The organism is Acinetobacter sp. V89_4 (assembly GCF_029967875.1).
In the GTDB taxonomy this organism is placed as follows: Bacteria; Pseudomonadota; Gammaproteobacteria; order Pseudomonadales; family Moraxellaceae; genus Acinetobacter; species Acinetobacter oleivorans.
Genome location: NZ_JASCAI010000027.1, coordinates 1 through 48,807 on the forward strand (window position 1 = coordinate 1; position 48,807 = coordinate 48,807).

Annotated in this window: 44 protein-coding genes and 1 pseudogene; 26 read left to right on the forward strand and 19 right to left on the reverse strand. The window is 38.4% G+C overall.

Annotated features, from left to right (window positions below):
• Positions 1 to 300: 300 nt before the first annotated feature.
• Complete coding sequence (locus tag QLG01_RS11425; protein WP_282496471.1) at positions 301 to 852, reverse strand: peptidylprolyl isomerase; 552 nt, start codon at positions 850 to 852, stop codon at positions 301 to 303.
• A 149-nt stretch (positions 853 to 1,001) separates the two neighbouring features.
• Positions 1,002 to 2,072, reverse strand: coding sequence for an alpha/beta hydrolase (locus QLG01_RS11430; protein ID WP_282496472.1), 1,071 nt, complete (start codon positions 2,070 to 2,072; stop codon positions 1,002 to 1,004).
• 211 nt (positions 2,073 to 2,283) lie between these two features.
• On the opposite strand from QLG01_RS11430, the gene QLG01_RS11435 reads away from it, so the two are divergent.
• On the forward strand, positions 2,284 to 2,652 hold the full coding sequence (locus tag QLG01_RS11435; RefSeq protein ID WP_192455856.1) for a hypothetical protein: 369 nt from the start codon (positions 2,284 to 2,286) through the stop codon (positions 2,650 to 2,652).
• A gap of 166 nt (positions 2,653 to 2,818) precedes the next feature.
• Here the strand turns inward: QLG01_RS11435 and QLG01_RS11440 are convergent, their stop codons facing one another.
• Positions 2,819 to 3,049: a hypothetical protein gene (locus QLG01_RS11440; protein ID WP_000733015.1), complete on the reverse strand. Its 231-nt coding sequence runs from the start codon at positions 3,047 to 3,049 to the stop codon at positions 2,819 to 2,821.
• Between the two features lie 392 nt (positions 3,050 to 3,441).
• Positions 3,442 to 4,308 carry an MBL fold metallo-hydrolase gene (locus tag QLG01_RS11445; RefSeq protein WP_282496473.1) on the reverse strand — a complete coding sequence of 289 codons (867 nt, stop codon included), beginning with the start codon at positions 4,306 to 4,308 and terminating at the stop codon, positions 3,442 to 3,444.
• 107 nt (positions 4,309 to 4,415) lie between these two features.
• Between QLG01_RS11445 and QLG01_RS11450 the strand changes: the two genes are divergently transcribed.
• The 6 genes and pseudogenes from QLG01_RS11450 (at position 4,416) to QLG01_RS11475 (ending at position 10,900) form a co-directional block, all read left to right on the forward strand.
• Positions 4,416 to 5,309: a LysR family transcriptional regulator gene (locus QLG01_RS11450; RefSeq protein WP_282496474.1), complete on the forward strand. Its 894-nt coding sequence runs from the start codon at positions 4,416 to 4,418 to the stop codon at positions 5,307 to 5,309.
• Between the two features lie 162 nt (positions 5,310 to 5,471).
• Positions 5,472 to 6,026 carry a nucleotide exchange factor GrpE gene (gene grpE / locus QLG01_RS11455; RefSeq protein ID WP_004795539.1) on the forward strand — a complete coding sequence of 185 codons (555 nt, stop codon included), beginning with the start codon at positions 5,472 to 5,474 and terminating at the stop codon, positions 6,024 to 6,026.
• A gap of 118 nt (positions 6,027 to 6,144) precedes the next feature.
• On the forward strand, positions 6,145 to 8,085 hold the full coding sequence (gene dnaK, locus QLG01_RS11460; protein ID WP_004795542.1) for a molecular chaperone DnaK: 1,941 nt from the start codon (positions 6,145 to 6,147) through the stop codon (positions 8,083 to 8,085).
• A gap of 329 nt (positions 8,086 to 8,414) precedes the next feature.
• Positions 8,415 to 9,332, forward strand: coding sequence for a matrixin family metalloprotease (locus QLG01_RS11465; RefSeq protein WP_192455859.1), 918 nt, complete (start codon positions 8,415 to 8,417; stop codon positions 9,330 to 9,332).
• Between the two features lie 111 nt (positions 9,333 to 9,443).
• Positions 9,444 to 10,424, forward strand: a pseudogene (locus QLG01_RS11470) (M57 family metalloprotease).
• 101 nt (positions 10,425 to 10,525) lie between these two features.
• Positions 10,526 to 10,900 carry a hypothetical protein gene (locus QLG01_RS11475; protein ID WP_003656007.1) on the forward strand — a complete coding sequence of 125 codons (375 nt, stop codon included), beginning with the start codon at positions 10,526 to 10,528 and terminating at the stop codon, positions 10,898 to 10,900.
• Between the two features lie 62 nt (positions 10,901 to 10,962).
• Here QLG01_RS11475 and QLG01_RS11480 read toward each other — a convergent pair whose 3' ends face one another.
• From QLG01_RS11480 to QLG01_RS11495, 4 genes are all read right to left on the reverse strand, one after another.
• Complete coding sequence (locus QLG01_RS11480) at positions 10,963 to 12,255, reverse strand: lytic murein transglycosylase (RefSeq protein ID WP_215898390.1); 1,293 nt, start codon at positions 12,253 to 12,255, stop codon at positions 10,963 to 10,965.
• Between the two features lie 702 nt (positions 12,256 to 12,957).
• A complete protein-coding gene (locus QLG01_RS11485) occupies positions 12,958 to 14,079 on the reverse strand; it encodes a 5-(carboxyamino)imidazole ribonucleotide synthase (RefSeq protein ID WP_004795549.1) in 1,122 nt (373 codons plus the stop codon).
• Positions 14,080 to 14,088: 9 nt separating this feature from the next.
• The gene (gene purE, locus QLG01_RS11490; RefSeq protein ID WP_002115451.1) at positions 14,089 to 14,604 is read right to left on the reverse strand and encodes a 5-(carboxyamino)imidazole ribonucleotide mutase; all 516 of its coding nucleotides are present in this window, start codon (positions 14,602 to 14,604) and stop codon (positions 14,089 to 14,091) included.
• A gap of 286 nt (positions 14,605 to 14,890) precedes the next feature.
• Positions 14,891 to 15,253 (reverse strand): DMT family protein, encoded by a 363-nt coding sequence (locus QLG01_RS11495; RefSeq protein ID WP_014207671.1) that lies wholly within the window; start codon positions 15,251 to 15,253, stop codon positions 14,891 to 14,893.
• A 240-nt stretch (positions 15,254 to 15,493) separates the two neighbouring features.
• Between QLG01_RS11495 and mpl the strand changes: the two genes are divergently transcribed.
• A complete protein-coding gene (mpl, locus tag QLG01_RS11500) occupies positions 15,494 to 16,867 on the forward strand; it encodes a UDP-N-acetylmuramate:L-alanyl-gamma-D-glutamyl-meso-diaminopimelate ligase (protein WP_282496475.1) in 1,374 nt (457 codons plus the stop codon).
• A 70-nt stretch (positions 16,868 to 16,937) separates the two neighbouring features.
• On the opposite strand, the gene QLG01_RS11505 is transcribed toward mpl, so the two are convergent.
• On the reverse strand, positions 16,938 to 18,188 hold the full coding sequence (locus QLG01_RS11505) for a low temperature requirement protein A (RefSeq protein ID WP_282496476.1): 1,251 nt from the start codon (positions 18,186 to 18,188) through the stop codon (positions 16,938 to 16,940).
• 135 nt (positions 18,189 to 18,323) lie between these two features.
• Here QLG01_RS11505 and QLG01_RS11510 point away from each other — a divergent pair, with 135 nt between their 5' ends.
• From QLG01_RS11510 to QLG01_RS11535, 6 genes are all read left to right on the forward strand, one after another.
• Positions 18,324 to 18,920 (forward strand): phosphatase PAP2 family protein, encoded by a 597-nt coding sequence (locus tag QLG01_RS11510; protein WP_005308403.1) that lies wholly within the window; start codon positions 18,324 to 18,326, stop codon positions 18,918 to 18,920.
• 320 nt (positions 18,921 to 19,240) lie between these two features.
• A complete protein-coding gene (locus QLG01_RS11515) occupies positions 19,241 to 20,197 on the forward strand; it encodes a TerC family protein (RefSeq protein ID WP_013199302.1) in 957 nt (318 codons plus the stop codon).
• Positions 20,198 to 20,494: 297 nt separating this feature from the next.
• Positions 20,495 to 21,550, forward strand: a complete 1,056-nt coding sequence (locus QLG01_RS11520) for an aromatic ring-hydroxylating dioxygenase subunit alpha (protein ID WP_282496477.1) — start codon at positions 20,495 to 20,497, stop codon at positions 21,548 to 21,550.
• A gap of 56 nt (positions 21,551 to 21,606) precedes the next feature.
• Entirely contained in the window at positions 21,607 to 22,929 is a 1,323-nt protein-coding gene (gene guaD, locus QLG01_RS11525; RefSeq protein WP_282496478.1) for a guanine deaminase, read from the forward strand.
• A gap of 217 nt (positions 22,930 to 23,146) precedes the next feature.
• Entirely contained in the window at positions 23,147 to 23,674 is a 528-nt protein-coding gene (gene hpt / locus QLG01_RS11530; RefSeq protein ID WP_004795560.1) for a hypoxanthine phosphoribosyltransferase, read from the forward strand.
• Positions 23,675 to 23,847: 173 nt separating this feature from the next.
• A complete protein-coding gene (locus QLG01_RS11535; protein WP_000269732.1) occupies positions 23,848 to 24,099 on the forward strand; it encodes a GlsB/YeaQ/YmgE family stress response membrane protein in 252 nt (83 codons plus the stop codon).
• 49 nt (positions 24,100 to 24,148) lie between these two features.
• Here QLG01_RS11535 and QLG01_RS11540 read toward each other — a convergent pair whose 3' ends face one another.
• Both QLG01_RS11540 and dmeF read right to left on the reverse strand, forming a co-directional pair.
• Positions 24,149 to 24,847 carry a DsbC family protein gene (locus QLG01_RS11540; protein WP_282496479.1) on the reverse strand — a complete coding sequence of 233 codons (699 nt, stop codon included), beginning with the start codon at positions 24,845 to 24,847 and terminating at the stop codon, positions 24,149 to 24,151.
• Positions 24,848 to 24,942: 95 nt separating this feature from the next.
• Positions 24,943 to 25,878 (reverse strand): CDF family Co(II)/Ni(II) efflux transporter DmeF, encoded by a 936-nt coding sequence (gene dmeF, locus QLG01_RS11545; RefSeq protein ID WP_282496480.1) that lies wholly within the window; start codon positions 25,876 to 25,878, stop codon positions 24,943 to 24,945.
• A 57-nt stretch (positions 25,879 to 25,935) separates the two neighbouring features.
• Here dmeF and QLG01_RS11550 point away from each other — a divergent pair, with 57 nt between their 5' ends.
• Positions 25,936 to 26,199, forward strand: a complete 264-nt coding sequence (locus tag QLG01_RS11550; RefSeq protein ID WP_013199307.1) for a metal/formaldehyde-sensitive transcriptional repressor — start codon at positions 25,936 to 25,938, stop codon at positions 26,197 to 26,199.
• A gap of 48 nt (positions 26,200 to 26,247) precedes the next feature.
• Here the strand turns inward: QLG01_RS11550 and mnmE are convergent, their stop codons facing one another.
• The 5 genes from mnmE to rpmH all read right to left on the reverse strand — a co-directional run bounded on the left by mnmE (position 26,248) and on the right by rpmH (position 30,347).
• Positions 26,248 to 27,603: a tRNA uridine-5-carboxymethylaminomethyl(34) synthesis GTPase MnmE gene (mnmE, locus tag QLG01_RS11555; RefSeq protein WP_282496481.1), complete on the reverse strand. Its 1,356-nt coding sequence runs from the start codon at positions 27,601 to 27,603 to the stop codon at positions 26,248 to 26,250.
• A 90-nt stretch (positions 27,604 to 27,693) separates the two neighbouring features.
• A complete protein-coding gene (gene yidC, locus QLG01_RS11560; RefSeq protein WP_004795565.1) occupies positions 27,694 to 29,454 on the reverse strand; it encodes a membrane protein insertase YidC in 1,761 nt (586 codons plus the stop codon).
• A 5-nt stretch (positions 29,455 to 29,459) separates the two neighbouring features.
• Complete coding sequence (yidD, locus tag QLG01_RS11565) at positions 29,460 to 29,780, reverse strand: membrane protein insertion efficiency factor YidD (RefSeq protein WP_003656027.1); 321 nt, start codon at positions 29,778 to 29,780, stop codon at positions 29,460 to 29,462.
• A 10-nt stretch (positions 29,781 to 29,790) separates the two neighbouring features.
• Positions 29,791 to 30,183, reverse strand: coding sequence for a ribonuclease P protein component (rnpA, locus tag QLG01_RS11570; protein WP_004795567.1), 393 nt, complete (start codon positions 30,181 to 30,183; stop codon positions 29,791 to 29,793).
• A gap of 29 nt (positions 30,184 to 30,212) precedes the next feature.
• Positions 30,213 to 30,347: a 50S ribosomal protein L34 gene (gene rpmH, locus QLG01_RS11575; RefSeq protein WP_000831329.1), complete on the reverse strand. Its 135-nt coding sequence runs from the start codon at positions 30,345 to 30,347 to the stop codon at positions 30,213 to 30,215.
• A gap of 681 nt (positions 30,348 to 31,028) precedes the next feature.
• Between rpmH and dnaA the strand changes: the two genes are divergently transcribed.
• The 6 genes from dnaA (at position 31,029) to QLG01_RS11605 (ending at position 38,791) form a co-directional block, all read left to right on the forward strand.
• Positions 31,029 to 32,435 (forward strand): chromosomal replication initiator protein DnaA, encoded by a 1,407-nt coding sequence (dnaA, locus tag QLG01_RS11580; protein ID WP_005308372.1) that lies wholly within the window; start codon positions 31,029 to 31,031, stop codon positions 32,433 to 32,435.
• A 97-nt stretch (positions 32,436 to 32,532) separates the two neighbouring features.
• A complete protein-coding gene (gene dnaN, locus QLG01_RS11585) occupies positions 32,533 to 33,681 on the forward strand; it encodes a DNA polymerase III subunit beta (RefSeq protein WP_005308370.1) in 1,149 nt (382 codons plus the stop codon).
• Positions 33,682 to 33,695: 14 nt separating this feature from the next.
• Positions 33,696 to 34,778, forward strand: coding sequence for a DNA replication/repair protein RecF (recF, locus tag QLG01_RS11590; RefSeq protein ID WP_250374974.1), 1,083 nt, complete (start codon positions 33,696 to 33,698; stop codon positions 34,776 to 34,778).
• A gap of 52 nt (positions 34,779 to 34,830) precedes the next feature.
• Complete coding sequence (gene gyrB, locus QLG01_RS11595) at positions 34,831 to 37,299, forward strand: DNA topoisomerase (ATP-hydrolyzing) subunit B (protein WP_004795574.1); 2,469 nt, start codon at positions 34,831 to 34,833, stop codon at positions 37,297 to 37,299.
• 37 nt (positions 37,300 to 37,336) lie between these two features.
• A complete protein-coding gene (cybC, locus tag QLG01_RS11600) occupies positions 37,337 to 37,729 on the forward strand; it encodes a cytochrome b562 (RefSeq protein ID WP_005308364.1) in 393 nt (130 codons plus the stop codon).
• 135 nt (positions 37,730 to 37,864) lie between these two features.
• Positions 37,865 to 38,791: a hypothetical protein gene (locus tag QLG01_RS11605; RefSeq protein WP_282496483.1), complete on the forward strand. Its 927-nt coding sequence runs from the start codon at positions 37,865 to 37,867 to the stop codon at positions 38,789 to 38,791.
• 50 nt (positions 38,792 to 38,841) lie between these two features.
• Here the strand turns inward: QLG01_RS11605 and QLG01_RS11610 are convergent, their stop codons facing one another.
• Entirely contained in the window at positions 38,842 to 40,773 is a 1,932-nt protein-coding gene (locus QLG01_RS11610) for an ATP-binding cassette domain-containing protein (protein ID WP_282496484.1), read from the reverse strand.
• A 253-nt stretch (positions 40,774 to 41,026) separates the two neighbouring features.
• Here QLG01_RS11610 and QLG01_RS11615 point away from each other — a divergent pair, with 253 nt between their 5' ends.
• The 4 genes from QLG01_RS11615 to erpA all read left to right on the forward strand — a co-directional run bounded on the left by QLG01_RS11615 (position 41,027) and on the right by erpA (position 45,111).
• A complete protein-coding gene (locus QLG01_RS11615) occupies positions 41,027 to 42,031 on the forward strand; it encodes a putative solute-binding protein (protein ID WP_282496485.1) in 1,005 nt (334 codons plus the stop codon).
• A 255-nt stretch (positions 42,032 to 42,286) separates the two neighbouring features.
• Entirely contained in the window at positions 42,287 to 43,294 is a 1,008-nt protein-coding gene (locus QLG01_RS11620) for a putative solute-binding protein (protein ID WP_003656045.1), read from the forward strand.
• A 352-nt stretch (positions 43,295 to 43,646) separates the two neighbouring features.
• Entirely contained in the window at positions 43,647 to 44,651 is a 1,005-nt protein-coding gene (locus tag QLG01_RS11625) for a putative solute-binding protein (RefSeq protein WP_151826741.1), read from the forward strand.
• A 124-nt stretch (positions 44,652 to 44,775) separates the two neighbouring features.
• Positions 44,776 to 45,111, forward strand: coding sequence for an iron-sulfur cluster insertion protein ErpA (gene erpA, locus QLG01_RS11630; protein WP_003656048.1), 336 nt, complete (start codon positions 44,776 to 44,778; stop codon positions 45,109 to 45,111).
• Positions 45,112 to 45,172: 61 nt separating this feature from the next.
• Here erpA and QLG01_RS11635 read toward each other — a convergent pair whose 3' ends face one another.
• A complete protein-coding gene (locus QLG01_RS11635) occupies positions 45,173 to 46,015 on the reverse strand; it encodes an alpha/beta hydrolase (RefSeq protein WP_282496486.1) in 843 nt (280 codons plus the stop codon).
• A gap of 128 nt (positions 46,016 to 46,143) precedes the next feature.
• On the reverse strand, positions 46,144 to 47,271 hold the full coding sequence (locus QLG01_RS11640; RefSeq protein ID WP_004795587.1) for an anhydro-N-acetylmuramic acid kinase: 1,128 nt from the start codon (positions 47,269 to 47,271) through the stop codon (positions 46,144 to 46,146).
• 61 nt (positions 47,272 to 47,332) lie between these two features.
• Here QLG01_RS11640 and tyrS point away from each other — a divergent pair, with 61 nt between their 5' ends.
• Positions 47,333 to 48,565: a tyrosine--tRNA ligase gene (gene tyrS / locus QLG01_RS11645; protein WP_191901091.1), complete on the forward strand. Its 1,233-nt coding sequence runs from the start codon at positions 47,333 to 47,335 to the stop codon at positions 48,563 to 48,565.
• Positions 48,566 to 48,807 lie beyond the last annotated feature (242 nt).

Genomic DNA, 48,807 nt, shown 5'->3' on the forward strand with positions numbered 1-48,807 from the left:
CGATCAATCAATCAGTAAAAATCCACACAAGTTGTTCTTCAATTCTCTTAATGATTTTTCTGCTCTTCGTCAGAGACAGAATTCAACGCAATACTAAGCTTTCATCTTAACCCTGTAAGCTAAGATATTCTCGTGTATCGCGTCGGGATGAGTGCATTATAGGGAAAAAAAACTGGTACGCAAGCACTTTTCTAAATATATGTGTTTGACCGACTCTTTTTTACCCAACCAAAAATCAAAAAAGCCAAAATAATTAATTAAGCTACTGATTTAAAATAATAAATTTTAAATCATTTATTTTCATTCTTTTTTGATTTTCACTTCTATTATCTTAATAGGTTGTTTAGGAACGTTCTGATGCATGCCATCATTGGTTGTAGGTACCTTTACAATACGGTCAACCACATCCATTCCTTTAGTTACTTTTCCGAAAACTGCATAACCTGGGTTACCAGCCGAACGATTTAGAAAATTGTTATCTGCGACATTAATAAAGAATTGACTAGTAGCAGAGTCAGGATTTGCAGTACGAGCCATTGCTAAAGTTCCGCGGGTGTTAGCAATTCCATTTCCGGCTTCGTTTTTGATTGGTGCTCGGGTTGTCTTTTCCTGCATATTTGCAGTAAGTCCACCGCCCTGCACCATGAAACCAGGAATTACGCGATGGAAGATCGTATCTTTATAAAAGTTCGACTTTATATAGGTTTTAAAATTCTTTACGCTGATTGGGGCTTTCTCGTCATAAAGTTGTATTTCTATGTTGCCTAAATTTGTTTGCATTTCAACTAAAGTGTCAGCCCAAACTGAATGACTGCTTAGACCTAAGCAACATAGCATTAATAATTTTTTCATATCTTCCTACAGTAAAATGCAAAACTTAATAGAGGTTAAATTTAATCGTCTATATAAAAGAATTCTAGTGAGTATTTATTAACTTTTATTTAAGGCCTAATATTTTGGATGTGCCCATGTTCCACGTGAAACATGGACCAAACTTTTATTTAGCTATTTTTATCCCAAAATTTTCTAAAGTTTTTACTGAACTCAATGGTGTACCGTTTGGCTTTTTTGGAAATAGGCGTCAAATTTATAAAACCATGAGTTTGATCTGAATATTCTTCATAATACATTTTGACACCATTTTGGCGTAGCTTATAGCTATAGATTTTTCCTTCATCATGTAATACATCATGCCCAGCAGTAATCACAAAAGCCGGAGGATTCTTCTTCAAGTTGCCGTAGGTTGGAGAAATAATTGGATCATCTAGTTCTACGTTATGCTGGGTTGCATAATATTGAGTGACATTATTGATATCGTTATCCGTCAAAACTAATCCTTCGTTATATGCATAGAAGGAAGGATGTCGACTCTTGAAATCGACGGCAGGATAAATAAGAAGTTGGGCCTGAGGAGCATAAGGTTTATTTACTGATCTTTGAGCCACGACTGTACTAATGTTTCCACCAGCACTATCCCCGGCTACCGCAATTCGACCTTTTAATATTTTTAACTGTCTACGATTTTGATATACCCAAGCTAAAGCATCTTCACAAGATTGGATTAAATGCTGAGGAGAAACCTCAGGTGCTAGGGGGTAATCAATACTGAGTACTTGTACTTTTGCATATTTTGCCAATATACGACAAACCTCATCATGAGTATCTAAACCACCAACAACAAATCCTCCTCCATGATAGAAAACAATAAGAGGTAGTTTTTTATTCGGTGCTGGATGATAGTGTCTCGCAAAAACGGTTCCACTTTGGAGAGGTAAACGGATATCTTCTACTAAATCGATCTCTGTTGACTTGTGGCGTATAGCCAGCATTTGCGTATCGAACTGCCTTCTAGATTCAATTGGGTCTGAACCAATGAAACCGATATGACCCTGTTTAATTTGTACAGCCATCATACATTTAGTAAATGAGTCGAGATCGGGATATTGGTAAGAATATCCAAGAATTTTAGCAAGTGATTCTTGGGCTAATCGAGGTAACTTATCAAGAGCTCGAGCAGCAGGCCCTTGGCCCTTTTCTAGCAATGTTTGAATTTTTTGATTAAATGCTGTCATGCCTATCTCCATGAATTCCTCTTATCCTTCATATTTTCTACAGAATTCTGTTGTTATTTGACTATATTCGCATACAACTCATGTAATCAAGATACAAAGGTAAAACCCAAATTACGCTAATCTGATTTCAAGCAAATGTCATTAACAAATCTGTCACTTAAAACAGGACTTTTTTGCCAATTATTGTTAACAGACAAAAAGAGGTACGATTATGTCAACAAAACTAGTTGTTACTTTATTAGCAACCAGTCTTTTAACTGTAGGCTGTGTGGCTTATACGGACGACCCTTCTTATCGTGGTGGTTATGGTTACCATGATCATGATAGTAATCGCTATGATCGCAATGATGGACGTCGATATAACGATTGGGAACGAAGACGCTGGGAAGAACGTCAAAGAATATATGAACAACAACGAAGAGTTGCTCGCGAACAGGATCGAAATCGTCATGAATGGGATAAAAGACGCCATGACGAGGATAAGAAACGCCGGGATGACGATAAAAGACGCCACGAGTGGGATAAAAAACGGGTAGAAGATCGTGATCATAATCGTCGAGATTCTCGTCATGATGACTAAATTCATTACTATATAAAAAGCCCCAATAAGCTACGTCTTTTGGGGCTTTTTTGAGAATTCTAAACTCTCTTAATTATAGAGTAATGAGTAGCAGCTCACTTCATACATAAATCGGCATCTTAAATATATGACTCTATAATCTTTTAACTATTCTTATCACTAAGAATTACTGAGCTGTTGCAGAACCTGAAACAGAACCAGAAGCACCAGCATCAACTTGACCTGGTTGTGCTTGGCCAGAAACGCCCGCATCAACACCTACACCAGCTTGTACGCCAGATGGGCTAGCACTTGTTTGAGCAGAACCTGATGCGTTTAAACCAGCTTCAGATGCACAACCAACAGCTGTAAAAGCAACACCAGCAAGTACTACAGAGATAAGACCTAATTTTTTCATAATCGCTTTCCTTTCATTACGACAAACACTTAAATGCAAAGATCATCTTCGCGCTGCCTATAATTCACAATTTTTTTTTCTGGCGTGCGTATCATTGGTTGTCTTTTGTAGTAACAGAAGTACAAATTGTGCAATTTTTTATTAAATTCGCTTCCTTACTCTTAGCTCTATCTTTTATATAAAACTAGCAACTTAAGCTTTTGTTTAATTTTATCAATTTTTAATTTTTATCTGAGCCTTTTGCTCTACTCAAAAAAATTCTCTTTATAGAAACGCTATATAAGGTGCGTAGAATGTTACAGAGGTTTTTTGCTTAAAAATTCCTCTTCCCATTAAAAAAAGCCGGGTTTAAACCACGGCTTCTCTAAAAATTTACGATATTTCGATTTAAATTACGGCCACTGCATCTCGCCTTTTACAACTTTTGCACCCAGCTCTAGGCTATCCACACTTTTTAATGTTGGATATTGTTTTTGCATGAGCTGACTTAGCTCACTCGCATTTTTACTTACTTTAACGGCTTTATCATAGCTCTTGAGATAGTCAATCGAAAAGTTAACCGCATCCAAACCTTGTGGAGCTCCCTCAACCATATGGGCAGGAACAACTGTCTGAGGTTGAAGTGCTTTAATGTTTTCTAGCGTTTGAATTACTTCATTACGGTCTTTAACTTTTGGTGTATCTGCCATCCATAAATGAATACCTGAAGATACAGGAATACCACCTACTACTGCCTTAGAAGAAGGAATCCATAAATAAGTGAGTTCTTTCTTACCTTTAATCTCGATTGACTCATTCTCTAGCTTTAAAGTTTTAGCAGTATAAGCTTGAGGCACAATAATTTGGCTAGGCGCATTTGCACCCATTTGTGGACCCCAATACTTCACTTTGAGCGCTTGAGTATCTTGAATATGTTTAACAGTTTCCGGTGTTGCGATGATTTGTACATTTGGGAAGTATTGTTTAAATACGTCTAAGCCAAAGTAATAATCTGGATCGCCATAGCTTACGAAAATTGTTTTTAGCGTTTTACCGCTATCGATAATGTCGGCAGCAATACGTAATGCTTCAGATTTTGAGAATTGCGCATTGACCAATAGAACTTCTTTATCGCCTTCAATTAAAGTAGACGTCACGCCAAAATGTTCGGGTTTAGCTAGAAAACTTTGGATTTTTAGATCTTGTGCAAAAGCGGAAGAAGCCATTGTCAAAGCTGTGGCAGTTGCTAGAGCTGAAGCAGTTAATTTAAAAAATTTCATTATGTATTCTCCAATTTCATGAGAAATACTTTAAATTGCAATTCCTGTAAGATAAATGCACTAAATTAAGATAAACTGTTGCATATATTGTAACAATGATAATACATATGGACACATTAAAAGCCATACAAGTCTTTGTTTCTATTGCTCAGCATGGCAATTTAACCAAAGCCGCAGAACACCTGAATTATTCCCGTGCGATGGTTTCTCGTTATCTTGAGCATCTTGAACACACATTCTCAACTCGACTATTTCAAAGAAATACACGAAAAATATCACTCACACCAGCAGGTGAAAAAGCCCTCCTCTACTGCGAAAATATTTTACAACAACAGCAACTTCTACAAGAGCTGGCAGCACCCGAGCAACATAACGGTACGATTCGCTTTACCTGCGGTTTGTTTTTATTTCAATTAGGGGTTGGAGAATGTATTCGCCAATTTAAACAGCAACATCCACATATTCAATTTGATGTATATCTGACTGAAAATACGATGGACTTAATTGATGCTCAGGTCGATTTAGCTTTACGTATAACGCAAAAAGTTGCAGATGGATTAATTGCACGACCTGTTTGTCAAATCGAGTCCGTTTTCTGTGCTCATCCTGATTATTTAAAGCACCACAGCTCCCTCTCCCATCCAAGGCAACTTATTCAACATGAATGTTTAGCTCACCACAGCCAACATCAATTTTGGACACTTTTTGATGAAGATCAGCAACCGCAGAATTACCCTTTAAACGTGACCTTTAAAAGTAATGATGTAAATGCTGTTTATGATATGTGTTTACATGCCCAAGGTGTGGCAATGTTGCCTTCACTATTAGTTAAAAAGGATTTAAAAGAAAAAAGATTAGTTCCTTTATTTAAAAACTTTTCAGCTCCGGAATTAAGTTTGTCAGTGGTATATGCATCAAGACAACATTTACCCAAAATAACGCAGGAATTTATTGCTTTTATGATCGAAAATTTAGATTTTTACTTAAAACCGCAAAATTAAAAGTTTTAAATTGCCGTGTACGCTTGAATTTTTAGGTAATGCCCATACTTCATCCCTATTAATGAATTACAGCATATGCATGGCAGTTCAGGTTTTACCCAGTAAATGCTGATGCCAAAAGGACTGTACATGTTTAAAAACCCATTTAAACGGAGATCATCAATGGCTAATGAGCAAAACGAGCAAGCTCAAGACATTCAACACGAGCAAGCAGAGCAATCTAATGAGCAAACTCAGGCTGAAGGTGTAGAGCAAGCAAACGACGTTACCGTTGAATCTTTACAAGCGCAAATCACCAAATTAGAAGAAAGCCTGAAACTTGAAAAGGCACGTACAGCAAATGCTGTTTACGAAGCACAAAAAAGTGTAGAGCGTATTCAACGTGAGTCTGATAAGCATAAAGAAACTGTGCTTGAAAAATTTGCAAAAGAATTACTTGATTCTGTAGACAATCTAGAGCGTGCAATTCAAGCAGCGGGTGATGAAGAAACCCCAGTACTTGAAGGTATCAAATTAACCTTAAAGTCCCTGTTAACTGCGCTTGAGAAATTTGGCGTTGTAGAAGCTGATACTAAAAATGGTTTCAATGCAGATTTACATCAAGCAGTAGGTATTGATCCTAACGCTAAAGCAAATGAAATCGGTACTGTTTTACAAAAAGGCTATACGTTAAATGGCCGCTTATTGCGCCCTGCTATGGTTATGGTTGGTCAATAAGTAAATTTTTGAGAGTTTTTAGATTTTTTTTAGCTAAAACGCTTGAAAAAAATAGATTCACTCTCATATCGGATAACAAGCAAAAACATTGCAAAAGAATTTTTGAGGAAAACGTCACATGGCAAAAATTATTGGTATTGACTTAGGTACTACCAACTCATGCGTTGCTGTACTTGAAGGCGATAAAGTAAAAGTAATCGAAAACGCTGAAGGCGCACGTACAACTCCATCGATCATCGCTTATAAAGATGGTGAGATCTTAGTAGGTCAAAGTGCTAAGCGTCAGGCAGTAACTAACCCGAAAAATACATTATTCGCTATTAAGCGTTTAATTGGTCGTCGTTATGAAGATCAAGCGGTACAAAAAGATATTGGTCTTGTACCTTACAAAATCATCAAAGCTGACAATGGTGATGCTTGGGTTGAAGTAAACGACAAAAAATTAGCACCTCAACAGATCTCTGCTGAAATCTTGAAAAAGATGAAAAAAACTGCAGAAGACTATTTAGGTGAAACAGTTACAGAAGCAGTTATTACTGTTCCTGCTTACTTTAACGATGCTCAACGTCAAGCAACTAAAGATGCGGGTAAAATCGCTGGCTTAGACGTTAAACGTATCATTAACGAACCAACTGCTGCTGCACTTGCGTTCGGTATGGACAAAAAAGAAGGCGACCGTAAAGTTGCAGTTTACGACTTAGGTGGTGGTACTTTTGACGTATCAATCATTGAAATCGCAGACCTTGATGGCGACCAACAAATCGAAGTGTTATCAACAAACGGTGATACTTTCCTTGGTGGTGAAGACTTTGATAACGCGTTAATTGAATTCTTGGTTGAAGAATTCAAGAAAGAACAAAGTGTGAACTTGAAAAATGATCCACTTGCGTTACAACGTTTGAAAGAAGCTGCTGAAAAAGCAAAAATTGAGCTTTCTTCATCAAATGCAACTGAAATTAACCTTCCATATATCACTGCCGATGCAACTGGTCCTAAACACTTAGTGATCAACGTAACTCGTGCAAAACTTGAAGGTTTAGTTGCTGATTTAGTTGCTCGTACAATTGAGCCTTGCCGTATCGCGCTTAAAGATGCTGGTCTTTCGACTTCTGACATCTCTGACGTAATCTTGGTTGGTGGTCAGTCTCGTATGCCACTTGTACAACAAAAAGTACAAGAATTCTTTGGTAAAGAGCCACGTAAAGACGTGAACCCTGACGAAGCAGTTGCAATCGGTGCTGCAATTCAAGGTGCGGTATTGTCTGGTGACAAAACTGACGTTCTTTTATTAGACGTAACGCCATTAACTTTAGGTATTGAAACAATGGGCGGTGTATTAACACCAATCATTGAGAAAAACACGACGATTCCTGCGAAGAAATCACAAGTGTTCTCTACTGCTGCTGATAACCAGCCTGCTGTAGACATTTCTGTTTACCAAGGTGAACGTAAGATGGCTCAACAAAACAAATTGTTGGGTAACTTCCAATTAGGTGACATTCCGCCTGCTCCACGCGGTGTGCCACAAATTGAAGTATCTTTCGACATCAATGCTGATGGTATCTTGAAAGTATCTGCTAAAGATAAGAGCACTGGTAAAGAGCAATCGATCCAGATTAAAGCTAACTCAGGTTTGTCTGATGCTGAAATCGAAGCAATGATTAAAGATGCTGAAGCGAATGCTGAAGAAGACCGTAAGTTTGAAGAACTTGCAAAAGCTCGTAACGAAGCTGATGCATTAATTTCAAGCTCGAACAAAGCAGTTAAAGATCTTGGTGACAAAGTTACTGAAGATGAAAAAACAGCTGTAAGTACTGCGGTTTCTGAACTTGAAGCAGCAACAAAAGAAAATGATGTTGAAGATATCAAAGCGAAAACTGAAGCTTTACAAAACATCTTAATGCCTATCACTCAACGTGCTTATGAACAAGCGCAGCAAGCTGGTGGTGCAGAAGGCTTTGATCCAAATGCATTCCAAGGTGGCGATGCAGGTCAACAAAAAGCTGATGATGGTGTTGTAGATGCTGAGTTCACTGAAGTTAAAGATGACAAAAAATAATTTGTTTCTTTAATAAAAAACCGCGCTTAGGCGCGGTTTTTTATTTGTTACAAAAAATAACAATACGTTTTTTCATATATTTTTAAATTATTTAATGTCAAAAAGGTCAATTATAAAAACTAATGTATTCATTATAAAAAAGATTTTCTAAACTAAAATACATTGTTACTTATTACATTAATTATTCCATTATTGCCAAGTCTAAAAACATCTTTTTAAATTTTTCTACCAAGATCACAAAGCTCTCCCACTCTCCTGTACTTTTTATCATTTTGACGAATTAAATTAAGTAGCTAACAATAAGATTTTATTTATATTTTTATTTTGCCATGAAAACATTTCTATGGTGGGGATTAAGCTTATGTTTATGCATAGGCTTTCAAACGACGAGCTTTGCTCAAAATAATTTAGCAATGGGTTCCTCTAATCAACCTTTAAGGTATCGAATTGCTTTTATTGATCCACGGTTTCAATTAACTCGAGAAAAATTAGTTGAGATTAGCCAACAAGCTGCTGAAATCTGGCATAAAGAGACTGGAAAAACCTATTTTATCTATGATTCAGAAGCTCAGTTGGTAATTAACTTAATTTATGATGATCATCAGCTGATGAAAAGCGAGCAACAGGTAAATTTGGATGCACTTTTGCAAAAGCAGGAAGTATGGCGTCTTAAAAATGAAGAAATTATTTTAAATAAACAAGAGATTGATCAGCTATCGTCTGATTTAAACAAAAGAAAGATCAATCTGAAAGCTGAGTTTGAGCAATATGAACAAGACGTAATACGCTTTAACCAAGGAGAACATCGATACTATCGTGCCGATGAGCTAAAAGAGCAGCAAAATCAACTCCAGCAAAAATCTAGAAATCTACAAAACGAATCAAATAGTTTAAATTATAAAATTCAACTACTTAATCTAAAAATTAGGGAGCTCAATCAAGAGCAAAATGATTTAAGCTCTCTAAAAACACGATTCAAACTTGAACAAAAAGCCAGTATTCAACCCTTCCATAAAGGCTTATTCAGCCAAAACCAAATTCAAATTTACGGTTACGCTTCTTTAAATGATTTACGTTTAACCCTTGCTCATGAGTTTGGCCATGCATTAGGACTAAAACATACTACTGATCCTAAATCATTAATGTATCCACGATTAAAAGAGCAAGATATCCATAATTTCAAATTAACAAATTCAGATTTAGAGTTATTAGGCTCAATTTATAGTTCAATTAAGGAAAATCATTAAAGTTAAATAATTAAAAAAACTAAATAAAACCAAACTAAATGAATTTTTTCTAAAAAATAATTTGGCATTTGGTAAAAAATAATGAGACTAAAGTCTCATTTATTTATTTGAATCGTACGTTTTTTGATTGATTTTTCACTTTATATTCTTATAATACGTTTTTTTTAAAATCTCCCCCCTTCAATTATGCGTTTAACATCTTTGTTATTAGGCGTAGCCTTTGCTTTTTCTAATTTTCAGGCTAATGCTAATCTTGCTACTCCAGCTCACACTCAAATTCAGCAAAAAGCAGGTCAACATTTGACTTACAAAATTGCTGATATTGATCCACGTTTTGGTTTAAGCCAAGACCAATTAATTCAAATTAGCCAACAAGCTGCGGACATTTGGAAGCAAGGTACTGGACAGGATTATTTTACTTATGATCCAAATGCAAAGTTAGAAATTCGTTTAGTTTACGATAATAGCCAGAGTCGTTCTGAACAGCGTCAAAAAATTGCTGCTCAGTTTCAGCAAGAACAGCAACGTGTAATTGATGAACAGCAACAAATTAAGCAATTGAAACAAACTCTTGGCCAAACTCAATCTGATCTTGAAAATAAGAAGCAGATTTTGAATGGCAAATTGAAAAATCTTGACGAGCAAATGATGCAGCTTAACCAAGGCAAATTAGCACCTGAATACAGTGCTAAATCTTTGGCTAAAACTCAGAAAGATTTGCAAAAACAAACTGTTGCTTTAAAGAAAGAAATTGCTGCATATAATGAGCAAGCTAAAGATTTAAATGTCAAAGTTACTCACTTTAATCAGATTAACAATGAGTTCAACAATTCATTGACCCAATTTAAGCAAAATGCCCAAGCTGATGTCTTTAAAAAAGGTATTTATAATGGCAAGCAAATTGTGATTTATGAGTTTAAGTCTATTGATGATTTACGTTTAACAATTGCTCATGAGTTAGGACATGCGCTTGGTTTAAAACATAGCGATCAACCAAATGCATTAATGTACTCAGTACGTAAAGATGGTGACAGAAAAGTCACTGGTCTTACAGATGCTGATCGTGATCTATTAAGTGCTTTACCTCAATAATTAAGGACTTGATATAAAATGATGTATCTATTTCTAGGTAGATACATCGAAATTCATATCAAAGTCATGTTATTGTGGTCATAAGAGCTAACTAAAATAGAATGGAGATCAAGATGAGTTACTATCATATCCTGATTGAAGTAAATGATCATATCAGCACAATTGAACAAACACGTGATATTGAACTGTTTGATATTATTGAAATTAAACCATACCTCCATTCTATTCTAATTCCCTTTTTCAATGAGCATGAAATCGAGCTTGAAGATGAAAATATCGAATATAAAGATATTCTACATCTTGAAGTGAAACAGACTCTATTACCGATTGAACATTTAATTGAAGAAGAACAAAAGCAATTACCAAGTGATACAGATGTTACGATCACAGCGTATGAAATCTTTAATGATCGAGATTTAAGCCAAGATGTGACTTCAGTTATTTTTGATATTTTGGAAGCGGTAAAATTAGATTAGCAATCTAATACAAATACTTATAAAAAAGGTCTGCACATGCAGACCTTTTTTATATCTTCATTTTATTGCATCATTTTTTGGGCTTGTTCTTGGCGAAATGCGCGTAAGATTTGTTGCCCTGCTCGTCCTGATGGATTTAAACCTAAACGAGTTTGCTCCTGACGAATAGCTACACGGGTTTTATCCCCAATAAGACCATCAACTGCACCAATATCGTAGCCGCGATTAATCAAAAACTGTTGGATTTCACGACGTTCAGCGCGTGAAGTTCCTGGATCATCAGTTGGCCAAGAGGTTGCAAAAGGACGAGCGCCTTTTAAACGATCAGATAGATGGGCAATGGCAAGACCATAACTTTCCGCTGCGTTATAACTGTAGATAGCATCAAAATTCTTAAATACTAAAAATACTGGACCATTTACACCTGCCGGTGCCATTAAACCTGCCGACGTACTGCCAGATAAAGGCCCTTGAACAAGTGGAGAGCCGTCAATTCGAGTTACCCCTCGTGCACTCCAGCTACTTAATGCTTTCTTTGAGCGTCGCCCTTCTCCATCAATTGACATGCCTTGAGGAACTTTTACTTCAAAACCCCATGGCATTCCTGTTTGCCAACCAGCTTTATTTAAGAAATTAGCCGTTGATGCTAATGCATCTGCAGTACTTGATACTAAATCGCGACGACCATCTCCATCAAAATCAACAGCTAAACGTTCATAGGTCGATGGCATAAATTGCGTATGTCCAAATGCCCCAGCCCAAGAACCTTTCAGTTGATCTTCGGTTAAATCACCGCGCTGTAAAATACGCATGGTGGCAAAAAATTCAGTACGGAAATAACTTTGTCGACGACCTTCACAACTTAAAGTTCCGAGCGCTTGTAATAAAGGATATTTTCCAGAAATATCACCAAAATTACTTTCCACACCCCATACTGCCACGATTGTTTCTGGTGGCACGCCGTAAGTTTGAGAAGCACGATTTAAAACATCGCGATGTTGCGCCAGTTTTTGTTTTCCAAGCTCAACACGCTCTTCATCGACTAAGCCAGAAAGATAATCCCAAATTGGTGTCGAAAATTCTGGTTGATAGTTTAATTTATCAATAACTGAATAATCTGGAGTTAAGTTTTGAGTATAACGGTCATAAGTTGTTCCCGAGACTCCCGCAGCAATTGCTTGAGAACGTAAATTTGCCAAACAACTTTGGAAATTATTATTAGGCGTATAATCTTCGCTAGTTACTACTGGAACAGTAGCATTGCTAGATATTGTAGAACCATTAATTACGAGCTCTGCTTGAGCCTGAGTCATTGCTAAAAATACAGAGCCAACAATACAAGAAAAACGTCGCATATTATCCCAGTTTCAATTTTTGAATTTAAATTTTTAAGTACCATACCATTATGAGTCTAAAATTTCAGAGAGAAAACGTAAATTTGAATTCATAATCTCTTCTTTAAATTCATTTCTAGTGTTTTAAATTCAAATTTCCCACTTTATTTTGAATTTAAAACTTTCCCCATGTGCATCGCCAGTTTTGAATTCAAAATAATAGCGCATAGTTTAAATTCAAAAGTCTTACTTTAAATTTAAACTATAACGTAGGTGTTTCTGTGGATAAACTTATCCACAATCAAGCAAAAACAGCCATGCCTATTAATTTAATACTATATTTCATTATTCTTGATGACACGAAAAATCCAATCACCCAAACAATCTATATTTTTAAATTCAAAAATCGCGCAATAATTTAAATTCAAACTTACCGCATTATTTTAAATTTAAAACACTTCAACAAACACCATTAATTTTTGAATTCAAAAACCATGAGATCTATCGTCAACTATAAATCAAACGCTCTTGTGGATAACTAACTTTAAATTCAAAACAATCAAGCTTCACTTTTTAAATTTAAAAATACCATCAATATTTAAATTCAAAAATTTTCACAAAAAGTTATCCACAAATAAGAAATTGCTCAGGATTTATTATTTTTTAAATTTAAAAGATAAAAAAAGCGATCCGAAGATCGCTTTTTAGAGAATTAGAAATGCTTTAGAGCGTCATATCCGCTGTTAAAGCGAGTGGTTCTGGCAAAATTTCTGCTAATTGACGGCATAAATTCGTCAATTCATTACTATCCACAGGCATTAAAGTGATATGGCCTAACTTACGACCAGCACGTTCAGACTTATTATAAAGGTGCAGATGAGCACCATTTAAGGCAAGTACATCTTCAGTTTTAGGATGCTGACCAATAATATTGATCATAACCGTTGGGCGAACAACATCTGTTGAACCCAATGGTAGACCTGCAACAGCTCGAATATGGTTTTCAAACTGAGAACAAACAGCACCTTCAATGGACCAATGACCAGAGTTATGCACTCGCGGTGCCATCTCATTTGCACATAAGCCTTGTTCTGTGACAAATAGCTCTAGAGTTAACACACCAACATAGTTGAGGTGATTCAACAAACGAGTAATGTAGTCTTGAGCCACAGGTTGCAAAGCTTCGCTATTCGGCGCTGGAACAATTGAATGCGATAAAATGCCATTATGATGGTGATTTTCAGCCAGTGGCCAAGTTTTTACTTCACCATTTTGGCCGCGTACCGCAATAATTGAAACTTCGCGAGAGAATTTAACAAAGCTTTCGGCAACTAGACTTTTTGCAGGACCAAGTTCAGCCCAAGCAGTATCAATCTGGTCTTCTGAACGAAGTACAAACTGACCTTTACCATCATATCCACCAGTTGCAGTCTTAAGCACAATCGGTAAACCAAGCTCAGCAACAGCCTTTTTCAAGCTTTCTAGACTATCTACAGCACGATACGGCGCAACAGGAATAGTAAGCTCATCAAACAACGCTTTTTCTGACAAACGATTTTGCGCAGTTGCTAAAGCAACACGGGGAGGGTGCAATGCTTTGGTTTGTGTTAAAACATCCACATCTTCAACGGGCGTATTTTCAAACTCAAGACTAAAAACATCAGCACTTTCAATAAACTGCTTTAAGCCTTGCTCATCTTGGCTAGAAAAGACTTGGCCTAAAACACCTGCTGGACAATCCGTATTTGCTTCAAAAAAAGTACATTGAATATTTAATGGTAAAGCTGCTTGCGCCATCATGCGGCCCAATTGCCCACCACCAAAAATACCGATAGTTTTATCCATCTCAGCCTCTTACACCTGACCCGGAATATTTTTGCTTGCAACTTTATCAGTTTGCGCAGCGCGGAAATCAGCAACATTTTTTGCGATTTCAGGACGAGTTAAACCTAAGATTTGTGCTGCCATAATTGCAGCATTCGTCGCACCAGCTGGGCCAATTGCCAAAGTACCCACTGCAATACCAGCTGGCATTTGTACGATTGAAAGCAAAGAATCTACGCCATTTAAAATTGATGATTTAACTGGCACACCCAAAACTGGTAAATCAGTTTTTGCGGCACACATTCCAGGTAAATGCGCTGCACCACCTGCACCAGCAATAATCACTTGAATACCGCGATCACGCGCAGTTTCTGCGTATTCAAATAAACGGTCTGGAGTACGATGAGCAGATACCACTTCCGCTTCAAATGGGACACCAAGCTGTTTCAGCATATTGGCTGTGTTTTCGAGAGTTGCCCAATCAGATTGAGAACCCATAATAATTCCAACGAGAGGTTGAGCGTCTTGTGCTGCGGCCGCATTCATTGCTAATGTTCCAGAGACAAAAGTAAAAGAAGATAAATCTCGACGATAGCCAAGTTTTAAATGGTTCGGAAGCCCATTATTATAGACTGATTTTTCATCTCACGAAAATTTAACTGACCAGCTCTGCGAATATTTTTAATATCATCAAAAAATGTCATGGTTTAACAATGACACATTCTCAAATTTTATTAATATTATTTAAACATCCTGCAAGATAAACAGGCATTTGGAAGAGCAATTGCTTATTGCAAAGTAGAATAAATCATTCAATGCAAGCTATTTCAACTTACTGGCTTCTAAATACGAAGTAGACACAGCCAAATAAACATACCATCGCCCACAAATAATCCAGTTTAAATGGTTGTTTAAACAAGAAAAGCATAAAGGGTACGAACACAATCAATGTGACCACTTCTTGTGTAATTTTCATTTCACCGAGTAACCAGCCTTGCGCACTCAACATACGAGTTGCTGGAATCATAAAACTATATTCAAGCAGAGCTATAATCCAACCAAATAAAATCGCTTGCCAAAGTGGAGCATGATGCAAAAATTTAAGATGCCCATACCATGCAAGTGTCATAAAGCAGTTAGAAATAATTAATAGCGTAAAAGCTAAAACCGTTGGGCTCAAAGGCACATCCTTCATCTTTACGATGATTTAAGTATTTTAAAGATACAAAACATTATAAAAGATAAAACTGTAATTCAGCTTAAATCGAAAAAATAAAGATGCGCTTTTGTTAGGGCCTCAAACACATAGAACAACAACGATTTTTGACTATCTTTTCAAGTTTAGCCTTGCTATCGTTGCTGGCAAATTTATCAATAATGCACACACAGTCATTCATACGAATATTGTGTACAAAAGCAGTGGAGAAGGCGAGCAATGCATCTGCATATCTTGGGTATTTGTGGCACTTTTATGGGCTCTTTAGCACTTTTAGCTCGTGATTTAGGACATAAGGTAACTGGTTCCGATTCAAACGTTTACCCACCAATGTCTACCCAGTTAGAAAACGCAGGCATTACCCTCATGCAAGGCTACGATCGTAGTCATTTACAGCCTCATCCAGATTTAGTCATTGTCGGAAATGCCATGAAACGTGGTATTGATGCCGTGGAATATATGCTGAACGAAGGTTTGCCATATATTTCTGGACCACAATTTCTTGCCGATCATGTTTTACAAGGTAAACATGTGCTTGGTGTGGCAGGAACTCATGGTAAAACCACGACTACCACCATGCTGGCTTGGGTACTTGATCAGGCTGGTTTAAATCCGGGCTTTTTAATTGGTGGTGTTCCACTTGGTTTTAGCGAAAGCGCTCGTTTAGGTGGTGGAAAATACTTCTGCGTTGAAGCTGATGAATATGACTCTGCTTTCTTTGATAAACGTTCTAAGTTTGTTCATTATCATCCAAAAACGGCGATTTTAAACAACCTTGAATTTGACCATGCCGATATTTTTGATGACCTAGCAGCGATTCAAAAGCAGTTCCATCATCTTGTGCGTACCATTCCAAGTGAAGGCCGTATTATTGCGCCGATTACTGAAATTCATATTGATGAAGTGCTTGAAATGGGTTGCTGGACACCAGTGATTCGCACAAGTTTAGAAGCGAATGAAAAAGCTGCTTTATCTGCTGAATTAATCTCAATTGATGGCAGCCATTTTAAAGTACTCGAAAATGGCAATGCCGTTGGTGAAGTTAAATGGACCATGACAGGGCAACATAGCGTAGCGAATGCTTTGGCAACGATTGCAGCCGCTCAACATGTAGGTGTTACGCTTGAACAAGCTTGTGAAGCTTTGTCTAACTTTGGCGGCGTAAAACGTCGTATGGAATTACTCGGTACAGTCAATGGTATTGAGGTTTATGATGACTTCGCTCACCATCCAACAGCAATTGACACCACTTTAGATGGTGCACGTAAACGCTTAGGTGAACGCCGTTTATGGGCCATTATTGAACCACGTTCAAATACAATGCGTATGGGCAGTCATAAAGATGGCTTGGCACATTCAGCACGCTTAGCAGACGATGTCATCTGGTACCAGCCAGAAGGTTTAGATTGGGATTTACAACCCGTGATTGCAGCTGCTTCTAACCATGCTCAAGTGAGCCGCTCTCTTGATGAAATTATTGAGCGTATTGTCAATGAAGCAGGTGAGGGCGATGCCGTTGTGATTATGTCTAACGGTGGCTTTGGTGGCTTACATCAAAAACTCATGAGCGCATTAAAAGCAAAAGCTGCTTAACTTCCGCTTTAGATGATTCAATAAAAAAACGGGTTTCAAATTGAAACCCGTTTTTTTATATCAATTGTTTTTAAACTTTTTCTGGCTCTATATTGGCCATAAATTTATTAGAAACCATCAAACGTAAACTATAGACAATACCCATCGCAAAAACGCTATATCCCACGTTATTACAAATAAATGGAATACATAAAATAATGAGCGCGGTAATCGGGTAAAACCATTTCGTGATTCCAGATAAACATTGGAACTCGTAAAGTATCCAAATACAGGTGGTATAGAGCACCACACTCACTGCAACCACTATTCCCATATATAAATCAGAAATATGTGCGTGATGGGTTGTGACATCCACTGCGGCAGCAAGCGCTGCACCCACCGCAGCAATACTGACAAAAACAAAATAATGGCCATATCCCCAAACAAATGGGCGTACACCTTTAACATGATGATGTTGTTCACTACGGTCAAAATAAGCCCACCACATTGCGAACATCAACATCAATCCACCGATCATTAAGAAAACGGCTGGAATATTCATTGACTGAGCGGCTAAGGCGTCACGTATGGCATTAAAACTACCGACGATTGATTCACCCAGAACAATAATCGTGAGTAAGGCATAGCGTTCTACAATGTGATGAGGATGCCATGGCGTTGGTGAATATTTTTCTGCATAGATAGGAATAAATAATTCCATCGCAACCAGAAATAAAAATAAAGGAACTGAAAGTATGTGCGCAAAATTAGCAACGAGCCAACCCACCTGAACCAAGACAATACCGATCGCATAGCGGTAAGCGGTAATTCGCCGCTCTGGATCATGTTTTGCTGCACGTAACCACTGGGTAACCAGTGCCATGCGCATAATCACATAACCAATAATGATGATGTCAAAATCCTGACTACGAAATACATCAGGAATACCGGCGGCCATCACCAATGACCCCACAATCTGTACAAAGGTAAGGCATCGATACAATGCATCATCGTTATCGTAGGCTGAAGCAAACCACGAAAAATTCATCCATGCCCACCACAGCGCAAAAAATACCATCAGGTAGCTTGGTAATGCATGCCAGAGGTGATTTTCAATAATCGCGTGATGTAACTGCTGACCTGCTGTTGCAATCGCGACTACAAAAATTAAATCGAACAATAATTCGAGTGGAGTTGCTGCTCTATGCGGCTGTTTTGGATCTCTTGGAGATAAAGGCCTCAAACTTAATTTTTTCTGTTTTTCTTGAGTAGTCATAAAATAACGTTCTCGAATAAAGTGCCAACACGTTAACACTTTAATATTAACGCCCAGAACACGCATTAAAAAATATCTAGACCTGCTGTTTAATCTTTACTCACAAACAAACTATATTTCATTTTTGTGACAATTCTTTATCAAGACAATAGGCTTAATTCTTTATCATAGCCCACGTTTTTGTTCTTGTTTGGAATATGAATGTCTTTAGAAACACTCAACCTTAGCTTATTCCATGTGATTAATGGGGCTCAGGATGCGAGTCAATTTATCATTCGTCTTGCTATCTTTTTTGCTAATGATCTCCTCTATATTCTTTTATTCATCCTTACATTTTTATGGTTCTATGGTGATCAAGATTTAAAAAATAGAGTCATTAAATCTGTCTTTTTAACCTGCATATCCCTTTTAGTAGGTTACGTTATTTCTCTGTTTTATCATCACGCAAGACCGTTTGTCATGGGTGTTGGCACCACGTTTATTGAGCATGCGCCAACAGCATCTTTTCCAAGTAATCATATGCTGATTTTCAGTACCATTGCTCTGTCTTATTTGTTTGCTCAGCGCAAAATGATTGGAATCATTCTTTTATTCTTATCATTTGTGGTGGCATGGTCACGTATTTATTTAGGTGTGCATTTCCCGTTAGACATGTTGGGGGCTTTTATTGTTGCGCTACTGGTCAATACGGCAGGTTATTACTTCTGGAATGCTTACGGTACAAGTTTGACCGCATTCTTTATTCACCTTTACCAAATTATATGCAAACCGCTTTTAGACCGCGGTTTGATTAAATAATCCGTAGATCTTTTTTTATATTAAAACCACGAGATTAAGTTCAGTTGCGTAATATATAAAAATCTGCCATTCTATGTGAAATTGGATATGTTTTATCCAAAACAGAATTTAGTTTGACAAGGGGAGTAGCCTCCTCCAAACATAACAGCAATGTTATGTGTCAGATATCGTCAATACACTTTTATTAAAAAGTCGGTATCTGAGCATCGTGAAATTCATGATGTAGGCAAGACCTTGATCATGTTGATACAGATGTTTTAATTCATCTGGCAACTGGTCGAGGTTTTTTTATGCCCAATTGCCGGATGTGAGGAGGATTTATGGAAACAATCGGCAATCTATGGCTGTACATAGCATTCTTTGGCATTGTCATTGTCATGCTTTTAGTGGACTTTTTAGGCTTTAAGCAAAAGCAAGGTCAGGATGTCTCAATTAAGCAAGCTGCTTACTGGAGCGTGGCGTGGGTAAGCGTCGCGGTCTTATTTGGTGGTGGTTTATGGTTGTATCTACAGCAAACTGCTGGTGTGACCTTAGCAAATCAAAAAACCATGGAATACTTCGCAGGTTACTTACTTGAAAAGTCCCTCGCAATTGACAACGTTTTCGTCTGGTTAATGATTTTTGCGGCATTTGCTATTCCAGCTGCGCTACAACGTAAAATTTTGCTCTACGGCGTATTAGGCGCAATCGTACTGCGTACTCTGTTTATCTTTATTGGCGCATGGTTTGTTCAAGAGTTTTCATGGGTGCTTTATATCTTTGGTGCGTTCTTGGTATATACAGGCTTCAAATTCTTAAAGGGCCAAGAAGAAGAAACCAATATTGAAGATATTAAGGCTCTAAAATGGTTACGTAAGCACATGCGTATTACGCCACAGCTAGAAGGTGACAAATTCTTTGTTCGTCAAAATGGTTTATTGTGGGCAACGCCGTTATTTTTAGTATTGATTTTAGTTGAAGCTTCAGATGTGATTTTCGCAGTAGACTCTATTCCTGCTATTTTCGCGGTAACCAGTGATCCATTTATTGTTTTAACAGCGAACTTAATGGCAATTTTAGGCTTACGCGCAATGTTCTTCTTGCTTGCTGGCGCTGCTTCTAAACTGCATTACTTACCGTATGGCTTAGGCATCATCTTATTGTTCATTGGTGCAAAAATGTTATTGCTTGATGTATTCCATATGCCAATCTGGATTTCGTTGAGCTTTATCGTAATAGTGTTAGCAATTACCGCTTATCTCTCTTTACGACACAACAAAAAGCAATTGCAGTCTTAATTCATCCTATAAAGGGATCTACATTAAAAAGCACTTTTAAAGTGCTTTTTAATTGGGTCTTGCTTGCGATCAATCAGTGCATTTTAAGTATATAACGAATAATAAAATTTCCTTTTCAAAGCTAAATTAGAACAAAAATTCAAAAATAAAATTCTATAAGTTTATGTATTTTAATAATTTTACTCTTAACTTCTTTATTAAAAATCAATATTGGCAAGCTCTTTGCATTTCCTAAAAAGAAAAAAGCCTAGATTTTAAGGGCTCGCGAGAGCCCTGATTTTTTTAAGGAGTGATGCCATGAATGCGATTCCAACTTTAACGCCCCTTGCAATGCCCTGTAACAGCAGTTTTGAAGCAAAAGATTGGGAAATTTTATCTACTCACTGGTATCCGGTTGCCCGTATTCAAGATGTCTCTACTGCACCACAAAGAGTGTCGTTATTAGATGTGAATATGGCCCTATATAAGACAGAAAGTGGCGAAATTCATCTGGTCCGAGACATTTGTCCACATCGTGGCGTGCCATTAACTAAAGGCTGGGTGGACGGCGAAGAAATTGTGTGTCCCTATCATGGTCTACGCTATAACACCGAAGGGAAGTGTACCCAAATACCAGCTCAACCTGAGTTAACCAAAATTTCTGATCGTTTTTCTCTTACCAAATTTCCAGTTGTTGAACGATATGGCTTGATTTGGACCAGTATTCACAGTCGGGATGTTACTCAAGCTAATATTCCAGTATTAGATACTTGGGAGCATGCAGAACATCAATCAATTTTACCGCCTTTTGTCGATATTGGCGGTTCTAGCGGACGTCAACTTGAAGGGTTTATCGATGTCGCTCATTTTGCATGGGTACATCACAATGCCTTTGCGAATCGAGAGAATCCTGTCGTACCCAAATATCACACAGAACGTACCAGCTACGGCCTAAAAACAGTCTATATCAGCAATGTCAGTAACTATCCACACGAACTAAAACATCTCGAACCAGAAGGCTTTTTGTGGAAGCGCACCTTTGATGTCTACCCACCTTTTTCAGCCGTGCTTACGGTCGACTTCCCAGAAGGTGGCGTCTTAAAAATTTTAAATGCTTGCTGTCCTATCTCAAGCAATAAAACCCGTTTATTTGTTCCACTTACCCGTAACTTTGACCAAACAGGGGATTTAGAAAAAGTATATGCATTTAATGCCCAAATTTTTGCAGAAGACCAAGACATGGTCGAATCACAAAAGCCGGAAGACCTTCCGCTTGATTTAATGATGGAAGCACATTTTGAAGCAGACCGTTCATCAACGACTTATCGACGGATTTTGGCTGACTGGGGACTAAGTAAACGTTATACCGTTTAAATATTGGCTAAGTGGGGTACAATCAATCGAAAAAAGTGAAAATATAAAGGCTTTCCATGTCATTGATCGCAAATACCACCGTTGTGCGTGGTCGTTTTTTAGATATCCAACAAACCGTTTCTGAGCCCACTGATATTCCAAATCAAGTGCGTTATTTAGAAGATGGTGTATTGATTAGTGAACATGGAAAAATCAAATGGTTTGGTGCATGGGAAGAAGCTCAAACGCATCTTCCTGCTGGAGTAGAGGTTCAACATTACCCAGAACAATTGATTGTACCTGGCTTTATTGATACCCATATTCATTTTCCACAAACCGAAATGGTGGGAGCTTACGGCGAACAACTTTTAAGCTGGCTCAATACCTATACTTTTCCCACTGAAATCCAGTTTCAAGACAAAGCATATGCAAATGAAATTGCCCAGTTCTTTGTTCAGGAACTCTTAAAGCACGGTACAACGACGGCCCTCGTTTTCTGTACGGTTCATCCCGAGTCTGTTGATGCCTTATTTGAAGCCGCAGAACACGTTCAGATGCGTTTAATCGCTGGTAAGGTACTGATGGACCGCAATGCCCCTGAAGCGCTTTGTGATACCCCAGAAACGGCTTACAGTAACACCAAGGCACTCATTGAAAAATGGCATGGCAAGGGTCGTGCTCTGTATGCGATTACACCACGTTTCGCACCAACCTCTACACCTGAACAATTAGAAAGAGCAGGGCAGTTAAAACAAGAATTTCCAGATGTTTATCTACATACCCATTTAAGCGAAAACAAAGATGAAATTGCTTGGGTAAAATCTTTATTTCCGGAACAAGCGGGCTACTTAGATGTTTATCAACATTATGGCCTAACTGGTAAACGTTCTGTGTTTGCTCATTGCGTTCATCTAGAGGATGAAGAATGGCAATGTATGCATGATACGCAGTCGGCTATCGCATTTTGCCCAACTTCAAACCTGTTCTTAGGTAGTGGTTTATTCCCATTGAAAAAAACTTGGGAAAAACAAGTGAAAGTAGGTTTGGGGACAGATATCGGTGCTGGTACATCGTTTAGTTTGCTGCAAACTGTTAACGAGGCTTATAAGGTCCAACAGTTACAAGGCGATAAACTTTCAGCTTATGAAGCGCTCTATCATGCGACGTTAGGCGGAGCAAAAGCGCTTGATTTGCAGGACAAGTTAGGCAATTTCAACATCGGTAAAGAAGCAGACTTTGTGGTATTGAATCTTAAGCCAACTGCACTACAGCAACTTCGCCAGTCTAAATCCAAATCTGTTGAAGATTCGTTGTTTGCATTATTCACTTTAGGTGATGACCGTAATATTGAGGCGACTTATATTTATGGAAACCGTGCTTATCAAAAAGAAACAGCCTAATAAAAATCGGGCCGTTAAGTTTTTGTTATTATTTGGAATATGTGCTCTTGTTTTAAAGCGGGATCGACATATTGCTCAAAATGATAAAATTTCAGAGTCATCAAAGGGTGCATGAAACATCATTTTGCTTTAAAATTTTACCATTAACTCAGATTTTAGAGGTGTTGCAGGTCAACACCTTTTTTATTTTTTCTTTTATATCTTGTAGGAATCTGACATGACTGTTGCAATGAGCATCATGATTTCAACCGAAGAAATTCAAGCAAAAGTCAAAGAGCTCGGCGAGCAAATTAACGCTCACTATGCAAATAGCGACAAAGAGTTAGTCCTGATTGGGCTACTGCGTGGTTCTGTTATTTTCATGGCAGACTTGTGCCGAACGATTACCAAACCGCATGAACTCGACTTTATGACAGTGTCTAGCTACGGCGGCGGTACGACTTCAAGTCGAGATGTTAAAATCTTAAAAGATCTTGATGGTGAAATTCGCGGTAAAGATGTACTGGTCGTTGAAGATATTATCGACTCAGGTAATACCTTAAGCAAAGTTATGGAAATGCTGCAAACTCGCGAACCAAATTCGATTCAATTGTGTACGTTAGTGAGTAAACCATCTCGCCGTGAAATTGATCTCGAAGTGAAATTTTTAGGTTTTGAAGTTGAAGACAAGTTTATTGTGGGTTATGGATTAGACTACGATCAAAAATATCGCCACTTACCATTTATTGGCGAAATTGGTTTATAAATTTAAAAAAAAATAGCACCGCGAGGTGCTATTTTTTTATATAAAACTTTAGCTTCGAACAAAAAAGACACAAAAAGTCGCAATCTGCTACAGACAAAATAGATGACTCTGCCGCACGATAGAATATGAAGCAAAATCATTAACTTCATCAAAAAAACAACTGGAGAACAAATATGTGGTCACTCATTGTCGCTATTGTAGTTGGTTTCTTTGCTGGCTTAATCGCTCGTGCCTTACATCCAGGGGATGATAAAGCAGGTTTCATCGTAACCACCCTAATTGGTATTGCAGGTTCACTTCTAGCCACTTATGGTGGTCGTTTACTTGGCCTTTACGGAGAAAATTCAGCTGCGGGCTTTATCGCATCTGTAATTGGTGCAGTCATTATTCTCTTTATTTACAATTTAATTGCACGAAAAAGTTAATGACTTTTAGGCAATAAAAAAGCACCTGATGGTGCTTTTTTAATTCATTTTATAGGCCTAATTCTTTCCACACAGCCTGAATTTCTTCGGCAGATCGAGCGCCTACCATTTTAAATCCATTTGCAAAAATTAAGGTAGGGGTACCATTAAAACCTAGTTTCTTTCCAAGCTCTAAATTACGGTCAATTGGATTAGCACAGCTTGCCACTGTGGGTTTAACACCTTGTTGAATCAGTTTTTTCCATGAATAGGATTGATTTGGCGCACACCACACCTGTCTAGAAACAACGATAGACTGAGGCTTTAGAGGATAAATGAAAGTGTAAATGGTCACATCTTTCAGCTTATCGAGTTCAGGCTCGAGCTGCTTACAATAAGGACAGTTTGGATCAGAAAATATGGCTAAAACATGCTGTCCATTACCTTTAACCGTTTTAATCGCATCTTTTAACGGTAATTGTTTCCAATCAATTGAGTTCTGTCCTAACACCAGATCTTTGGTTAAGTTTTTCTGGTCTTTTAAACGAATCATAGAACCAACAAGCATATGCTGCCCATCTTCGCCAACATAAATGATTTGTTGATCAAGATTAGCGCTATATAGCCCTGGCATTTCGGTTTTCTGAATATTGCTAATTTTCAAATTAGGATATTGTTTCTTAATATTTTCCCTAACAGTATCTACATTAGCGAAACTCACACTTGCAGTTAAGCTAAATAACGCCAATATTCCTAATTTTTTAAGCATAAAACCAACTCACAGGTAGGAGAGGAGATCATTTTAATCAGTTCAGCTTTTGAAAACAGAACTGATTACCGAGTTATAACCAAACTTCCACTCATTTATGCCAATGTTTCACGTGGAACATAAGCAGGTTTTAGAGTATTAATTTCTACCGATATATGCACAATTTCATCATGAATTGATAAAGCCTGACGAATCTGATCTGCGGTTAAAGAAATATCATCAGTTTCGAGCGCTAAAATACAAGAAAACTTACCTTTTGCGACTTTCCAGACATGAATATCCGTAATTTCAATATTTTTAGGAAATTCAGCAATTACTTCACGAATTTCTTCAACCACAGGATGGTCCATTTCTGCATCTAAAAGGGTTTTTCCTGTCTCTTTCAATAACCCAAGAGACCATTTTGCAACCAAAATAGCACCTAGAATCCCTAAAAACGCATCTAAAAAATCCCAACCGAAATATTTACCCGCACAAAGCGCAATAATTGCAAAAACGGAGGTCACAGCATCTGCAACTACATGTAAAAATGCAGCTTTTTGGTTTAAATCATGGTGGTGATGGTGATGGTGATGGTGCCCATCATCGTGAAGTAACCATGCGCAAATCAAGTTAATGACCAAACCTAAAATTGCAATAGGAATTGCTTCATTATAAAAAATCTCAACTGGATTTAATAAACGTTGTATCGACTGAAAAGCCATAAAAATGGCAACAACCATCAGCAAAATTGCACTGCTATAACCCGCTAAAATCTCGATTTTCCAAGTTCCAAAACTAAACCGACGATCTTTGGAATAATGACGAGCTGCACGATAGGCAAAATAGGCTAAACCGAGTGCCAACATATGTGAACTCATATGCCAACCATCAGCCAGAAGTGCCATTGAATTGAAAAACCATCCACCCAATATTTCTAATACCATCATGGATGCCGTTAAAATCGTTGCAATCAAAATACGTTTTTGTGCAAGTGGATTTCCTTCATCAAACTGATGTTGATGATGACGTGATACACTATAATCCTGCATAAAATTTAAACCCAATATACTCCCTACCAGTATATTGAATTATACAAGAGAACACAGATGAGTCACATTGGTCAGGATAAAAAAATAGTTAATCGTGTAAAACGACTAAAAGGGCAAATTAATAGTATTGAGTATGCCGTTGAACAGCCTGATATTTCATGCATAGAAATACTGCAACAAGTTGCTGCCATTAAAGGTGCGATAAACGGTTTGATGAGTGAATTGATGGAACAACACTTACATCACCATGTACTCAAAGAAGCACAAGTTGATCAGAATGAGTTAGATGAGTTTTTAAAGGTTCTAAAAAGATACGGTTAACGAGGTGACTGAATGACACAGCCATGTGCATCATTCAGAATTTTTTAATTATTTTCCAATACAAAACGAACCAAAGATTTTGCCTAATAGGTCATCGGCGCTAAAGTCACCGGTAATTTCACCTAAAGCATTTTGAGCAAGGCGTAATGATTCAGCAACCAGTTCACCTGCGTTAAACACAACAAGTTGCTCGCGTGCTTCTGAAAGATAGAGCTGTGTGCGCTTCATTGCGTCTAAATGACGTGTTCTTGCAATAAAGGTATCTTCCTCAGGGTGAAAGCCTGCATGCGCTGTAATCGCCTCTACGAGGCCTTGTACGCCCATCTCTTGTTTTGCAGAAACGGTTATATGACGGAACCCTTGAAAATCGTTTATTTCAGCTAATTGACCTGTTAAATCGCATTTATTGCCAATTAACATTAGGCGACGAGGTTCGATGTGTTCAGCAAAATATTCTTGAGCAAGTTTTAATGGGTCATCACCTTGATTTAAATCATAAACCAGCAATAACAAATCAGCTTGTTCAATTTCTTTAATTGCTCTGCGAATCCCTTCTTTTTCAACAATGTCACCTGTTTCACGTAGGCCAGCTGTGTCTGTTAAGGTGATTGGTAGGCCATTTAAGCTAATTTTTTCATGTAAAACATCGCGAGTTGTACCAGCAATATCGGTCACAATTGCGCGCTCAACGCCAGCTAGCGCATTCAACAAGCTCGACTTACCTGCATTTGGTTTACCCGCAATAACGACTTGTAATCCTTCACGTAGTAATTGACCTTGTCGTGCAGATGTTTGAACTGCATGTACTGACTGCTGAACATCTTCAAGTAAAGCTAAAATCTTACCGTCTGCTAAGAAATCGATTTCTTCTTCAGGAAAATCAATTGCAGCTTCAACATGTAAGCGTAAATGAATCAGTTTTTCTAAAACCGTATTAATTTTTGTTGAAAAAGCACCTTGTAAAGAACGAACGGCAGAACGTGCTGCAGCTTGTGAAGTCGCATCAATCAAGTCGGCAATTGCTTCTGCTTGTACCAAGTCCATCTTGCCATTTTCAAAAGCCCGCATGGAGAATTCACCAGCTTTTGCAGCAATTGCACCCAGCTCAAATAAACGTCCCAACAAGGCATTTTGGATAACTGGACCACCGTGACCTTGTAGCTCTACAACATCTTCACCTGTAAACGAGTGGGGATTGGGAAAGCATAGAACAATCCCTTCATCCATAATGCTGCCATCAGCATCATAAAACTTACGAAAACCCGCCATACGTGCTTCAGGCAAGTTTTTCTCTGTCAGGTTTTGAGCAATCTCATAAGCTTTAGGTCCCGATAGGCGAATCACCCCCACACCACCACGCCCTGGTGGCGTTGCAATTGCGGCAATCGTGGTTTGACTTTGCATATTATTCACCTAAAAACCTAAAATCCAGCCAAAGAAAAATCCGCCTAAGATTACCATCTTAAGCGGATTTATTCAGCAAAAGTTCAACGATTAAGAAGCTGATTCAGTCTTATTTATACGACTTTTTTCAACGCTCTTATTAATAAACGACTGCTGTAAAATAGTAATACTGTTGTTCACAATCCAGTACAGCACGAGACCTGCTGGGAAGAACAACATAAATACCGTGAACATAATCGGCATAATGCGGAACACTTTTGCCTGCATAGGATCAGCGGGTTGCGGGTTCAACATTTGCTGCGCAAACATCGTAGCCCCCATGATCAACGGCAAGATGAACCAAGGATCCATTGCTGACAAGTCTTGAATCCAGCCTAACCACGGTGCGTGACGTAATTCCACACTTTCCATGAGTACCCAGTACAAAGCAAGGAAAATTGGCATTTGTAGCAACAATGGTAAACAACCTGAAAGTGGATTCACTTGCTCACGTTTGTATAAAGCCATCATTTCTTGCGAGAAGCGCATACGGTCTTCACCGAATTCTTCTTTCATGCGTTGCATTTCTGGTGCAATCACACGCATTTTCGCCATAGAACGATAACTTTTTGAAGATAAAGGCCATAAAATCATCTTCACCATCACGGTAAGTAAGATAATTGACCATCCCCAGTTGCCCACAATGCTATGGAAGAATTGAAGACCTAAGAACAATAACTTGGCAATCGGCCATAACCAGCCATAATCGACAGTCTGATTCAAGCCAACCGCTAAATCTTTTAATTCAGATTGTACTTTCGGACCTGAATAAAGTTTTGCGTCCACTTCCATTGAAGTGCCTGCCGGAACATTAATCACTGGTGAGGTAAAACCAATGATATTCATATGATCAGCAGATTGACGAGATTCAAGTTTAGCTACATAAGGCTGACCATTTGCTTGAGTCAGTTTAAGATTCCCAGGAATCCAAGCACTTACAAAATAATGCTGAACAATCGCAACCCATCCACCTTTCGCTTCAGTATTTACTTTTTCTTCTGAGAAATTAGCAAACTTAAGCTTGTTGTAGTGTGAATCAGGTGTTCCCCAAGCTCCACCTAAGAAAGTTCCTAGAGTGAAAATACCTTGAGAAGATTTACCAGGATCATCAGAGTTATCACGCTTTAATTGTCCAAACATCTGACCTTGCCAGCTTTGTTGGCTACGGTTAATCACTTGATGTCTTACAACAATTGGATATTGCCCTTGAGTAAAGGTGAAAGTTTTAATAATTTCAACGCCTTCAGGTGTTTTAAATACCATCGGAACGTTTAAAACTTTTTCAGATTGACCCTTTTGATCCTGTACACCCTTAGCATCAGCCAAAGTATATGATGTTTTTTCAACCGCATATAATGGACGACCACCACGACTGCTATCTGGTCCATTCAAACCAATTAAGCCAGATTGAGCAACATATGTACGCTTGGCATCATTTTCAAGCATAACAAATGGCTGATCGCTGTCTTTGCTTTTGTCGTGTGAGAGTAATTCAATACGAACAATATCACCACCTTTTGGATTGATCCAAATATGGTAAAGGTCAGTTTGTACTGAAATAAGCTGTTGATTCACAGGTGCAGTTGCATCTGTGGTTTGTGACTGCGCAATATTTGCTTGTGGCACATCGGAAGCCACTGTTGCATTTTTAGCATTTGGCAAATCAGCAGATACTTCATGTGAACTTACAGCCGCCGCTTGTTTTTGCGGTGCAGTTGCAGCATTTCCATAATCTTTTTGCCAAGCCAAAATGAGCAAATATGCGGTGACAAACATGGCCCCGAGAATTGCAAACCTGGCCCATTGTTGCATATCTATTACCCCAAATGGTTAGAGAGATTTTGCTTCAGTAAACGATCACGAAAGGGTACAGCAACATGATGCGTTTGAGAATCTATTTGATGAAACGAAATAAAACGAATTGCTTTTGGGGGTACCGGATCATATCCAGATCCACCCCACGGATGACAACGACAAATTCGTTTAGAAGATAACCAAACGCCTTTGATTGCACCATGAGTTTGCAATGCTTCTATCGCATATTGGGAACAGGTCGGGATATAACGACAACGGGGTCCAAGAAGCGGACTAATCGCAATTTGATACAGTCGAATCAACCAACGTAGAAAACGAACCATTGGCTATCTCTTAATTCTGCGAGGTTGTGCCAACTTTAGAATGTTTTTTTGCTAAGCGTTGTAATTTTTGCCAAGCAAAATCTAATTGTTGATATAGCTCAGCATTCGTAATCGCTTCTATACCGACTTTCGGCATTACCACAATATCTATATCTGATCCAAAATTCGGCTGATGTAGACGAAAGCTCTCACGAGCAAGACGTTTTATTCGATTTCTTTCATGCGCACGGCGCACTTTTTTCTTAGCAACAACAATACCCAAACGGCTATTAGGCTGTTCGGTTAATTTTGCAAGAAATAAAAAATGGGGTTGATGCACTTTAAAAAGCGCACCATCGAATACACTTTTATAATCTGCAGCACAGCGTATTCGCACATCTGTGCTAAAATTGTAAAGTGTCATCACACCCAAGTCTGGTCAGCGTAACAGTATTAAACAGTTAAGCTATGACGACCTTTTGCACGACGACGAGCTAATACTTGACGACCAGCTTTAGTTGCCATACGAGCACGGAAACCATGAACGCGTTTACGCTTTAATTCAGATGGCTGGAAAGTACGTTTCATATCGAAACTCCCAAAAATGATCTTTCTATAAAGGTCCGCGATTTTATTGTGCAATGTTTACGCTGTCAATGAAAAACCAAGAAAGTTTTGTATTTAACCCAAATTTTTAATCTCTCTACTTCTTTTTATGATTGTCATAATTCAGTGCAATATATAGCTTTTAAAGTTATACACAAAGTAATTGTCTATTTTTATTAGAACTTTTATTATATACACACCTTATATACATATTTATCAACAAAACAAGATATCATCTTGGCTTTGATTTGCTGCATTTGAATTTAAATTCATATTTTGCAGTTATCCACAAAAGATCACACCCCTATTAAATAAATTCAAATTTTAAAATTTATATTTATTCTTATTAGGAGCGGTTTTTTCTGTGGATTTCGCACTTTTAAATTTAAAAAACATATATTTGGGTTGTTGATAACTCTGTTTTTATTATATTTATGGATTGTGGATAAGTTTGTGTGATAATTTATCCACAGGTTGTGCAAAAAGTTATACACAAGTGATTTTGAATTTAAATTTATTCACAAGAGTTTTCTTTTTAGACAAAATCACTCGAATTCGTCATGACAGATGTGGATAACTTGGTTAGAATGGCGACCCCTTCTCATATGGAAGGGTGAATCTTTAGATTGTTTGAATTTAAAAACGCAAAAATAGGGGATACACATGCTTTGGACAGACTGCTTAACTCGCTTGCGACAAGAGCTCTCTGATAACGTCTTTGCGATGTGGATTCGCCCATTAGTTGCTGAAGAAGTAGAAGGGATACTACGTCTTTATGCTCCTAACCCTTATTGGACGCGTTACATTCAAGAGAATCATTTAGAATTAATTTCTATATTGGCTGAGCAGTTGTCAGAAGGACGTGTACGTCAGGTTGAGATTTTAGTTGATTCTCGTCCTGGGAGTATTTTGTCATCGAGCGAACAACCAGCAACCACTACAGCTGCTTTGCAAACTGCACCACCACAAAGTATTAAAGTAAAAAAAGAGCCTGAGTCTGTTTCTAGCCCACATGCGAATAGTGTCGTCAATCCGAAAACATCAAAAAAGAAACTACTGAATCCTCAGTTTACTTTTTCTTTATTTGTTGAAGGCCGTTCGAACCAGATGGCTGCTGAAACATGTAGAAAAGTATTAACTCAATTAGGTGCTTCCCAGCATAACCCTTTGTTTTTATACGGTCCTACAGGATTAGGTAAGACACACTTAATGCAAGCAGTTGGTAATGCTTTATTACAAGCCAAACCAAATGCTCGTGTGATGTATATGACTTCTGAGAGTTTTGTTCAGGATTTTGTGAGTTCTTTACAAAAAGGCAAAGTAGAAGAATTTAAGAAGAACTGCCGTTCTTTGGATTTATTGTTGGTCGATGATATACATCTCTTAGCAGGTAAAGAGGCGAGTCTAGTTGAGTTTTTCTATACATTTAATGCTTTACTTGATGAATCTAAACAAATTATTTTAACTTCAGACCGTTATCCAAAAGAATTAACAGAGTTAGATCCACGTTTAGTTTCCCGTTTTTCTTGGGGACTTTCAGTAGGTGTTGAACCACCCGATATTGAAACTCGTATCGAAATTTTATTAAAGAAAGCGGAAAATAGCGGCGTTGATTTACCTCGAAATTGTGCACTATTTATTGCACAACAAGTGGTTGCTAACGTACGTGAACTAGAAGGGGCACTTAATAAAGTCGTTGCAATTTCTCGTTTTAAAGGTGCGCCAATTGATCTTGATGTTGTGCGTGAGTCTTTAAAAGATGTATTGGCTATCCGTGCACGAACAATTAGTGTAGAAAATATTCAGCGCGTGGTGAGTGAGTATTTCCGTATCCCATTAAAAGAATTAGTAGGACCCAAACGTACGCGAATTTATGCTCGACCACGTCAGTTAGCAATGGGACTTGCTCGTGAATTGACCGGTGATAGTTTTCCTGAAATTGGAATGGCTTTTGGTGGACGCGACCACAGTACTGTGATGCATGCTTGTGAAAAAGTAACCAGTCTGCGCGGAGAAGATCCAATTTTTGACGAAGATTATAAAAATCTACTGCGTCTACTTCAGAGTTAATGAAATAATAAGACCTTGTTGCAAAGTCTACGTAAGTGCAGCATAGTACACAGCTAAAAAATGAAATATTTGCTCCAAGTTGCTAGAGGAATGAATCGTGCGTTTGAAAATCGCTAAAGAAAGTTTACTCAATGTTTTATCGCATGTTGTCGGTGCGGTAGAACGTCGTCATACATTGAATATTCTTTCAAACGTCAAAATTCAGACTAATGCTCAGGCGCTCACCATTACTGGTTCCGATCTAGAGGTCGAACTGGTTGCGAGCACTGTTTTAACAGAAGGGGCATGCCTTGAAGCAGGGGAAACCACAGTCCCTGCCCGTAAATTAATGGAAATTTGTAAATCATTGCCTACAGCTGCATTAATTGATTTACAAATTACTGAAGATCAAAGATGTATCTTAAAATCTGGTAATAGCCGTTTCGTATTAGGAACTTTACCAGCAGAAGATTATCCATTATTGACGACTGAAAATAGTCAAGGTACTCAAGTACAGGTAACTCAACGTGAGTTAAAGCGTTTATTTGAAAAAACTGCTTTTGCGATGGCTGTACAAGATGTACGTTTCTATTTAACAGGTACTTTATTGGAAATTGATGAAAATCAATTACGTGCAGTAACAACAGATGGACACCGTTTAGCACTTTGTGAAATTACGGCTTCTTCTACATCATCTCAATTGGTTCAGGCTATTGTACCTCGTAAAGCTGTTGGTGAATTACAGCGCTTATTGAGTATTGAAGATGAGCAATTAACATTGTTGATTGGTCGTGAGTTGTTAAATGTAACCATCAATACGCCAAGTCGTGACAAAGAGCAGGGTGATATTACTGTTCGTTTTACAACAAAATTGATTGATGGAAAATTCCCTGATTATCGTCGTGTAATTCCACGTGGTGGCGATAAACATGTATTAATTAGCCATGATGTATTTAAGCAATCATTGCAACGTGTGGCAATTTTGAGTAATGAAAAATTGCGTGGCGTTTTCTTAAATTTTAATCAAGATTCTTTACAGCTTCGTGCGAATAACCCTGAGCAAGATGAGGCGATTGAAGATTTAGCTATCCAATATCAAAACGTACCGCTTGAAATGTCATTTAATGCGCAATATTTGCTTGAAGTATTGGGTGTACTTGATGGCGATGACGTAAACATGAGTATGAGTGAAGCGAATCAGTCTGTTTTGGTTCAAGACCCAGCACATACTGATCAAACTTATGTAGTTATGCCGATGCGTGTATAGTCTGGCTATCTAATATGCATCTTACGCGCTTAAACATTGAACGTGTGCGTAATTTAAAAACGGTTGCACTCCAAGGGTTGCAACCGTTTAATATATTTTATGGCGCTAATGGTTCAGGGAAAACTTCAATTCTGGAAGCAATTCATTTGCTTGCAACTGGACGATCGTTCCGCACTCATATTCCTAAAAATTATATTCAGTATGCTGCCGAAGATGCGATTGTCTTTGCACAGTCTAGTACTGAGAAAATTGGCATGCAAAAGTTAGCATCTGGTGAGCAGTTGATGAAGGTCAATGGCGATACCGTAGCTACTCAAGGACAACTTGCTAAATTACTTCCTTTGCAGCATATTGATCCACAAAGTACTGACATTATTGACCATGGTGCAAAACCACGGCGCCAACTTTTAGATTGGCTGATGTTCCACGTGGAACCTGAGTTTTATTTTGCGTGGCAATACTATTCGCGTGCATTAAAACAGCGAAATACGTTACTTAAAACTCGAAGAAATTTGTCGTTGGCTGATTTAGAGCCGTGGAACAAAATGCTGAGTGATTATGGTGAAATTTTGCACTCTCAGCGCTTGGGTATTGTGGAACAATGGAATGTGTTTTTTCAAAATGATTTGAGCCAATTACTCCCTGATCTTGAAATTGAACTGGAATACAGTCCAGGTTTTCATACAGAGCAGGGCCTCATGCAAGACCTGCTAAATCAACACCAAAAAGATATCGAAAGACGGTATACCGAATATGGTCCACATCGTGCAGATTTGCGCTTAAAAACCCCGTTTGGACACGCTGATGTGGTTTTATCAAGAGGTCAGAAAAAACTGCTGATTATTGCTTTAAAACTGTCACAAATTGCAATGTTACATGCGAGTAATAAGGAAACTGTGGTATTATTAGATGATCTGACAGCAGAATTAGACTTAACCGCACAACAACGTTTAATTGAACGATTAAGCCAACTTGGTAGCCAGGTTTTTATGACAACTTTAGATCATGCATCGGTAAAAAAACACTTACATGATCTGTCTATTTCATATCAATTATTCAATGTTGAATCCGGTCAAGTTAGTCTTGCTTCACCATAATTTTTTGATGTTAACCATCTTTGAATAAACCTATATTTGCTAGGGAGAAACCATGAGTTCAGAGTCTCAATCAGCCTCTCAAACAGAACAAACCAATGAAAAGGCTTATGATTCCTCTAGTATTAAAGTATTACGTGGATTAGATGCAGTTCGTAAACGTCCGGGTATGTATATTGGGGATACAGACGACGGTACCGGTTTACACCATATGGTATTCGAGGTAGTCGATAACGCGATCGATGAAGCTTTAGCTGGGCATTGTGATGAAATTATTGTCACTATTCATGAAGATGAGTCAGTAAGCGTTTCTGATAATGGCCGTGGTATTCCAACCGATATTCACCCCGAAGAAGGTGTTTCTGCAGCGGAAGTAATTCTTACCATTCTGCACGCAGGTGGTAAGTTTGATGACAACAGCTATAAAGTTTCAGGTGGTTTGCACGGCGTAGGTGTTTCTGTAGTAAACGCACTTTCGCGTAAATTACATTTAATGATTTCTCGCGCTGGTCAAGTGCATGAGCAAGAATACCAACACGGCGATCCGCAATATCCATTACGTGTGATTGGTGAAACAGATAAGAGCGGTACAACAGTACGTTTTTGGCCAAGTGCAGAAACTTTTAGCCAAACTATCTTTAACGTAGAAATTCTAGCGCGTCGTTTACGTGAACTTTCATTCTTAAACGCGGGCGTGCGTATCGTTTTACGTGATGAACGAATTAACCTTGAACATGTGTATGACTACGAAGGTGGCTTATCTGAGTTCGTAAAATACATTAACGAAGGTAAAACTCATCTGAATGAGATTTTCCATTTCACTGCGGATACAGATAACGGCATTGTTGTAGAAGTAGCCTTACAGTGGAACGAAAGTTATCAAGAAAACGTTCGTTGTTTTACCAATAACATTCCTCAAAAAGATGGTGGTACGCATTTAGCAGGTTTCCGTGCAGCGTTGACGCGTGGTCTTAACCAATATCTTGAAAATGAAAATATTATCAAGAAAGAAAAAGTCAATGTAACCGGTGACGACGCGCGTGAAGGTTTAACTGCTATTATTTCGGTAAAAGTACCTGATCCGAAGTTCTCATCTCAAACCAAAGAAAAACTGGTATCGAGTGAAGTAAAACCAGCAGTTGAGCAAGCAATGAACAAAGAGTTCTCTGCTTACTTACTTGAAAACCCGCAAGCTGCAAAATCGATTGCAGGTAAAATTATTGATGCTGCACGTGCACGTGATGCTGCACGTAAAGCACGTGAAATGACGCGTCGTAAAAGCGCGCTTGATATCGCTGGTTTACCAGGTAAATTGGCAGATTGTCAGGAAAAAGATCCAGCACTTTCTGAACTATATCTTGTCGAGGGTGACTCTGCAGGTGGTAGTGCCAAGCAAGGCCGTAACCGTAAAATGCAGGCTATTTTGCCGTTGAAAGGTAAAATCCTGAACGTTGAACGTGCGCGCTTTGACAAAATGATTTCTAGTCAGGAAGTTGGTACTTTAATTACTGCACTTGGCTGTGGTATTGGTCGTGAAGAATATAATCCCGATAAGTTACGTTATCATAAGATCATTATCATGACCGATGCCGACGTTGATGGTTCGCACATTCGTACCTTGTTATTAACGTTCTTCTTCCGTCAAATGCCAGAATTGGTTGAGCGTGGGCATATCTATATTGCACAGCCACCTTTGTATAAATTGAAAAAAGGTAAGCAGGAACAATACATCAAAGATAATGATGCATTGGAAACTTATTTAATTTCAAATGCGATTGATGAGCTATCTTTGCATACCAATGCTGAAGCACCTGCTATTACGGGTGAAGCACTTGCAAAAGTCATTCAAGACTATCAAGTTTCACAAAAGAGCTTACAGCGCTTAACTTTACGTTATCCAGCTAGCTTATTGGATGCTTTACTTGAAGTAGAAGCATTCAAGAGCGATCAAAATCATGATCAGGCTTATGTACAACAATGGGCTGATCAAGTAAAAGCTATCATTACAAGATTACAGCCAAGTCTACGCCCAGAAATTACACTAGAGTCATTTGAGCGTGAAAATGCTCAAGGTGAAAAATCTGCGCATTATTGGCCGCGTATTACAGTATATGTTCATAACTTGCCACATGCATATTTGCTTGATGCAGCTTTATTGAATTCAGCTGAGTATGCACGTTTGTTGAAAAACTCGAAGAGTTGGTTCAGTTTGCTTGAAGATGGTGCTTATTTACAAAAAGGTGATCGCCGTATTCAAGTGGCTAACTTCCATCAAGTTTGGCAGCATATTTTGCAAGATTCGCGCCGCGGTATGATGATTCAGCGCTATAAAGGTCTTGGCGAGATGAACGCTGAACAGCTTTGGGAAACGACAATGGATCCTGAAAACCGTAATATGTTGCAGGTAACTATTGACGATGCGATTGAAGCAGATCGTATGTTCTCTTGCTTGATGGGTGATGACGTGGAACCACGTCGTGCATTCATTGAAGAAAATGCTTTAAATGCGGATATTGATGCTTAATTGATAACACGATTCTAAATCAGTCTAGGGAGAGAAGATGATGGGTCAGAAAGTATTAGCTAGTTTGTTAATCTCATGTGCGTTTTTAGGAAGCTCTGCTGTTTGGGCAGCTGATTTAGAAACAAATATGAAAACTTTAGCTAAGAGCACTAAAGCATTTGCTGAAGCGAAAGATGCTGCTAATGCGAAACAACAACTTGTTGTAATGCGTGAAGCAGCAGTTTCTTCTAAGCAATATTTGCCGCATAAACTCGAAGGTTTACCTTCGGGAAATGTTCAGGTAAAAGAGTATCAAGCTGGTTTAGATCAGCTTGTTACTGAGATTGATAAAGTAACTGCATTAGTTGAGCAAGGACAATTAGACCAAGCAAAAACTGAAGCAATCAATTTAGTCAAAATTCGAAATGAAAATCATAAAAAATTTAGATAATTGATTTTTTATGGGAAAGGGCTAATCATCATTAGCCCTTTTTTTGTATCCAGAAAAGCATTCTGTTTAACACCTAAACTATTGGAAGTTATATTCTCTAGGCGGTACTTACTAATAACAATAGGCAATATAATTATGAAAAAGATTTATAAACTCATATTGGGTAGCATTGTTTTTGTCACTAGTGTGTTTCAATTGCATGCTGCTACAGTCCCGACCTTTTATGGCAAATTAGTATTTCATCGTTATAGTGATTATGACGCATGGGACAGTAAGCTTTATCTTTATAACTTCACAACGCAACAGACTACATTACTGGGCACAAACTGGAAAATCGACCATATGATGAATGGTCATTTTTCCTCAGATGGAAAATGGTTAACTTTTATGGGGGTTAACTCTGGGCAGCATTATGGCGATGCATGGGATGTGTATGCTTGGAAAGTGGGTAGTAGTGAGTTACCCATTAACTTAACTCAGGGAAATAATAAACGTGATGAAGATCCAAAATTCATAGATAACCAGCGTATTATTTTTAAACAAAATGGCGATTTAAAAATCGTTAAAATGACGGATCGGACGATTACTTCTGTCACTCAAAATGGTTGGGACATAGAAGAATCGATGCCTTACCCGATGGTAAATACTACCCAAATCTTGTATGCGAAAGGTGCTGGAAATAATTCTAGAGTTTTCAGTATTGATCAGTCGGGTGCCTATGATACACAACTGACCAATATTGCCTCATATTATCCAGTATGGTGGCAAGGCAGTCAGTTTTTATATGTGCGCTGGTATAGCTCAACAAATGCCCATGATCAAATCTATCTCTATGATATAGCTAATAAACAAACCACACGTTTGCCATTCAACAGCATTAATTATGATACTTCCGATCCAGCGCCTTTAGATCAGCGTTACATGGTGGTGTCTCTTGCCGGACAAACAGGTAGTCGAGGCGGTTATGATCTATATATCGCAGATAGCCAATCAAGCAATGTTTGGCCTTTACCTGTAAATAGCAATTTAAATGAATTAGGGGCTTTTTATACCCCTTATTAATTAATAAAAAAGCCGATTAAGAAATCGGCTTTTTTATTTTAGAAAATAGATTAATCAAAAGAAGCTTCCATTTCTTCTAACTCCATCATAAGTTCTAAAAGCTGCTCTTCATGTTGCTCAAGTTTAGCCTTCAGCTCAGTCTGTTCATTCATAAGTTTGAGTAAATCGTCTTTACGTGCAGCCTCATATAGAGATGTGTCTGCTAGAGATTCTTCAATTTTGGCAAGCTGTGGTTGAAGCTTCTCAATTTGAGACTCAACTTTTTCAATGTTTTTACGAATAGGTCGAGTCTGTTCACGACGGCGAGCTGCTTCTTTACGCTGTGCTTCTTTATCAACTTTAGCTGGGGCAGCAGCAGTGGTAGAGGACGAATTATTCTGAGCCACAGCAGTTTGAGCATTAATGAGTTGCTGACGTGCTTCACGTAGCCATTTTGCATAATCCTGTAAATCACCTTCGAATTCGGTACATTTACCGCCGTGTACCAATAGAAGCTCGTCACAAACACTTGCAATGAGTTGACGTTCGTGGGAAACCAGTACAACAGCACCCTCAAAGTCTTGTAATGCCATGCTCAGTGAATGACGCATATCTAGATCTAAATGGTTCGTCGGTTCATCGAGAATTAAAACGTTTGGACGCTGCCATACAATGAGTGCGAGGGCTAAACGGGCGCGCTCTCCACCAGAAAAGGTTTCACATGGCGTATCCATGCGTTCACCACTAAAGCCAAAACTACCTAAGAAAGAACGTAGAGTGGCTTCACTAATTTTTTTATCTGCTATACGAGCAAGCTGTAACATTGGAGTAGCATGCCCATCTAAAGCATCCATTTGGTGCTGCGCAAAGTAACCAATGTTAAGCAGTTCAGAAGCTTTACGTTCACCTCCTAAGAGTGGTAAATCACCAACTAAACTCTTAATCAATGTTGATTTACCTGCACCGTTCATACCAAGTAAACCAATACGTGAGGTTGGTGTAATTTGTAATCTGATTTTTTCAGCTATTTGTTTATCACCATAACCAATACTGGCATTGTCTAAAGTCAGCAAAGGAGAACTCATTTTGGTGGGTTCACGGAAACTAAATGTAAACGGCGTATCTACATGAGCGGGTGCAAGTTGCTGCATGCGCTCAAGTTGTTTAATACGACTCTGCGCCTGACGAGCTTTCGTCGCTTTTGCTTTAAAACGGTCAATAAACTTTTGTAGATGAGCACGTGTTTCTTCTTGTTTCTCAAAAGCTTGTTGTTGTTGGGCAAGACGTTCACTACGCGTAGTTTCAAATGTAGAGTAGTTTCCGGTGTAAAGCGTGAGTTCCTGATTTTCGATGTGAAGAATATGATCAGTAATCGCATCTAAAAAGTCGCGGTCATGTGAAATGAGGATGAGTGTACCTTCATAGGCTTTAAGCCAATCTTCTAACCACAGAATTGCATCCAAGTCTAAATGGTTGGTTGGTTCATCTAGTAATAATAAATCTGAACGACTCATAAGGGTACGCGCCAAATTTAAGCGCATACGCCATCCACCTGAGAAACTCTCAACATTCAAACGCAATTGATTTTCTAGAAAACCAAGACCAGCCATGAGTTGGGCTGCTTTAGATGGAGCTGAATAACCATGAATTTCATCAAAGCGGCCATGCAATTTAGCCAATTCAAAATCAGTCAGTTGATCTGGTTGAGCAAGCTTATTTTGAATATCCCAAAATTCTTCATCACCTGAAAGAACAAAATCAATTGCAGGCATATCTAAGGCTTTTATTTCTTGAGCCATATGCGCTACAGTCCAGCCTGTAGGACGAGTAAGTGAACCTTCATCGGCACCTAAACTTCCAAGTAATGCAGCAAATAATGTTGACTTACCTGCACCATTTACACCAGTTAGACCAATCTTCCAACCTGGGTGTAATTGCATAGACGCTTTTTGAAATAGAACACGTCCACCGCGGCGTAAAGAAACTTGGTCAAATTGAATCATCTTATTGTATCGAGGTGAGTTAGGGATGCTGTATTTTAAAGAGAACTGCCGATGAAAACAAAACTTTCCGGATTTTAGTGAGCAGCTGTTAATAATTACATATATCAAGACATTCTAAATTTCGCTATTCGTCCGAAATTCTCAAAATATTGAACAAGATAGAACACATTTAAAAAAATATGGCTAAAATAAAAACAGTTTAAATTTTGGTTGATTAATGAGCTACTAATAAAACTAGACTAAGGAAAGTCAAATGAAAAAAAGATTGGGGATAATTGGCGCAGCATTTTGCTGTGCTATGGGAACAGCACATGCGGGACAAAATGTGTGTGTGTTTGATTTATTAGGAAAGTCAGGTGAATCCTATAAACTGATGGAAGAGTGGGCGCTTGCAGCGAAAGAGTGGCAAGCAGATATCACTTTAATTCCATTTCAAGATGAAGCTTTGGTTGACCGTAGGCTGCGTGAAGGCAAGTGTGATGCCGCTTATATGACTTCCATGCGGGCGAGAAATTACAATAAATTTGCAGGTTCGATTGATGCGATTGGTGGAGTAACCAGTAATGCCATTGCCCAAAAAGCAATTAGCTACGTTTTAGATAAACGTAATAAACATCGTATGGTAACTGCACAAAATGGAGCCAATTACGAAGTCGTCGGGATTGTTCAGATTGGATTGGCTTATTTATTTGTAAGAGATAAAAACCTGAATTCAATTGAAAAAGTACGCGGTACTAAATTTGCTATTTTGCAATATGACACAGCACAGAAGATTATGGTGGAAAGTGTTGGCGCGCAGCCTATTCCATCAGAAATTACCGATTTTGTGAAAAAGTTTAATAGTGGACAAGTCGATGCAATTGCGGCACCAGCTTATGCTTATAAACCTTTAGAGATTGGTAAAGGGGTGGGAGGGAAAGGAGCAATGTTTACTTTCCCAGTAGTTAACGTTACGGGTGATTTAATTGCTCGAAGTGATAAGTTCCCTACAGATTTCGGTATAAAGTCACGTGCTTGGTTTCTACAGCAATTACCCCAAAACTTTGCCATGATAAAACGGCTAGAAATGGGTGTACCCTCAAAAATTAAAATGAATTTTTCAGCCGAAGATAAAACTAAATATCAAAAAATTTTACGTGAAGGTCGCCTCAGCTTAACAAAACAAGGTGTATATGATGCAACAATGATGAGTGTGCTGAAGCGTGCTCGTTGTACGGTTGAAAGAACTAATTTTGAATGTACCCTTAATGGAGAGTAGTTTGTTTTTTAAACACAAAAACGCTACATATATTTCAAAGCTGAATATGGGTATGAAAATTGTGAATATAAAAAGTAACTTACGGAAACTTAGTGATTTTTACCACTAATAAATAATTTAAATTGAACAAACAATGGTTCAATTAGATAAAAATATTTGAGTAAAAGCTCTATTTTTTTCTAAAAAACATGATTAATATCTGTCTTTGAAAGGAAACTTCAAACAAAAAATCTGTTCCGTGGAAGGATGAAGAAAATGAAAAAAATCGTACTTGCTATGGCTGCCGCTTCTGTTGTTGGTTTTTCTGCTTCAGCGCAAGCAGCGAGTACCGTATGTGTATTCGACCTCTTAGGAAAAGCAGGCGACTCATATAAAATGATGGAAGAATGGGCTCTAGCTGCAAAAGGCTGGGGTACTGAAATTAACTTAGTTCCTCGTCAGGACGAGGCTGTTGCTGATAATGATTTTAAAGCGGGTAAATGTGATGCTGTAGCAATGACAGCAATGCGTGCACGCCAATATAACAAATTCGCAGGATCTATCGACTCACTCGGTGGTGTTCCAAATAACCAAATCGCTCAACGTGCAATTACTTATGTATTAGATGCGCGTAATGCAGCAAAAATGACCACTAATATGGGTGGTAAAAAATACGAAGTTGCTGGTATTTCTCCGCTAGGTTCAGCATTCATTTTCGTACGTGACAAAAACATCAACTCTGTTGAAAAAGCTGCGGGTAAAAAATTCGCCGTGTTAGGTTATGACGATGCACAAAAAATTATGGTGCAACGTGTAGGTGCTCAAGCGGTTCTTTCTGATATTTCAAACTTTGCCGCGAAATTTAACAATGGTCAGGTAGATATGGTAGGTGCGCCTGCTTATGCTTACAAACCATTAGAGTTAAATAAAGGTTTAGGTGCAAACGGTGTAATGTGGAACTTCCCTGTACTACACGTTACAGCAGATCTAGTATTACGTTCTGATAAATTCCCAGCTGGTTTTGGTCAAAAATCTCGTGATTGGTTTGTTAAACAGTTACCTAAGAACTTTGCAATGATCAACCGTTTAGAAGCGCAAATTCCTGGCAAATACAAAATGAACTTAAGTGCAGAAGACAAACTTAAGTATCAAAAAATGTTGCGTGATGGCCGTATGGACTTAACTAAACGCGGTGTTTACGATGCAGGAATGATGTCTGTATTGAAAAAAGCACGTTGTTCTGTAGACAAGGCTAACTTTGAATGTTCAATGCCTGGTGAATAATCTTAATTTCTTTCAGAAAGCCTAGACCTAGTTCTAGGCTTTTTGTTTTATATGTGCTGTCAATTCTGCCATTGTGGTTAGTTAGAAAGACGTTAAGCTAAATTTAGATAAAAACTTCATAAGGAAACATGAAGGTATAAAAATGGATCAAGGACTTGAGTGATTAAAATAATTGCTAATAGATAGGTCAATCGCTATCTATTTTTCATGGAAATAAAATCATAAAAGCAAATAGGGTCTATACAAATATTCCATCATGATTTTTATATGAGGCCTATCCGATTCATACCTGATCGGTGTGAAATTTCTTGGTATCGAAAAACAAAAACTCCACAAGGAAAGGAAAAAGAATATGCAATTTTCCAAAATTCTATTACTTGCGATGGGACTCACCACAGTTTCTTTTGCAGCTCAGGCTAAACAAACAGTATGTGTTTTTGACTTCGTTGGTAAAAATGGCGATGTCTATGCGCTGATGAAGGATTATCAACTTGCCGCGAAAAACTGGGGAGCTGATATTGAACTTAAAGTAAACCAAAATGAAGCCGTGATTGCTGAAGATTTTAAAGCAGGCAAATGTGATGGTATTAGTGTGTCAGGGATGCGTGGCCGTCAGTTTAACTCATTTACTGGGTCATTAGACGCAATCGGGGCCATTCCTGATCTCAAGCTTGCTGTAAAAATCATGCAAGGTTTAGCGAGTCCAACTTTTAGTAAATATATGGTTAATGGTCGCTATGAGGTTGTCGGTGTTATTCCAGTTGGTGATGCTTACCTTCTAGTAAACGATCGCAGCATCAATACAGTAGCGAAAGCCGCAGGTAAGAAAATTGCTGTTCTTGACTATGATGAAGCACAAAAAATTATGGTTCAGCAGGTCGGGGCACAGGCGGTTAGTGCTGACGTCACAAATTTCGGTGCGAAATTTAATAACCATCAAGTTGATATTATTGGTGCGCCAGCAGCAGCATTTAAGCCTTTAGAGCTACAAAAAGGTTTAGGAACAAAAGGTGCGATCGTGAACTATCCGATCTTACAGGTCACAGGAAATATTATTATCCGTCCTGATAAGTTCCCCGCTGGTTTTGGTCAGAAATCTAGAGAATGGGTTTCAGGTCAGTTACCACGTGCCTTTACCATCTTGGGTAAAATGAAAGCTGATATTCCACAAAAATACTGGATGGATGTTCCAGCAGCCGATAAACCAGGTTACCAAAAGCTCATGCGGGAGTCTCGAATTAACCTTACACAACGTGGTGTGTACGATAAACGCATGATGAAACTCCTTTGGCAATTCCGTTGTAAACAAGATGCTAAAAACTTCGAATGTGGCTTACAGGACGAGAATTACAAATAATCTTGATAAAAATACTCAAGATTCGCTTTAAACTTCGAAGACAGACCCTATATTGATTATGCTATACTCAATATAGGGTCTTTTTTATTTTGAAAGGCACAGCAAAATCCGAGGAACAATCATCATGAATGCCCAAGCTCTAGTTTTGACAGATAATGCTGCCAATAAGGTACGCCAACTCCGTGATAGTGAAGGGAATGACGATCTCATGTTACGTGTATATGTAACAGGAGGCGGGTGTTCAGGGTTTTCGTATGGCTTCAATTTTGCTGAAAGCGTAAATGAAGATGATGCAGAATTCGTAAATGGCGATGTAAAAATGCTTGTTGACTCACTTAGCTATCAATATTTAATTGGCTCAGTGGTTGACTATGTAGAAGGTCTTGAAGGGTCACGTTTTATTATCCAAAACCCGAATGCGACAACAACATGTGGTTGTGGTTCTTCGTTCTCGATTTAAAAAGAATTTTAAAAATAAAAAAACCTCTCTATTTTGAGAGGTTTTTTTATTGGCCAGATCATTATTTTTCACGGACAGATTCTAAAAAGTATTGCACCAGTTCAGGTGCATTCTGATATGGAATCCAATGCGATGCATCCATAAAAACTGCGTCATAACTATTTTTAAAATACTGTGAGTTTAGCTCGGCACTTTTTTCTGTAACGGCAATATCATGTTTACCCCAAATAAAGAGAGCAGGGACATCTATGGCTTTAAACGGATTTTGAGGCTTGTCCCAAAAAAAGCCACGATACCAATTCAACGCCGTAGATAATCTATTTTCTTTTATAAACTCAGCTTCGAATATCGTAATTTGCTCTTCGGTCATACCTGATGACTTAAGAAACTTACGGCCCAATTTAGGTATCTTTTTAAATAAAAGTTCGGGCAGAATCGGTAGCTGAAAAATTGCAAAATAATAAGATTTAAAAAGTTGTCTGCTGCTTAAACAGGCTTTTAGAAAAGCAGCTTGATGGGGTACAGAAACTAAAGTGAGATGCTGAATATTTTGTGGATACTTCATCGCAACGCCCGAGGCAATTGCCGAGCCCCAGTCGTGCCCAATTAAATAAACTGGCTGACCAAGCTGCTCAATTAAACTTGCCACATCCTCTACAAGTTCACTCAGTGAATATTGAAATCGGCTTTGAGGCCTAGCATTTAAACTATAACCACGTTGATGAATCGCAAGCGTTCTAAATTGATGCTGATGCAATAATTCAGAGGTTTGCTCCCAACTATGAGCAGTTTCTGGAAAACCATGTAATAGAACAACGAGTGGACCATCTATAGGGCCTGAATCAATCACATCGAATGTCCAAGCCCCACGTGTGTATTGAGAAATACGTTTAGTCAGATCCATACAAACATGCCTTAAATTATTTTTGTCGGCATTTATCATGAGTTTTTATGCTCATTTAAATAACAGCATTTCGGGTCAGTAAATGTGCTATGAGGTCGAATCTAACCAATCAAATCAATAAGTAGTTTTTATACTACTGTGATCGTACCTAGAATTCTGAAATCCGAAGCACCTGTTACTGCTGGTAAATTACCACTTAAACCATTTACAAAACGCATTGCTAACCATGCAAATGCTGTAGCCTCAACCCAAGTAGGGGAGAGCCCTAAAACATCTGTAGGTTGAACAGACCAATTGTGCTTACGAAGACGCCAGCGTAATTGCTCTAATAAATAAGAGTTATAAGCACCACCGCCACATACATATACTTCACCTGTTTCCATCTCAGAGCGATAAATCGCTTTTTGAATGGCACGCACAGTAAGCTTTAATAGGGTAGCTTGGATGTTTTCAGGTGTATCTTCTAACTCATCGTAAGTTAAATCATTTCGCCAATCGATTAACTGATCATCTAACCAGTCAATATTAAAGTCTTCACGACCTGTGCTCTTAGGGGGTTCTTTAGAAAAATACTCATGCGCATGAAGACGATCGAGTAACGAGCGAATAGGATGACCGTAAGCTGCCCAGTCACCATTTTCATCATATGGATGGCCTGTATGACGATGGCACCACGCATCCATCAAAATATTTGCAGGACCTGTATCAAAACCAAATACGCCGTCAGCATTATTGGCAGGCAACATACTCACATTAGCAATACCACCCAAATTCAAAATCACACGATGAATACTTGGATGTTGAAATAGTGCTTGATGGAAAGCTGGAACCAATGGTGCGCCTTGACCGCCTGCTGCCATATCTCTACGACGAAAATCTGAAACAACCGGAATCTGAGTGATTTCAGTAATGATGTTGGGATCACCAATTTGTAAAGTAAAACCATGTTCTGGACGGTGACGAATGGTTTGTCCATGCGACCCAATTGCTTTAATTTGACTACGATCTAACTGGTTTTTTTCAATGAGAGTATTAATGCCATGACCAATCATTTTGGCTAGAGCAACATCAGCTTTACCCATGCGGTCAATTTCATTGTCATCAGGCAAAGTTAACGCCATAAGCTCATCACGTAACTCGGGTTCAAATGGAACTGTAAGAGTAGCATGAAGTTGTAGTGGCTCAAATGAAGCCGCAACAATATCCACACCATCCATACTAGTGCCAGTCATTACGCCGATATAGATTGCGCTCATATGCAACTTCCCCTGCAAGACGCTGAAAAAATGTTAGTATATCGCACAAATTGAATAACTGATGTGTTTAGGTTTTGTGATGTCAAATTTCTTGCCCGCCGAAGAACAGCTTGCCCTCATCCAACGAGGCACGCACGAAATTATTTCAGAAGAAGATTTACTGAAAAAGCTCAAAGAGAATCGTCCTCTTAAAATTAAAGCTGGTTTCGATCCTACAGCACCAGATTTACATTTAGGACATACGGTTCTTATTAATAAATTAAAAACTTTCCAAGATTTGGGCCATGAAGTTACCTTCTTAATTGGTGACTATACAGCCATGATCGGTGACCCAACTGGTAAAAGCGCGACTCGTCCCCCGTTGTCACGTGAACAAGTAGAAGCCAACGCTAAAACTTATCAAGAACAAGTTTTCAAAATATTAGACCCGAATAAAACAAAAGTACGTTTTAACTCAGAATGGTTTAATCAAAAGTCTGCTGCTGACCTTATTCAGTTAGCAAGTCAGCAAACTGTATCTCGTATGTTAGAGCGTGATGACTTTACTAAGCGCTATAGCAACCATCAGCCAATTGCAATTCATGAGTTTTTATATCCTTTAGTTCAAGGTTATGACTCAATTGCGCTTGAAGCTGACGTTGAGTTAGGCGGTACAGACCAGACCTTTAACTTACTCATGGGTCGTACATTACAAAGCCGTTATGGCCAAGAATCCCAAGTGTGTATCACTGTGCCGATTCTAGAAGGTTTAGATGGCGTAAATAAAATGTCTAAATCTTTAGGTAACTATATTGGTGTATTTGATACACCAGGGGCAATGTACCAAAAAGTATTATCAATGCCAGACTCTTTAATTGAACGCTATTTCGATTTATTAAGTTTTAAATCTCTGGATGAGATCAAAGCTTTATTAGATGAAATTGCTGCTGGTCGTAATCCACAAGAAGTAAAGCGTATTCTTGCACTTGAGTTAGTTGAGCGCTTCCATGATGCAGAAGCTGCCGCTAATGCACATAAAAGTGCTGGCAACCTTATTACAGAAGGTGAAGTACCAGAAGACACCCCCGAGGTGACTATTTCGCGTGGTGAGTTTGGTGGAGAAATCTTTATTGCCACGATTCTACGTGTAGCTGGATTAAATCCGAATGCTGCAGCTGCAAAAGATGCAGTAGCTCGTGGTGCAGTAAAAGTTGACTGGAAAGCTGTTGATGCAGGTTTCGCTGTAAAAGAAAACGGTACTTTCATTATTCAGTCAGGTAAAAAAGCAATTGCACGTGTAACGTTCACTGACTAAGAATGTTCTGTAGTGATAAAAAGCAGGAGTAATCCTGCTTTTTTTATTTAAGAATCAAAAAAACAATTCAACGTTCCACGTGGAACAATTTATAGATCAGTAATAATGAAAAGTAATCAAAGCAAATAACAAGATAGAGCGAAATATAGCTTGAGAGTAGAGCATTTGCTCTAATATTTCTTTGGAATCTTTGGAATCTTTGGAATCTTTGGAATCTTTGGAATCTTTGGAATCTTTGGAAT

Excerpts from the sequence above, each read along its gene's own strand:
- QLG01_RS11425 (WP_282496471.1), bottom strand. The coding sequence starts at position 852 with ATGAAAAAATTATTAATGCTATGTTGCTTAGGTCTAAGCAGTCATTCA.
- QLG01_RS11430 (WP_282496472.1), bottom strand. The coding sequence starts at position 2,072 with ATGACAGCATTTAATCAAAAAATTCAAACATTGCTAGAAAAGGGCCAA.
- QLG01_RS11435 (WP_192455856.1), top strand. The coding sequence starts at position 2,284 with ATGTCAACAAAACTAGTTGTTACTTTATTAGCAACCAGTCTTTTAACT.
- QLG01_RS11440 (WP_000733015.1), bottom strand. The coding sequence starts at position 3,049 with ATGAAAAAATTAGGTCTTATCTCTGTAGTACTTGCTGGTGTTGCTTTT.
- QLG01_RS11445 (WP_282496473.1), bottom strand. The coding sequence starts at position 4,308 with ATGAAATTTTTTAAATTAACTGCTTCAGCTCTAGCAACTGCCACAGCT.
- QLG01_RS11450 (WP_282496474.1), top strand. The coding sequence starts at position 4,416 with ATGGACACATTAAAAGCCATACAAGTCTTTGTTTCTATTGCTCAGCAT.
- grpE (WP_004795539.1), top strand. The coding sequence starts at position 5,472 with ATGGCTAATGAGCAAAACGAGCAAGCTCAAGACATTCAACACGAGCAA.
- dnaK (WP_004795542.1), top strand. The coding sequence starts at position 6,145 with ATGGCAAAAATTATTGGTATTGACTTAGGTACTACCAACTCATGCGTT.
- QLG01_RS11465 (WP_192455859.1), top strand. The coding sequence starts at position 8,415 with ATGAAAACATTTCTATGGTGGGGATTAAGCTTATGTTTATGCATAGGC.
- QLG01_RS11475 (WP_003656007.1), top strand. The coding sequence starts at position 10,526 with ATGGAGATCAAGATGAGTTACTATCATATCCTGATTGAAGTAAATGAT.
- QLG01_RS11480 (WP_215898390.1), bottom strand. The coding sequence starts at position 12,255 with ATGCGACGTTTTTCTTGTATTGTTGGCTCTGTATTTTTAGCAATGACT.
- QLG01_RS11485 (WP_004795549.1), bottom strand. The coding sequence starts at position 14,079 with ATGGATAAAACTATCGGTATTTTTGGTGGTGGGCAATTGGGCCGCATG.
- purE (WP_002115451.1), bottom strand. The coding sequence starts at position 14,604 with ATGAATGCGGCCGCAGCACAAGACGCTCAACCTCTCGTTGGAATTATT.
- QLG01_RS11495 (WP_014207671.1), bottom strand. The coding sequence starts at position 15,253 with ATGAAGGATGTGCCTTTGAGCCCAACGGTTTTAGCTTTTACGCTATTA.
- mpl (WP_282496475.1), top strand. The coding sequence starts at position 15,494 with ATGCATCTGCATATCTTGGGTATTTGTGGCACTTTTATGGGCTCTTTA.
- QLG01_RS11505 (WP_282496476.1), bottom strand. The coding sequence starts at position 18,188 with ATGCGTGTTCTGGGCGTTAATATTAAAGTGTTAACGTGTTGGCACTTT.
- QLG01_RS11510 (WP_005308403.1), top strand. The coding sequence starts at position 18,324 with ATGTCTTTAGAAACACTCAACCTTAGCTTATTCCATGTGATTAATGGG.
- QLG01_RS11515 (WP_013199302.1), top strand. The coding sequence starts at position 19,241 with ATGGAAACAATCGGCAATCTATGGCTGTACATAGCATTCTTTGGCATT.
- QLG01_RS11520 (WP_282496477.1), top strand. The coding sequence starts at position 20,495 with ATGAATGCGATTCCAACTTTAACGCCCCTTGCAATGCCCTGTAACAGC.
- guaD (WP_282496478.1), top strand. The coding sequence starts at position 21,607 with ATGTCATTGATCGCAAATACCACCGTTGTGCGTGGTCGTTTTTTAGAT.
- hpt (WP_004795560.1), top strand. The coding sequence starts at position 23,147 with ATGACTGTTGCAATGAGCATCATGATTTCAACCGAAGAAATTCAAGCA.
- QLG01_RS11535 (WP_000269732.1), top strand. The coding sequence starts at position 23,848 with ATGTGGTCACTCATTGTCGCTATTGTAGTTGGTTTCTTTGCTGGCTTA.
- QLG01_RS11540 (WP_282496479.1), bottom strand. The coding sequence starts at position 24,847 with ATGCTTAAAAAATTAGGAATATTGGCGTTATTTAGCTTAACTGCAAGT.
- dmeF (WP_282496480.1), bottom strand. The coding sequence starts at position 25,878 with ATGCAGGATTATAGTGTATCACGTCATCATCAACATCAGTTTGATGAA.
- QLG01_RS11550 (WP_013199307.1), top strand. The coding sequence starts at position 25,936 with ATGAGTCACATTGGTCAGGATAAAAAAATAGTTAATCGTGTAAAACGA.
- mnmE (WP_282496481.1), bottom strand. The coding sequence starts at position 27,603 with ATGCAAAGTCAAACCACGATTGCCGCAATTGCAACGCCACCAGGGCGT.
- yidC (WP_004795565.1), bottom strand. The coding sequence starts at position 29,454 with ATGCAACAATGGGCCAGGTTTGCAATTCTCGGGGCCATGTTTGTCACC.
- yidD (WP_003656027.1), bottom strand. The coding sequence starts at position 29,780 with ATGGTTCGTTTTCTACGTTGGTTGATTCGACTGTATCAAATTGCGATT.
- rnpA (WP_004795567.1), bottom strand. The coding sequence starts at position 30,183 with ATGACACTTTACAATTTTAGCACAGATGTGCGAATACGCTGTGCTGCA.
- rpmH (WP_000831329.1), bottom strand. The coding sequence starts at position 30,347 with ATGAAACGTACTTTCCAGCCATCTGAATTAAAGCGTAAACGCGTTCAT.
- dnaA (WP_005308372.1), top strand. The coding sequence starts at position 31,029 with ATGCTTTGGACAGACTGCTTAACTCGCTTGCGACAAGAGCTCTCTGAT.
- recF (WP_250374974.1), top strand. The coding sequence starts at position 33,696 with ATGCATCTTACGCGCTTAAACATTGAACGTGTGCGTAATTTAAAAACG.
- gyrB (WP_004795574.1), top strand. The coding sequence starts at position 34,831 with ATGAGTTCAGAGTCTCAATCAGCCTCTCAAACAGAACAAACCAATGAA.
- cybC (WP_005308364.1), top strand. The coding sequence starts at position 37,337 with ATGATGGGTCAGAAAGTATTAGCTAGTTTGTTAATCTCATGTGCGTTT.
- QLG01_RS11605 (WP_282496483.1), top strand. The coding sequence starts at position 37,865 with ATGAAAAAGATTTATAAACTCATATTGGGTAGCATTGTTTTTGTCACT.
- QLG01_RS11610 (WP_282496484.1), bottom strand. The coding sequence starts at position 40,773 with ATGATTCAATTTGACCAAGTTTCTTTACGCCGCGGTGGACGTGTTCTA.
- QLG01_RS11615 (WP_282496485.1), top strand. The coding sequence starts at position 41,027 with ATGAAAAAAAGATTGGGGATAATTGGCGCAGCATTTTGCTGTGCTATG.
- QLG01_RS11620 (WP_003656045.1), top strand. The coding sequence starts at position 42,287 with ATGAAAAAAATCGTACTTGCTATGGCTGCCGCTTCTGTTGTTGGTTTT.
- QLG01_RS11625 (WP_151826741.1), top strand. The coding sequence starts at position 43,647 with ATGCAATTTTCCAAAATTCTATTACTTGCGATGGGACTCACCACAGTT.
- erpA (WP_003656048.1), top strand. The coding sequence starts at position 44,776 with ATGAATGCCCAAGCTCTAGTTTTGACAGATAATGCTGCCAATAAGGTA.
- QLG01_RS11635 (WP_282496486.1), bottom strand. The coding sequence starts at position 46,015 with ATGGATCTGACTAAACGTATTTCTCAATACACACGTGGGGCTTGGACA.
- QLG01_RS11640 (WP_004795587.1), bottom strand. The coding sequence starts at position 47,271 with ATGAGCGCAATCTATATCGGCGTAATGACTGGCACTAGTATGGATGGT.
- tyrS (WP_191901091.1), top strand. The coding sequence starts at position 47,333 with ATGTGTTTAGGTTTTGTGATGTCAAATTTCTTGCCCGCCGAAGAACAG.